At 58.1% G+C, this 45,424-nt stretch carries 29 protein-coding genes and 1 pseudogene; 13 read left to right on the forward strand and 17 right to left on the reverse strand.

Annotated features, from left to right (window positions below; genetic code table 11):
- Nucleotides 1–11 precede the first annotated feature (11 nt).
- Complete coding sequence (locus AXW67_RS33295; protein ID WP_063675745.1) at nucleotides 12–293, reverse strand: LexA family protein; 282 nt, start codon at nucleotides 291–293, stop codon at nucleotides 12–14.
- Between the two features lie 38 nt (nucleotides 294–331).
- Here AXW67_RS33295 and AXW67_RS33300 point away from each other — a divergent pair, with 38 nt between their 5' ends.
- Complete coding sequence (locus AXW67_RS33300) at nucleotides 332–1,462, forward strand: IS630 family transposase (RefSeq protein WP_063675747.1); 1,131 nt, start codon at nucleotides 332–334, stop codon at nucleotides 1,460–1,462.
- Between the two features lie 272 nt (nucleotides 1,463–1,734).
- On the opposite strand, the gene AXW67_RS33305 is transcribed toward AXW67_RS33300, so the two are convergent.
- A complete protein-coding gene (locus tag AXW67_RS33305; RefSeq protein ID WP_063681362.1) occupies nucleotides 1,735–7,314 on the reverse strand; it encodes a trifunctional serine/threonine-protein kinase/ATP-binding protein/sensor histidine kinase in 5,580 nt (1,859 codons plus the stop codon).
- 960 nt (nucleotides 7,315–8,274) lie between these two features.
- Between AXW67_RS33305 and AXW67_RS33310 the strand changes: the two genes are divergently transcribed.
- Together AXW67_RS33310 and AXW67_RS33315 are read left to right on the forward strand one after the other, a co-directional pair.
- Entirely contained in the window at nucleotides 8,275–9,051 is a 777-nt protein-coding gene (locus tag AXW67_RS33310) for a bestrophin-like domain (protein ID WP_063681340.1), read from the forward strand.
- Nucleotides 9,052–10,089: 1,038 nt separating this feature from the next.
- Nucleotides 10,090–11,310, forward strand: a complete 1,221-nt coding sequence (locus AXW67_RS33315; RefSeq protein ID WP_161491321.1) for a methyl-accepting chemotaxis protein — start codon at nucleotides 10,090–10,092, stop codon at nucleotides 11,308–11,310.
- Here AXW67_RS33315 and AXW67_RS41160 read toward each other — a convergent pair.
- The 5 genes from AXW67_RS41160 to AXW67_RS33340 all read right to left on the reverse strand — a co-directional run bounded on the left by AXW67_RS41160 (nucleotide 11,307) and on the right by AXW67_RS33340 (nucleotide 17,672).
- Nucleotides 11,307–11,729, reverse strand: a complete 423-nt coding sequence (locus tag AXW67_RS41160; protein ID WP_082906054.1) for a transposase — start codon at nucleotides 11,727–11,729, stop codon at nucleotides 11,307–11,309. The genes AXW67_RS33315 and AXW67_RS41160 overlap by 4 nt on opposite strands.
- Nucleotides 11,730–12,129: 400 nt before the next feature.
- Nucleotides 12,130–13,089 (reverse strand): LysR family transcriptional regulator, encoded by a 960-nt coding sequence (locus AXW67_RS33325; protein ID WP_063681364.1) that lies wholly within the window; start codon nucleotides 13,087–13,089, stop codon nucleotides 12,130–12,132.
- Between the two features lie 2,475 nt (nucleotides 13,090–15,564).
- The gene (locus AXW67_RS33335) at nucleotides 15,565–16,119 is read right to left on the reverse strand and encodes a hypothetical protein (RefSeq protein ID WP_145928042.1); all 555 of its coding nucleotides are present in this window, start codon (nucleotides 16,117–16,119) and stop codon (nucleotides 15,565–15,567) included.
- 158 nt (nucleotides 16,120–16,277) lie between these two features.
- Nucleotides 16,278–16,451, reverse strand: a complete 174-nt coding sequence (locus AXW67_RS42930; RefSeq protein WP_161491323.1) for a hypothetical protein — start codon at nucleotides 16,449–16,451, stop codon at nucleotides 16,278–16,280.
- Between the two features lie 105 nt (nucleotides 16,452–16,556).
- Entirely contained in the window at nucleotides 16,557–17,672 is a 1,116-nt protein-coding gene (locus tag AXW67_RS33340; RefSeq protein WP_063681365.1) for a Fic family protein, read from the reverse strand.
- Nucleotides 17,673–18,902: 1,230 nt separating this feature from the next.
- On the opposite strand from AXW67_RS33340, the gene AXW67_RS33345 reads away from it, so the two are divergent.
- From AXW67_RS33345 to AXW67_RS33365, 5 genes and pseudogenes are all read left to right on the forward strand, one after another.
- Nucleotides 18,903–19,523: a response regulator transcription factor gene (locus AXW67_RS33345; RefSeq protein WP_063681344.1), complete on the forward strand. Its 621-nt coding sequence runs from the start codon at nucleotides 18,903–18,905 to the stop codon at nucleotides 19,521–19,523.
- Between the two features lie 98 nt (nucleotides 19,524–19,621).
- The gene (locus tag AXW67_RS33350; protein WP_145928046.1) at nucleotides 19,622–19,999 is read left to right on the forward strand and encodes a response regulator transcription factor; all 378 of its coding nucleotides are present in this window, start codon (nucleotides 19,622–19,624) and stop codon (nucleotides 19,997–19,999) included.
- 1,191 nt (nucleotides 20,000–21,190) lie between these two features.
- Nucleotides 21,191–21,988: pseudogene (locus AXW67_RS41165) on the forward strand (IS5 family transposase).
- 449 nt (nucleotides 21,989–22,437) lie between these two features.
- Nucleotides 22,438–23,052 (forward strand): hypothetical protein, encoded by a 615-nt coding sequence (locus tag AXW67_RS33360; RefSeq protein ID WP_063681347.1) that lies wholly within the window; start codon nucleotides 22,438–22,440, stop codon nucleotides 23,050–23,052.
- A gap of 641 nt (nucleotides 23,053–23,693) precedes the next feature.
- Complete coding sequence (locus tag AXW67_RS33365; protein WP_063681348.1) at nucleotides 23,694–25,277, forward strand: glycosyl hydrolase family 18 protein; 1,584 nt, start codon at nucleotides 23,694–23,696, stop codon at nucleotides 25,275–25,277.
- A 426-nt stretch (nucleotides 25,278–25,703) separates the two neighbouring features.
- On the opposite strand, the gene AXW67_RS33370 is transcribed toward AXW67_RS33365, so the two are convergent.
- The 9 genes from AXW67_RS33370 to AXW67_RS33415 all read right to left on the reverse strand — a co-directional run bounded on the left by AXW67_RS33370 (nucleotide 25,704) and on the right by AXW67_RS33415 (nucleotide 41,439).
- Nucleotides 25,704–26,819 carry a radical SAM protein gene (locus AXW67_RS33370; protein ID WP_063681349.1) on the reverse strand — a complete coding sequence of 372 codons (1,116 nt, stop codon included), beginning with the start codon at nucleotides 26,817–26,819 and terminating at the stop codon, nucleotides 25,704–25,706.
- 515 nt (nucleotides 26,820–27,334) lie between these two features.
- Nucleotides 27,335–27,907 (reverse strand): hypothetical protein, encoded by a 573-nt coding sequence (locus AXW67_RS33375; protein ID WP_063681350.1) that lies wholly within the window; start codon nucleotides 27,905–27,907, stop codon nucleotides 27,335–27,337.
- A 21-nt stretch (nucleotides 27,908–27,928) separates the two neighbouring features.
- Nucleotides 27,929–28,801: a hypothetical protein gene (locus tag AXW67_RS33380; protein ID WP_063681351.1), complete on the reverse strand. Its 873-nt coding sequence runs from the start codon at nucleotides 28,799–28,801 to the stop codon at nucleotides 27,929–27,931.
- Between the two features lie 56 nt (nucleotides 28,802–28,857).
- On the reverse strand, nucleotides 28,858–29,337 hold the full coding sequence (locus tag AXW67_RS33385) for a hypothetical protein (RefSeq protein WP_145928044.1): 480 nt from the start codon (nucleotides 29,335–29,337) through the stop codon (nucleotides 28,858–28,860).
- Nucleotides 29,338–29,671: 334 nt separating this feature from the next.
- Complete coding sequence (locus AXW67_RS33390) at nucleotides 29,672–30,262, reverse strand: hypothetical protein (RefSeq protein ID WP_063681353.1); 591 nt, start codon at nucleotides 30,260–30,262, stop codon at nucleotides 29,672–29,674.
- 1,071 nt (nucleotides 30,263–31,333) lie between these two features.
- Entirely contained in the window at nucleotides 31,334–32,692 is a 1,359-nt protein-coding gene (locus AXW67_RS33400) for a serine/threonine-protein kinase (protein WP_063681355.1), read from the reverse strand.
- Nucleotides 32,689–38,883: an AAA domain-containing protein gene (locus AXW67_RS33405; protein ID WP_245315802.1), complete on the reverse strand. Its 6,195-nt coding sequence runs from the start codon at nucleotides 38,881–38,883 to the stop codon at nucleotides 32,689–32,691. Before AXW67_RS33405 ends, AXW67_RS33400 begins: the two co-directional genes overlap by 4 nt.
- 76 nt (nucleotides 38,884–38,959) lie before the next feature.
- Nucleotides 38,960–39,613, reverse strand: a complete 654-nt coding sequence (locus AXW67_RS33410) for a 4Fe-4S single cluster domain-containing protein (protein ID WP_063681357.1) — start codon at nucleotides 39,611–39,613, stop codon at nucleotides 38,960–38,962.
- Nucleotides 39,610–41,439 (reverse strand): AAA family ATPase, encoded by a 1,830-nt coding sequence (locus AXW67_RS33415; RefSeq protein WP_063681358.1) that lies wholly within the window; start codon nucleotides 41,437–41,439, stop codon nucleotides 39,610–39,612. Before AXW67_RS33415 ends, AXW67_RS33410 begins: the two co-directional genes overlap by 4 nt.
- Before the next feature lie 143 nt (nucleotides 41,440–41,582).
- On the opposite strand from AXW67_RS33415, the gene AXW67_RS33420 reads away from it, so the two are divergent.
- Both AXW67_RS33420 and AXW67_RS33425 read left to right on the forward strand, forming a co-directional pair.
- The gene (locus tag AXW67_RS33420; RefSeq protein ID WP_063681359.1) at nucleotides 41,583–41,792 is read left to right on the forward strand and encodes a hypothetical protein; all 210 of its coding nucleotides are present in this window, start codon (nucleotides 41,583–41,585) and stop codon (nucleotides 41,790–41,792) included.
- A 2-nt stretch (nucleotides 41,793–41,794) separates the two neighbouring features.
- A complete protein-coding gene (locus AXW67_RS33425; RefSeq protein ID WP_063681360.1) occupies nucleotides 41,795–42,520 on the forward strand; it encodes a DEAD/DEAH box helicase in 726 nt (241 codons plus the stop codon).
- 37 nt (nucleotides 42,521–42,557) lie between these two features.
- Here the strand turns inward: AXW67_RS33425 and AXW67_RS33430 are convergent, their stop codons facing one another.
- Nucleotides 42,558–42,893, reverse strand: a complete 336-nt coding sequence (locus AXW67_RS33430; RefSeq protein WP_145928045.1) for a hypothetical protein — start codon at nucleotides 42,891–42,893, stop codon at nucleotides 42,558–42,560.
- A 252-nt stretch (nucleotides 42,894–43,145) separates the two neighbouring features.
- Between AXW67_RS33430 and tnpA the strand changes: the two genes are divergently transcribed.
- From tnpA to tnpC, 3 genes are all read left to right on the forward strand, one after another.
- The gene (tnpA, locus tag AXW67_RS33435) at nucleotides 43,146–43,580 is read left to right on the forward strand and encodes an IS66-like element accessory protein TnpA (RefSeq protein WP_063676401.1); all 435 of its coding nucleotides are present in this window, start codon (nucleotides 43,146–43,148) and stop codon (nucleotides 43,578–43,580) included.
- On the forward strand, nucleotides 43,577–43,930 hold the full coding sequence (gene tnpB, locus AXW67_RS33440; RefSeq protein WP_063676402.1) for an IS66 family insertion sequence element accessory protein TnpB: 354 nt from the start codon (nucleotides 43,577–43,579) through the stop codon (nucleotides 43,928–43,930). The genes tnpA and tnpB overlap by 4 nt, the downstream gene beginning before the upstream one ends.
- Before the next feature lie 50 nt (nucleotides 43,931–43,980).
- The coding region (gene tnpC / locus AXW67_RS33445; RefSeq protein WP_063676403.1) for an IS66 family transposase at nucleotides 43,981–45,424 on the forward strand (1,444 nt) is incomplete at its 3' end.

Here is a 45,424-nt window from a genome sequence, read left to right on the forward strand (position 1 = left end):
CTAGTGGTTCATCACAGTGATTTTGACGTTTTGATACCGAGCCATCCGAGGATAGGCAACTTTTCGGGTGGCAAGAGGATCTCGATGCTTCGAGCGACGCCGGGCTGGCGACGAATGAACCCGTTGCGTTCGAGGGTGAGGATCATCTGGTGGACTGACGGCGGGCTGACGCGGAAATGCCGCTGGATGTCGGCCTCGGCGGGCGGCTGTCCGAACATGTACGAGTAGGTATGGATGAAAGCGAGATAGTGTCCCTGCTTCTCGGTGAAGTGCGCGCCTGATTTTTGACTCATAGCTGGATTCGTCCCGGCCTCCGACAAGGAGGCGAAGCATGAATGTACGTTATCGGGTCGAATTGAGCCAAGCCGAGCGGGACGAACTGACGGCAATGCTCGGCGGCGGCACGCATTCCGCCCGCAAACTCAAACGGGCTCAGATTGTGCTGGCGGCCGATTCAGGCAGCTGCGACGCGGAGATTGCCCGAACCGTCCGGGTCAGCCTTTCCACCGTCGGCCGGACCAAACGCCGTTTCGTAGAAGGCAATCTGGAGCGGGCCTTGAGTGAGGAGCCGCGTCCGGGCGCGGAACGCAAGCTGACAGGCAAGGAAGAGGCCCTGCTGGTGGCGACGGCATGCGCCAAGCCGCCCGCCGGCCGCAAACGCTGGACGCTGACATTGCTGGCCGACGCGATGGTCAAGCTCACCGATCACGCCAGCCTGTCGGGCGAGACCGTGCGCCGCCGGCTGGCCGACAACGACCTCAAGCCGTGGCGCCGGGATATGTGGTGCATTCCTCATGTCGACGGCGAATACGTCGCCCGGATGGAGGATGTGCTCGATCTCTACGCCGAGGCGCCGGATCCCGAGCGGCCCCTGGTTTGCTTCGACGAGACCCCAGTCCAGCTGATCGGCGAGGTACGCCAGCCGATCCCTGCCCAACCGGGACAGCGCGAGCGCTACGATTACGAATATCGCCGCAACGGTACCGTCAATCTCTTCGTCACCTTCGATCCGCATCGCGGCTGGCGCAATGTCAAGGTTACAGACCACCGCGCCGCGGTCGACTACGCGCACTGCATGCGCGAACTCGTCGACGTCCACTATCCCAATGCCGCCTGCATCCGTGTGGTGCAGGACAATCTGTCGATTCATACGGCCGGCGCGCTATATCAGGCATTTGCGCCTGCCGAGGCCCGTCGCATCCTGCGCCGCCTCGAGTTCCACTACACCCCGAAACACGCCAGCTGGCTCAATATGGTCGAGTGCGAGATCAGCGTGCTGCAGCGCCAGTGTCTCGGCCGTCGCATCGACGATCCCAAAAGGCTTCGAAAAGAAATCGCAGCATGGCAACGGCAGCGAAACAAGGCGCGAGACCGCATCAAATGGATGTTCACAACCGACAAAGCCCGCGCCAAACTCGGTCGCGCCTATCCAGTTGCCGCCAAAGAGTCAAAACCACTGTGATGAACCACTAGGCCGTAGCGATCGCCTAGACGGTGTCTCGTGAATTGGGTGGCTTGATACACCTGCATTGAAACCGCTCTGCTTAATGTCGGCATGCGCAGCAGACAGATGATAAGATGCAGCACACCCATGACTGAGCTGTTCGGTCCTATCGCCATAGCAAGATCGCGCGGGACACTGATCTCTACAAGTTCCGTCTATTTGCCCAGTTCGATCCGGCTTTTAACGGACGACGATCGCTGAGACGCCTCCGTTCGACCTCGACAAAATTCTTAAGACGCTGTTAAGTCGTCCGCATTTCCAACGGAGTCGGTATCGTCTGGCTCTCCGGGCAGAGTGAACTGAAAAACTGCGCCCCGAGGCTCTTTCGCGTCCGCCCACATCCGTCCCCCATGGGCCTCGATGATTGAACGGCAGATGGCAAGCCCCATGCCCATGCCCTGGGCTTTGGTGGTGTAGAAGGCCTCGAACAGGCGCTGTATGCTGCTCCGATCCAATCCTGGGCCGGAGTCTCGCAAGCTGACCAGTATACTGTTCGATCCAGATCTAGCAGTACTGATCAGCAGTTTCCGCACTCCCTCATTTGCTCCGCTCATCGCCTCGACGGCATTGATGATCAAATTGAGGATCACTTGTTGGAGTTGAACCCGATCTGCTTGAATGAGCGGCAAGGCTCCTGCAAGCTGTGTTTCCACCGTGACACTATTGTTGGTCACTTCCGAGCGAGTGAGCGCTATGACTTCAAGCACTACGTCGTTGATAGCCAAGGGTGACTTCTGTGGTGGCGCTTTCCTGATTAGCGCGCGAATCCGACCGATGACCTCTCCGGCCCGCACACCGTCTTTCATAATCCAGCCGAACGTTTGTCGGACCCGCTCTAGATTCGGCGGCTGAACGTCGAGCCAGTTTAGGCCAGCCCCCGCGTTGCTGACGATTGCGGCGATCGGCTGGTTGACCTCATGCGCAATCGACGCCGTCAATTGGCCCATTGTGGCGACGCGGTTGGCGTGTGCAAGTTCGATAAGGGTCTCGCGATAGCGCCGCTCGCTTTCGCGGGCTCCGGCTTCCGCTCGCTTGCGTTCGGTCAAATCAATGACGAAAGTGACCCCTTGGTCCTGTCGCTCGTCGAAGGCAGCCGCCCCGATCAGCACCGGCACGCGGGTGCCATCCTTGCGGACGTACTCCTTCTCAAAGGCCTGGATAATTCCGGTCGCCTGCATTTCTGTCCGGGCGCGCGCGGTACGCTCATTCCATTCCGTCGGCGTTAAGTCGGTCCAGCGCACCCGGCCGGCGACTAGATCCTCTCGGTCGTATCCGACCATCTTGAGGAAGGCATGATTTGCCTCGATGATGTCGCCCTCCCCGCGGAAGATGAAGATCCCGATGATGTTAGCTTCGACCAGGCGCCGGATCTTCGCTTCACGTTCTTGAACTTCACGGTACAAACGACTGTTTTCCAGCGCTATTGCTGCTTGCGAGGCGATCAGCTTTAGCACCGAACTCCGGGCCAGCGCGAAGATATTGGGGGCCAAGTTGTTCTCGAGGTAGAGCATGCCGATGAGCTTGGCCTGAGTGAGCAAGGGCAGGCACAGAACGGAACGGGACTCGTGCTCGCGGATATAGGGGTCATCGGCAAATGAAGAGTGGTCAGCGGCATCGTCGAGAATGACATTTTCGCCGGTGCGCATTACATAATGGAGCACTGACTCTGGGAGATCTGCCCCGGTCACGGGTTGCTCGAGCGTCTTCACAAGGACTACTTGGCTTGTCGCAGTGGCCTCTGCCTCGATCCGCGGCTCATTCCCGCGCAGCAGAATCAGCAGGCCTCGTTCGGCGCCGGCTTGCTCGATGGCGGTTCGCATCAGCGTATCGATCAATCTTTGCAAGACGATCTCACCAGAAATCGCCTGCGACACTTTGATTACCGTAGCCAGGTCGAGATGCTCAACCGGCGCCCCGATGCTCGTGCCGGACAGGGCTCGAGCTCCATCTTCCTCATTCAAGAACGGATACAAATCGTCGAGCTGGCGCACTTTACCATCCGCTCCCCAACGCAGGTAGGCGTGCCGGGCATCTCTCAGGTAAGTGTGCGCGATCCTGTCAAACCCGCGCGCAGCGTAGAATCGCCCCGCAAGTTCGCAGGCGATTGCCTCATGGTGGGGAAACCCATTCGCTGCCGCGGTTCGGATGGAGTGTTCGTAGAGGCGCATTGCATCTGCGTCACGGTTGTCGAGCTTCGCCATTTCCGCTGCGACCAGGGCAGCTCGGTGTTCAAAATTCTGGGGGCAATTTGCTGCCCAGGCCTGCAGCCGTTCGTAATGGGCGAGTATGATGTGTCGGTGCTGCTGTTCTACTCTCATCTCTGAGCTGCCGGATTGACAAGAGTGAGACAGCGCGCCGTAGAAATGAAAATCTGCCGTCGTGCCTTCTGTCGGTATGGTCCATAGTCGGGGTTCTGCCTTCAGCCTGGCATTGATAGCAGCAAGATAGTCACCGGCGAGAAAACGCGCCTGGAGCTTGCGGGTCCAGTAGATCGCCTCGAGGGCGGGTTGCGCGGGGCTATGCTCGAACGAGCGCTCGAAGGCCAGCTCCTCAAATTCCTGATCGTCAAAAGAGCCGAATGTGCGCGTCAAGCCGCGCATGGTCCGAACGAGTCCGAGCTGCAGAGTTATAATGTCAGCTGCGAAGCGAAACTTCATCCTTCGAATGGTAGTGAGGTTCTTCTCTATTTCGCTTTGTACGTGTTTGAGAGGATCGCCGGCGCTTAACATGTTTGCGGTCAGGTGAGCCAGGCTGTAGGCCTCATAGATGAGATCGCCAACTTCGATGGCTGCCTGGAACGCTCGCGAGATCAAGTGGCGACCCGCCCGGACATGTTTGATCCATGGCATCACGGTAGACCCGAACGCCAAGTAGACTGGAGCGCGAAAGCGGGCCAACCCGCGGTGATCGACCAGATCGCAGGCGAGCTGACCAAAACGATAAGCCCCTTGATAGTCGCCGAAGCGCCCCCCTAAGACTCTGCCGAGCCAAGCATAGTGCGCGCACGAAGCGTCAGAATTGCCGTTATCGAGGCTGAGATTCACTGCTCGGCATATGACCAATGTCGACAGATCGGTGTCTGTAAATACGGCGGGAGGCAGGATCCGCGTCAAGACAGCTAGAGTGCCAAGGCATGTCTCATCTGTCATTGAAGGCAACTCTGCGATCTTTTCAATCTCGCTATCAGCGAGCTTTGACCGCATCCGCTGATATTCTGATTGCGCCTGCTCCTGCGTTGGACGTGACGACCACTCGATGCCGACGCTACGGAGATACTCGAGACCTATCGCCACTGCGCGCTCGTTGCGGCCAAGCGTTAAGTACAGATCCACCTTCAAACATGCTACATTCGCTTGCTCGACCGCATTTATAGAGCGCATGGAAAGCGCCGACAGCCGTTCTTCCGCGACATCTAGCTCACCGATGAGGAATTCGCATTCGGCCCGATTCAACTCCAGTGCGAAGGCAAGTTCGTGCTGGCTCTGCCAGGAGTCTTTCGCGAGCAGCGCGATGCCAGCGATCAAGTATGTGAGCGCTGATGCGTAGGCTCCGGACGCTTTGGCACGCTGACCGGCGATCAAGTTGAACTTGGCGAGCTTCTCTCGCTCCTCATCGGAGGTTATTAAGGCCAGGCCTCGATCAAAATGATTGACGATATTGAAGATAGCCTCTTGAAGGCTTTCTGGCGGCGTATGGGCCAGGAGCATCCGGCCGATCCGAAGATGGGCGGGAGCGCGCGACGCCTCTGGGACCGACGAGTAGGCTGCCTCCTGGACGCGATCGTGGACGAAGCTGTAGGAACTTCCATGCCGCTCGATCATATCCTGACGGATCGCCGGCCAGAATGCCGCCTGTACCCGTGCCTGAGAAATGCCGAGAACAATCGAAAGCTCCGAGGCCTCGGCTATGTTGCCGAAACAGGCGAGCTGCCGCAGCGCATTCTGCGTTTCGATCGGCAGCCGAGTGAGCTTCCCCACCATCAGGTCCACCACATTATCGGTGTAGCCCTTGGCGTGAATGCGCTCAAGATCCCACGTCCAGCGCGCCGCGTTGTGATCGAACGTCAACAGTTCCTCTTCGGCGAGTGCAGAAAGGAACTGAATGACGAAAAATGGATTGCCAGCAGTCTTCTGGTGGACCAACTGTGCGAGCGGTTCTGCGAGCTTTGGCTCGCAGCGAAACGCATCCGCGATCAACTGCCCAACATACTCAGAGGTGAGTGGCGGCAGCGTGATCTCCTCGACGTTCTCGCCGGAGCTCTTGATCCTATCGAGCTTGCGCTGCAGCGGATGGCCCGCATCAACCTCGTTGCTCCGGTAGGCACCGACGAGCAGCAGATGCAGATCGGCCCCGATCAGAACATGCTCCAACAGGTCAAGCGTTGCGGCATCAAACCACTGCAAGTCGTCAAGGAAGAGTACCAACGGATGGTGCCGATGGGCGAAGACACCGATAAATCGGCGGAACACCAGTTGAAAACGAGTTTGTGCTTGTCGGGGCGGAAGCTCGGGAACGGCGGGCTGTTCCCCGATGATCAGCCTTAGATCGGGAATCAGGTCGACGATGAGCCGCCCGTTTGGGCCGAGCGCCTCCAGGAGCGCGTTGCGCCACGTCGCGAGCTCAGCGTCACTCTTGCCGAGAAGGGGGCGGACGACACCCTGAAATGCCTGGACTATCGTCGAATAGGGGATGTCACGCTTGAATTGATCAAACTTTCCAGACGCGAAGAACCCGCGCGACGGCACCAGCGCTTTATGCAATTCCTGAACAACGGACGACTTTCCGATGCCGGAATAACCGGCGACAAGCACTAATCTAGGCGCGCCGCTCTTCACAACGCGGTCGAAAGAGGCAAGCAAAGCCGCGCTCTCGGAAGCTCTCCCGTAAAGCTTCTCTGGGATCAGCAAACGATCCGGGGTGTCCTGCAAGCCCAGCTGAAATGGCCTGATACGTCCGTCGCTGGACCATTCGACGAGACAGCGCCGCAGATCGTGCTCAACACCAGCGGTCGTTTGGTAACGGTCCTCGGCAGTCTTGGCGAGTAGTTTCATGACGATCTGGGAGACCGGCTCCGGGATGCTTTGGAGTTTCTCTAGTGGTGCTGGCGGCTTTCTCGCGATATGACAGTGGATCCACTCCATAGGATCTGACGCGGCGAATGGCAGGGCGCCTGTGAGCATTTCGTAGAAAGTGACGCCGAGTGAGTAGAGATCACTGCGAGAATCGATCGATCGATTCATCCGCCCGGTCTGTTCGGGCGCCATGTAGGGCAATGTGCCGGTGATGAACTCGGGCGGCTCACTCGGCTGCCGCTCGCGCGGATAACGCGAAGCAAGACCAAAGCCGGTAAAGCGCACCTGTCCGTCGCGGCAATTCACCAGAATATGAGCGGGCTTCACGTCCTTGTGGACTAGGCCAACTCGATGGAGCTTGCCTAAACTTGCAGTGATACCCACGGCTAGACGCAAAAACCAGTTCAGCTCCAAAGGTGCGCCTAGCAACTTAATCAGTGGCTCGCCGAATGGATCCTCCAGAACCAAGGTGGTTCGGCCAGCTTCGCGCAGTAGCTCCAAGGGACGCACGGCCCAACGCCCATCGAGCTCATTCCTCAATTCATACTCATGGGCAAGACGGTCCAGCGTGGCGCGCGCAGGATGGGCTGCGGCCGGCCGTACGGCCAGCACTGCGTGCCGGCCACCCTCCCGACGCCACCCGCGGCGGAAGACGCAATCGCCGTCCTCCCATAGGACCTCCGAATCGTCATGCCCATCTATGTCGAACGGAGGTGAGCTGAGGGGATCCTGCGACATTCGAACGTCCGGTGAGGTTTGGACATGAATCTGCCACATCATGCGCCACATGACAATTTCCGCTCGTGCGCAGAGTTTGGCAATTTCGCTTAGTTGCGGGATAGGAGCCGGTCCCGGCCACCCGATCCTATAATGGAGGAAGCTGCGTCCGGGAGCCACCGGCCGGTGCGCCCTGTATCCTGCCAATATTTGGTCGCAAAGATTGCTCCGGCAACGCTTCCCGTCTCAACGGCAGCATGCCTTGCACGTGCGGGATTGAATAGCCCTTTCCGCTGTGAGGCCGATGGGTCCGTGTCGAGAAAGCATGACGAAGGCCCGCTGATTCCGTTTCAATACCGGCCCGACCTCACGATCAGTTTCCGTCGGCGGCAAGAAATAACGCAGAACCGAAAAATGGCACTCCGCCAATTTATGCACGGAACTGGGTGCGTACTCTCTGATGCCGACCCGTTTGTACGACCGCAGCGAATGTCGTGATGCGGCGCGAAAGCGGAAAATCGTTCTTCAAGGCGGCGCTTTGGTGCAGAACCTTAGCCGTCTCTAGGACTTCTGACATGGATGAAGCGCACTAGTTCAGCGCGGGGGTCGAACTCAAGATCTGCTAGAACCGAGATGACAGCCTGCACACCGTTCCTCACTTCCGCCGTGTGTGTCACGTATCGCGATGTATCTTGGGCGCGGCATCCGTCTCGTTTGCGGAACATAAGACTTCACGTAGGCTGGCGGCATCATGCGGACTAGGTGCTGCAGCGAGCTAATCCGCCGTGCCCAGAGTTGGCGCGTGCAAAAGCCTTGAAAAGATTCTGAGAGAATTATGATCCTTAAGCGGACGAACCCAGTCGTGAACCATCTCGTCGCGGCCCCAGGGTTGTGCTTTCACGAGCAATACATTATTGGGCCCCCAATGCTCATAAGTTCTAATCAGATTCTCCGCCTTGCAACAGAGGATCCGCTAACCCGATGATCAAAGCTTGGCTGGACTTTCCGATATTTGAATTGTTCGCGGTTCTCATTACCCTTTACGCAACGACTGGCGCTCTCATTGTAATCGCGAGTTTCAGCACTGCAACGATTGTGCTGGTGCGCCGCGTAGAAGGCGTCGTCGCTCCGTTTTTCGGCACGGTCGGAGTGTTGTTCGCGTTCCTGACCGGATTTCTGGCCAACGATATAACCGAGCGCAACCGTCAAGCGGTCTGCGCGGTGCAAACAGAAGCGGCGGAGCTACGTAACGTCTACGCTGTTAGTAACGCGTCCGTCTCGGACATGGGCAGCCTCCGCTCAGTGCTTGCGAAATACGTCGCCGCCCTCGTGGACGACGAATGGCCGGCGATGGCGCGGGACCAGGAGGCCCATTCGGTTGTGTCCGCGTATGACGCCCTGCTGCGAGAAGTGAGCGATCCACGGATCGCTCAAACAGCGGGCGGGGCAGTGCAGACGGCCTTGCTAAATGCCGCAGTCGGAGCGGGCAGCGCGCGCTCCGAACGGCTCGCGTTGGCCTCCGACCGCACGATCGATGCCAAATGGGTTCTCGTCCTAATCCTTGGCGTGGTGACACAGATATCGATCGGGTTGGTACACTTGAGTAAGGCTGGTGCGCAAATTGCGGCGCTAAGCGTGTTCTCAATCGCGGTCGTGATGGCGCTGGGACTCATTGGTCTGCAAGAGCGTCCTTTTTCAGGTGACATCCGAGTAGAACCAGGACCTCTGGCTGAGGTCGCCAAAATCGCAGTGGAATGAGGATGCATCAGCTTATCGCGGTTAACGCAAACCATTCCGGCATTGTCGCAGCCGGGAGATTTGCGTAACCGCTCGCCCCTGCGCTTGAGCGAGGACGAGAAGCTGGCGCCTCGCCTCTCACCCACATCATCCCGTGAGACCTCACGCGGGTCTTTGGAGACGACCTGGCCGGCGAGCGCCAATACAGCGGAGACGGTCGAGTAATATTTGTCATGTCCACGTCGTTTGACGACGTGTTCGGGGTGCGGCGGGTGAAGTCTGCGCGACCAAATCGAACAATGGATAAGTGGGCTAATGAGCGAAGCGTCTCGATCTTCGAGAGATGTCGTGTGTTGGAACAGTTCCTGATGTAATTGGTAGCTTGTCGTGAGGGCAGGCAGCTGGCTGGTCTAGATGAGTGCGGGCGTTACGCGGTCGCTTGTCCGGCCTGATCTGCATTGCGTTCTGGTGAAAAGGCCGTTGAGCGTCGCAGCGGTCCTCACGACGGCGTTCCGAGCAGCGCGGCGTACCCGTCCTTCCGGCTGACGAACGATTCATTCTGCATCGAGCGATTATCTTCGATATGACGCCAGAGCTAATGTTATTCTCGTGTAGGTCTGCTGACAGGCACGGCATTGGAGTGTGAATGAAGTCTCCTGATGCGGCTGGATAATAATCGGTCGGCTCCGCTTGATCGCGCCCGCACGTTGTTGCCGAGCTTTCAAACTGCGCGCCGAGCTTTCCTCGAGCAAGTGCAGATATACGCGGGTATACTCAACTATACGCTGGTATAGGTGTGCAATAGGCCGCCGGATCGGCGGTGCGCAAGAGAAAATCTTAATTGAAATTCGATACGACCACTTATGTTGGATTCAAGCGGCGGTCGGAATTATGTGGCACAATCGGATATCAAATCTCGCTCTGGCATTGTCGGTCCCAGCGGCAACAGTTGCGGCTAATGCAGATGCGCTGTCACTTCACTTCTGGGGCGGACTCCTTCTCGGCGGTTTGATGTTGGTCCTTTCCTTCGTGATGTCCACGAGACGGGAGGCGGCAGCAGTGACCTTGGACGAAGCGATGGCGATCAAAGCTTTCGAGTCGATCAAAGATGGTATTACAATTTATGATGCCGACCGGTGTGTGCTCGGCAACGACGCTGCAGCCCACATTCTCGGGCTGTCCAATGCAGAAGAACTGAGAGGATTGGATATCGCTTCGCTTTCCCTGGATCCTCAACCGAACGGCAAGACTGTTGCGCAGATGTTTGAAGAGACCAATGAGGTTGTGATGAGGTCAGGCCACGTCGCGATCGAATGGTGGCTCCGGCGCAAAGATCAGACCGCCATTCCGGTCAGGATTAGTCTTGTCGTTTCGAAATTCAAAGGCCGTCCTATAGTCGTGTGTGTTTGGCAGGACATAGCCGATCTGGTTCGTATGCGCGAAGAAAGGCGAAGTCTTGCAATGAGATTTGATAGCGACGTGTCGCGGGTCGTCGACGTTGTGGCGAGCTCAATGCAGGACATGAAAGCGGTTGCATCAGAAATTACAGCTTCGACGGACGATGTCTGTCATCGCACTAAAGCCATGAGAGAAATGGTGAAAAAGACCGAAGAAAACTCCACTGCCGTGTCTTCGGCTGCCCAGGAATTCTCAGCCTCGATTACCGAAATCAGCCGACAAGTGTCGACGGCAGCGAACATTTCGCAATCTGCGCGCGACAAGACTGTGCACGCTGAAACAACATTAAGTGGGTTGGTTGAGTCGGTGACGAAGATCAGCAGCGTCGTCCAAATGATCGAGGGCATAGCATCGCAGACCAATTTGCTGGCGCTCAACGCCACCATCGAGGCAGCACGAGCTGGCGAAGCGGGTCGAGGCTTTGCAGTGGTGGCGGGGGAAGTGAAGAATCTCGCTGCACAGGCAGCAAAAGCGACTAGCGAGGTTGATACTCAAATTCTCGCTATCCAACAAAAGACGGAACTGGCGACTGCGGCGATGGGTGCCATCGCTGACATAGTCGATAAGGTGCAGGAGATCTCGAGCAGCATATCGGCAGCGATAGAAGAGCAATCGGTTGTGACGAACGACATCTCAAGAAGTATCACCAACATCAGTGCTGATATGCGCGAAACATCCCGAGATATTGACCAACTAAATGATGCATCGCGCGCTTCTGGCTTATCGGCGGGTCATGCTGTTGGGAAGATGACGCATTTGAGCAGCAATATCGCTTCATTGCAGGGGCAGGTCAGCGACTTCTTGACAAAAATAAGAGCTTAGGGCGTGGGCTCATAAACCGTGATCCAGGGGCGGGTTGATGCGAGTGAGACCGCAGCGAGGAAGTTGCGTGCGAGCTTGTCGAAGCAGGGTGCGATGCGTGTGGAATGCTTGAGCTTGCAGAAGAAGCGCTCGACTAGATTGCGCTGGCGGTAGATACGGCGGCTGACGGAGCATTGGACGACGCGCTGACTGGTGGAAGGGACATGAGCCTTAGCGGCGCTGGCCAGGATCATGTTCAGGACAGCGTCGGCGTCGTAGCCACGGTCGGCCACGACATTGCGGCATTTGAGCCCTTCCAGCAAAAACGGCGCAGCACGCAGATCGTGAGCCGGACCGGGGGGTAGCACCAGCCGAACCGGCAATCCTTTCTCATCGATAGCGGCGTTGATCTTACTGCTCAGTCCACGAGGACGGCCGATGGCGTGATCTTCGCCCCCTTCTTATGCCCCTGCGCGACACCGCGTGACTTGTCGGCAACAAACGCTTGATCAAAGCTCATTCACCAATCGCTCAGGTCAAACCGCGCCATCTCACCCCCCCCCATCTCTGCGGGGAGAGAATCGCTGTTCGCGCGCTAACGGAATCCCGCTATGAGTACATTCGCAGGAAGAAAAAAGCGTGATTGGCCCCATTCGGTTTGATGCTAAACGGGACAATGCGGCCTCCCGGCTTCGTAGTCAATCGGTGGCGCGACAACATGATCAAAACAGTCGAATAGACTCGACGGCTAACGTACCCCGCAACCCGTGCATGAACATAAAATGCTCTGCGAGGCCGCTTGGCAATATGAAGCGTTCACAGGCTGCATTTCTCGGTACGCTAAGAGCGAATCTCGGCTTGCTCTGGAGTGTTGGAGGCGGCGTCGCGCGGCGAAGCCAGGCGAGCGGCTTCCTCCACCAAGACCTGGCGCATCCAGATGTTTGCTGGGTCGGTATTGTGAACTGATGGCCATTGAACCGCCTCGGTAAAACCGGGAAGTGGTAACGGAAGCCTCGTGATCCGCAAAGGCATCGACTTTGCGAAATGCTTCACCAGCGTTAAGGGCATGGTCGCTATTCGGTTGGTGCCAACTAGCATGTGAGGGATCATGCTAAAGCTCTGCACGACGACTTCCACACGTCTCCTGACGCCGTGTTCTTGCATAAACCATTCGTCTACGGAGGGCACGCGAGAACGCCCCAACCTGACCGCAACGTGTCCCATAGACATGTATCCCTCGAATGTAAGCGGCCGCGATAGCTGCTTGTTCGAGCGGCAGCCCACGCACACGAGTGTCTCGTCAAAGAGCGCCACTTTTGGATGCACGTCCGACATGTATAAGTCGGGCACGATAAGAAAGTCGATTTCGCCGCGTTGGAGAGGGTGATCGAACGGGTCCGCGTGAGGTGTCAACTCGAATCGGATCCCGGGAGCATCTCGCGCGACACGCTCCACCACATTCCGGATCAAAACGATCGTAGCGAAATCGGAAAGGCTGATCCTAAAGCGTCGATCAGATTGACTTGGCTTAAAGGTTTCTCGGGAAGTAATGGAGACTTGGATGTGAGCCAGAGCTTCGCGAGTTGGACCCGCGAGGGCTTCCGCGCGCGGTGTCGGAATAAGTTCGCGGCCGCGCATTGTAAAAAGGTCATCTTTGAAATACGAGCGTAGGCGCGCAACAGCCGCGCTCATGGCCGGCTGGCTTAAGTTGATCCTGCGTGCTGCCGCCGTGAGATTGCGCTCGGTCATCAGAGCATCGAGCGCGACAAGCAGATTTAGGTCCAAGCCCCGGAAGCGCATCGTCATCTATCCGCAGTGTAGATTTATCTCATCCAAAGAGGCGATTTTACCAGTTCGCGCTGCGCCGGTTAGGAAAACCCCAGCCTTTGAGCAACGGGCAGGTTTCGGAGAAAACAAAGCGTGGCGCTGCAGGTCGCACGGCAGGGTGATGTCGTCCGCGGGCGCGCGGAATCGCTCGAGCTTTATCATCGTGTCATACTCGAAGGGCATCGCGTTGAAGGCATTTTCGATCGTCCCCGCGAACGGTCTCTCAGCGCAAATACGACTAGGCGTTGTGCCCTGCTTCGGAAGACGATTCCGCGTCACCAAACTGGTCGCACGCATCAAGGCCCCTTTCGAAGGTCGGGCGGAGCATATGCGGCCGCAACGACCGACATCGTCCTATCCCGCTCGCTGACGACGTTATCTGTAAATTCGGTGTGCAAGCCAATGTTTGCTGCGGCGAGTGCGCCGACGTTGCGGCGTCCTCGCAGAACCAACCTCTGCGAGAGAAGTAGTACAGCATCAGCGCTTGCCGTGGCAACTAAAGGCCGCGACAATACTGTCGCGAGAACCAACGAATAAACCATCGTATAGTGTTTCCATACATTCCGATAGCGCGTGCGTAGTGCGACGTGACTGGGCAAGCCTGTCGTCTTCTGCCGTCCTAGTTGAGCCGGGTCGTCGCCAAGGCTGGGCACTTAGCCGGGCTAGACGAGGCCGTACATCCCAGAGAGTGCATGCACGTGGTGCTGTAGCAGAGCACTTTGCTTTTCGACCGCTAAATGCAGGGACAGTAACTGTTGGATGCGGCGAAAAGGAAAATTGAAAATATCGGGAAGGGACTGCCCTTCGAAGACGCGGCACAGAGCGCCCTCTATGCAATAGGCCGGTATCGGCGATTTTCCTGCGACTGTATCGAGCGAACACAATCGTGCTCCTCCTTGATCGCCCGATGCGTATCTAAAGAATGCAGCAAGAAGAAGGAGATACATTCATGCGCCCTCAAGTAACGTTGAGGACGTGCTGAGAAAATGAGTTACAGGTCGCCGACCACGTCGAACTATCTGAGTTGCGAATTCAATGCCAAGCCCTTTGAAGGCAATCGAGGCTGAGCCCGGGCGCGATATCAGAGCTTCGCCTAATTTACCACGATGATCGCGGCGTAGCAGGGCGCGCGGGCGGCCGCTTCATCAACGTTGGCGAAGTCGATGTATGTTGGCGGCTGAATCGGATTATAAGCGGTGCGTCCGGATGTTGAGGGATGCGGCATCATGTATCCTGGAGCAATATACCTGCTGCAGACGTCTGCCGCTCCTTCGGCTTTCGGGCTGTCAGGCAAGCGTTGCAAAAAAGCACGTTGAGCGACTCGACGGCTTTTTTCATTGCAGCTCGATTCTCTACTTAAGAAGTTGAACGCGCGAACTGCACTGATGGGAGTGTGCAGGAGGTTCTGCAAGTGACGGTGCAGTGGGTGTATGTGGATCAGCCTTCACTCGAATGGAGGAAAAGGTGAAGGCGCGGAGAGAAAGGATGAGTGGTGAGGCACAAAACGGCATCGCCCGATATACTTGGTTTAGGCGCCCCGTTGCCTTCGATTTTCTGTTCGATGTCATTGTCATGATCGCCTCGTGCGTCGTTCTGGTATGGGGATCTTTTGTGTTGTGACGCGCCCGCCAGTGCGCGAAATTGCCGCCGGAGAGGATAGTACTGAGACTCTTAGGAAGGTTCTTTTCATTAACCAGTTGAGAGCCAGACGGCCGAACTAGGCCCCCCTTGCGGCAACCGCGTTCAACAGGTCAGCGATCGATCCTCGCAACCTGCTCCAATAACCTTCGTGCGATCCCCTTGCGCCACAGCTACAAGGACCGACTGATTGCGGCTAAGCTCCGGTTAGTCTCGTCGATAGCGTGAAGCAATGCATAGTAGCGCGTAAGAACTTTGGTTTTGAGGAACTCTGGCTCGCTTTGCCAGTAGCCAAGTGCCGCTTCGAACCCCAAACCAAGTTCCTGTCCTTTATTGGCTATCACGTCGGCGGCAAGTGCAGGAGAGCGGGTCGCTATGACGCGCTCACACAGCGTCGGACTGGTAAGACGTCGCAACGTAGCCAGACGGCCTCGCTCACATTCTCCGCGACGAGACGTTCGGGATAAAGTGATTCTTCCTCAGGCTTCTCCACTGACATATCCTTGCCCTCGTTGTCCGACGATCGGTGCAGATGTAGATCATCTGTGTGCCGTCGATTCCGCTTCCACGAGTTCATAGCTCGTGCTGCGGCCTCCTGCTGCATCTTTTTGCGAGGGTATCTCGGGCGCGTGAGCAAGGAGCTAGTCCCCGATGCCGTCAGAGAAGGTGCTGGCTCCGAAGCGGTCTGCGGCATCGCCGATCTCAAGAAGCAAGCGATGGTCAAGGGAGCCGAGGAGCTGCTGGCTGGCGGCCCACGGGCGATGGCGGCAACTCGTTCTACAGGGTGTTGCGCTCATCTGTTGCCCAGTGTCAGTCATCCACGTCGTAAAAGATAGTATCGGCCGCCGCCGAGCTTGTGTCCGAACCACCTGAAGGCGGCGGACTCCAGGCCGAACCGGCTGGCGATGAAGCTTTGGCCTCAAGTTCTTCGATATGCGCGTCTAGTTCGGCGTACAGTTCGGCGAAAGCCTCGTCGTCATCGTCAATTTCGAAGTAGCGCTGCGCAATCCGCAGATTCTCTCTGAAATCCGTGTACATCCCGGCTTCGTCGTCCGAGGAGAAGCGGCCCAGATCACTAAACACGCTCGCCGGATCAGACAGCCACTCCTTGCGAAACCGCTCGGCGTAGTCGGTAAATTCTGCTCCTTTGAAGAGTGGCTGTAGGATTTCATCCTTTAGAGGCTTGGCATCGAGCGACTGGATCGAATGATCTGAGATATCTTTGACCAAACGGAGCCGGCTTTCCTCCGGTAGAAATTCCCAAGGCGCCATTGCAGCGAGCAGTAGGGTGCCGCTGACCGGAAAACCGATCGCGGAGACCTTCGATGCCCACTCGAAGATATCCGGTCGAACCTCCAGAACCATTTCAACGAAAGCTCTCTCGCATCGGCCACCGAGGAAGGACCCCAGCCCTTCGTCCAGCGGACAGCTCTTCAGCCTCGCGACCAATGCGGAGTTGAGCTGCGGTGGAACACGCAAGCGATCGGTAGGGGCGTTTTGCGGCCGACAGACGGCTTCCCTGATCAACCTATCTGCGCGGCGGCCTTCGGCAGTTCCTCTTGAAGCGCTGCAAGAGTGAGGTTCGCCCCAGGCTTGCCAATGTACTGGATGGTCGATTTCGCGGTTTCACCGCTATCGCCGTTCCACGTTCCCAGGAAAGCGCCGTCGCGGCCGCCATCGTTCGATCCGAGAAACATCTGGACAGGCCGCTTTAAGACTTCGGCTGTGACGGCGCAGGCAAGTCTTGGAAGGCGCTCCAGCCGAGCTGGGTCAAGTCGTAGCTCACGTCAGCCAGTGCCGCCTTAGTGTTCTGCTACGGCCTCGACCAACGAATAGCTCGTGCTGCGACCGCCGGCCGCGTCTTTTGCCAGAATACCTTTATCAACAAGGTCGTCGATATCGCGCAGTGCTGTATCCTGCGAGGTCTTCGTGAGCTTGGCCCACTTCGATGAGTTAACCTTGCCTTCAAAGCCCTCGAATAGACGTTCGATCATTGCTCTCTGGCGCTCGTTCAATTTCTGATCCAAGTGCTTTTTCCAGAAGCGCGCTTTCCTGAGGACAGACGAAAGTATGGTATCGGCGCGGTCAAAGGCGCGGTCGAGGCAATCCAGAAACCAAGTGAGCCAATCAGTAATCTCAAGATCGCCCTTCTGCGTCGCTTCTAAGATCTCGTAGTAGGCGTTGCGCTCCTGCCTGATTTGAGCTGACATGCTATAGAAACGTTGTGGGCTGTTTTCGGAACGCGCTAGCGCCATATCGGCAATCGCGCGCGCAATGCGGCCGTTGCCATCCCCAAAAGGATGAATGGTTACAAACCTTAAATGCGCAATGGCCGCCTTCAGCACTGGATCGATATCCTGGGTGCCGTTGAACCAGTCGATGAAGGCTTTCATTTCATCGGGCAGCAGCGCCGCTTTGGGTGCTTCGTAATGAACGCGCTCGCGCCCGATCGCGCCGGACACGACCTGCATAGGTCCGGATTCTTCGGTGCGCCAGGCTCCCACTGCGATTTTGGTCATGCCGCTGCGACCGGTAGGAAACAGGGCAGCATGCCAGCCAAACAGACGTTCGGAGGTGAGGGGGGTGTTGTACTTGCCTGTTGCGTCGAGCGTCATTTCGACGATGCCTTCGACATTGCGCTCAGCTGGCGTAAGAGTGCCGATATCGACGCCCAAGCGGCGTGCGAGTGACGAACGAACCTGGTCGCGGCTGAGAACTTCACCCTCGATCTCGCTCGACTTCGTCACTTCCTCGGTAAGCGCTTCGAGATTGGCTTCGGTCTTTAGTTTGAAGCCCAGTTCTTCCATGCGGCCGGTAAGGCGCCCCTGCCGGTTGCGGACAGCCGCCAGTTTTTGCGCGATCTTCGCCGTATCCCATCTAAAATGGGGCCAATCCCTCAGTTCGTGGATATAGCTCATTCTCCGCATCATTTGCGGAGAATATAGCCCTATTCGCCGCAAAAGCGATAATATTCTACGCATCCAATGCGGCGAAAAGTGCCTAATCGCCGCAATGCGGCCCGTCACGTCGGCACAAGTCACTATCCTGACGCAGATCTTGGCGCAGCCATGATTGAGCTTGAAAACGAACTTCGCCGCCGGCTTTCGGGCCTCCGCCGTCTCAATTAACGCGAGAAGCGGTTTGCCTACCAAGCTGCCCGAACTTGGTATCGAGTATCGGTGGCGGCCCCACGAGAGCGGCGTCCTGCTTCCGGATTTTTGGTGGGGTCTCGCATGAACGTGAACAACGTTCCGTTTGCGGCGGTGCTTGCAATCGCCGTAAATTCGCTGGTCATCAGCGGGGCGTTGGCCATGACCGCTAGACTTGCTCGTGCTTCTATGGCTGGGCGTGCAATGAAGCCAATTTCCGCGTCGTAGCCGCCGATATAGGCAATCTGGATGCCTTCTTCTTTATCCCTGGCACAAGGGACCTATAATCCTTTTCCCTTGCCAAACAACTCTGGCGCATGATCTCCTGTACGCCCGCATCATGAAGACGCGACGCAACGATATCTGCAACGCCCTTGCCGGCGGTGCTCTTGTCGTTAATGATAGCCCAGCTTCACGTTTCGGATTTCAGGGCCGATGCGCACTGCGCGCAACGTCAGAGGGGCATATCGTCTCCGTATGCGCACGCGCAGAATTGCGCGCCTCGAACCAACAAAGCGTCGGAAATCGCTTCTTCAGTTCCTCCTCCGACACAAGCCCCGTTCTTAGTCGCAAATTCCGCTTTCAATCGACCGTCCACTTCGAGAGCACAGCCAGAAGCGGGGCAGTTTACGAGTGGCTACGATTCTCTTGGCACATTGGGTCTTCTGGCCGATGACGGCTTCGCGGAGCTTAGCGCAGGGCCAGCGAGGCGGCGATCGTCAACGAGAGGCCCAGCCCGGATGGCATCGACCTTGGGATTGAGGCGAATCGCACCTAACATTGCAAAATTGTCCAGTTTTTGCGATGTAATCGGACCATACCGTGAAATTTAGGAATTAAATCGCACAAGTTGTTCTTGGCGGCACCGCGCCGCTTCGAGCGCGCTCGAATTGGGGGATGCGGCGTGACATTTCAGACTACCTTGCGCTTGTATCAAGAGGATGCATCGTGAGCGAGGGCTTGCAAGGGTCCCAGCCGGCCGCCGGTCGCGATGAAGCAATGGTCTTCATCGTCGACGACGATCCTTCGATGCGCCAGGCTCTCACAAATCTTTTTGAATCAGTGGGCCTCATTGTCGAGGCCTTCGGCTCTGCGGCGGACATCCTGCAAGCGGCCCCGCCCGAAGTGCCGAGCTGCCTCGTGCTGGACATCCGCCTGCCGGGATTGAGCGGGCTCGAGCTCCAGTCGGATCTTGGTAAGGCCAACATCCACACGCCCATCATCTTCATCACCGGTCACGCGGATGTCCCCATGACTGTCAGGGCCATGAAGGGTGGTGCGGTCGACTTCCTGACCAAGCCCGTGCGCGACCAGGATCTGCTCGACGCGGTCCAGACCGCGATCGAGCGGGACCGAAAGCGGCGCGAACTTGAGAAAACAGTCTCCGACGTGCGATCCCGATTCGAAAGCCTGACGACTCGCGAGCGCGACATTCTGGCCCTGGTTACGTCGGGCCTGTTGAACAAGCAAGTGGCAGGCGAACTCGGCTTGGCCGAGATTACCGTCAAGATCTATCGTGGCCAGATCATGCGCAAAATGGGCGCGAAGTCACTGGCCGATCTCATAAGGATGAGTGAAATGCTCGGAATCTCGCGTCCAAAGGCAGGCGTACAAACCTAAGTATGCCTTTCAATCCTGCGCCGCGCCCCCACTTTTTCACTGGGCGGCCGCACCGCGGCAAAGGATTTATGTGATTATAAGCGATCATCATCTTGTCAATGCCTTTCCTCATTTCCGTCGTCGACGATGATGCATCCGTTCGCACCGCAACGAGCAACCTCCTGGCATCATGCGGCTATACCGTCCACACCTTTGCCTCCGCCGAAGAATTCCTCGGCTCGGCGGAATTGACCGATACGTCCTGCGTGATTGCGGACGTCCAGATGCCGGATATGAGCGGACTTGACCTGCTCAGGTATATGCGCAGCCGCGGCGGTCATACGCCTTTCATCTTCATCACGGCTTTTCCGGACGACGCGGTGCGCGCTCGCGCGATCGAGGCCGGCGCAATGTGCTTTCTTGCCAAACCATTTACCACGCCCGCACTGATCAATTGCCTGAAGATTGCGCTAGAGGCATCGCACGGAAGCGGGTGATGCCTCAACCTGTGTCCACCGCTCATGCGAGGACGTGGATAGTACTTCAACTTGATCGCCGGCCCTTGACGAACGGCCACACTTCGCGATCTCGGCTCCTTGCCTGGTGGCGAGCGCTTGGACCACCTCAGCCAGCAGTCGACCAGTTGCCTGAGGATGCTGAGAGTGGCGATTCGGGCAGCCCGCCTGCAAGTCGCGCATGGAGGGCCATGGACGAGCCGGAGCATCGGCCAGCTTCGCTGTACGGCCTGCGCGTGAAAAACATGCTTGGCGATATCCAGACCAATTATGGTAACTCTGACACGGACGCCTCCCTTAAGTGGTGCTCAACACAACCACTTTGGCGAATCGATGCCGTCGGGCGGGCGTCCACCTCATCATAAATGTCCGCTTCGCTCTGATACCGACCGCCTTTGTGCAACCGCAGCAAATGTCGTGATGGGCCGAAAGCGGAAAATCCCACTTCAAGAGTAGCTTTGGTGCAGGACCTTCTTAGCCGTCTCTAGGACTGCTGACATGGATGAAGTGCACCAGCTCAGCGCGGGCGTCGAACTCAAGATCTGCTAGAACCGTGATGACAGCCTGCACACCGTTGCTTGCTTCGGCCGTGTGTGTCACGTGTCGCGATGTATCTTGGTGCCAGCTCTTGCCCGGGGCGCAGAAGCAGACGTCTACCGTGAATAGTGGCATTCCGTCTTCTCCCTGCCCGCAATAGCCAATCAAACTTGCGTCCCCCTTTCCCCCAAAGCCATGAGACCGGCAATCATTGCCGACGACGGCAGCAATGAGCCAAATGATGGTCGAGCCCCGCACAGGAACGGGATGAGATGAGCGCGAGACTATAAACAATGGGCAAGAAAAACTGCCACTGCTGAAATAGGTGGGCCCAGCCCAAGCCCGCCAATGCTGCGACGACCAAGAAGTCATCGCCGGGCCGAGCAAGCCGAAGATTAGAATGCGTCTCAAGTCGGGGCACCCTTGTTAGCCCATTAGCAATCTCGGTTGCTTTGACTAAACGAACGGTAAATTTATGCCGAGCTCCGCAATGCGCATCTTCGACGGATTCGGCGAGGGTTGTTATCGGATTGATGTCCGCTTCTGCCCGTAACCGCCGAACCGGAGTTGGCCACGGAGACCGTTGCGATCGGCCGACCTTCTATGATTCAAACTCCCAAACTGGGGGCTCGAATCATGCGCTATGAACTCGCCGATTATGAATGGGCTGCTATCAAGCCGATGCTGCCGAACAAGCCGCGTGGCGTTCCTCGGGTAAACCACCGGCGTGTCCTCAATGGCATTTTCTGGGTCTTGCGCTCCGGAGCACCCTGGCGCGATCTGCCCGAGACGATTCGCCGTACACCACATGCTATAACCGCTTCGTCCGCTGGAGGCAGGCTGGTGTCTGGCGTCGCATCATAGACGCACTTGTGGCTGCCCATGATGCCGCTGTCCAGATGATCGACATCTCGATTGTCCGCGTGCATCAGCATGGAGCCTACATCACAAGGAACCGGCGCCAATCGACAGGAAGGTCACACGGCGGCTTGACGAGCAAAATTCATGCGGTGGTCGATAGCAACGGTCTGCCGGTACGGCTGGCGTTGAGCCACGGCGAGGCACACGACGTTCGGCTTGCCGGAAAACTGCTGCCTCATCTGAAATCCGGGTCAATGCTGCTTGCCGACCGTGGCTATGACGCCGACTGGATCAGAGAGCTTGCCATGAAGAAGGGAGCATGGGCCAACATCCCGCCGAAAGTAATCGCAGCGTTCCGATCTGCTTCAGCCCGTATCTCTATCGCGCTCGCAACCAGATCGAGCGGTTCTTCACAGGATCAAACAATGTCGCCGGGTGGCGACGCGTTACGATAAGCTTGCCGCCAACTACCTCGCTTTCGTTCAACTGGCGTCAATCAGGCTATGGCTTCGCCTTGATGCGTCCGCCTCCTACCACAGGCCGAATATCCGGGATGTATGTTTCCGCTGGTGATCTCGCTGTTTTCAGGCCGGTCGGTAAACCGCATGCGAGTTAGACCAAGCGATCTTGTCGTGCAGCCTGATTGAAAGACAGAGTTATTGCTTCCTTTTCGCCAACGATCTGACGCTGGTCATAGCTTCGGAAAGCACTCAGGCGAAGGCTTGAACCGGCCGTGGCGTCAGGTTGTAGGGGAAAAGGAAAGATTGTCAGCCCACGAGAAAAGCGTCTCCAAAATGACAAAGCCGTTTCTTGCTTCCGCGCTCTGCGCCGCCTTAAGTCCGATCGAGATAAATGGCATCACGCATCGCGTCCGCGGTCGTAGAGCGGGCGGAGCTCGGCATCGCCGCGACGGACCTAACGGCGCTGTGCCCCACCTCGAGAGCCGAGCTACAATGCTTCTAATCCCGCTTCTTCGTGGAATTGGCTGCAGCGACTATGGAATTCACGAGGGGGTTGACCGGATGGCGCTCTGGGCGACGGCTTTTGTTTTCGCGACCCTGATGGCTGCGTCTCAAGCCACCTCGATCGGGCAGGCGGTTGCCGCGAAGAAGCGCGGTATGCAAGCTGCATCGGCCCGCGACGATCTGAATTGGTCATCCAAGACGCAGTTGAATGGCGCCTTCGCCGTCACCGTCAAACAGTCGATCGCGCGGTTCTGGGAATCTTGGATCGGCGCCGACATGATGGTGGTACGCGAGTCCTCCACGAAGTTGGAATTGCTGCAAGAGATGGCCGCCAACGGCGGCAGCGTGCCGCAATCCACCGGTCGCGCCTGGGCCGTGGCGACCGTACCCGGATTGGGCTTCATCTGGGACAAGACCGTCTTGGAGGCAGCGGCCGATTCCAGCGAAGCGAGTAGTACGTTAGGCGCCGCTTTGATCAAGTCGGTATCGCTGTCGCACGACTATTCGCTGAACCTGCAGATCGGCTGCTACGCGATTCAGCAGGGCATGCTGCCGTTCTCCGGCATCGCTGGGCATCTGGCAGGCTACTACGGGACCCGTCAATCGGCGCAAAATTGCGATACCCGGTACCGGCACGAGCTTTATCGCCGGCCGCACCATACTGGCGACTGACGACAAATGGCTCCTCAAGTTTGGCGCCGAGCAGAAGCTGTTCGACAATGTCAGCGTCTCCGGTTCGATTAGCGAGATCGCCCAGGGCGGGACGACGAGGGAGCTGACCGTGAAATTCAAGACTAGCTGGTGAGTTTCCAACGAGCTCGTCGTGCGAACGCAACTTTTCCTTTTTTGGGAGCGCCGCAGCTGCGTTCGTCGCAGGCGGTGAGGTCCATTCGGCGGATCTCGGGCCGGCGGCAAAGGTCCGATCGCCGCTGTGAAGCTGGACTGGAGGGATCGGCGAGCATGTCGGCGGGGGCTGCGGCCGAACATCATCAGTGATCGCTATGGTCCGTCGATTTAGGGCGGGCGACGTCGTCGATGCTCCCGTGTTCCTGGCGGGAGGTCAGAACGGCTACAATTGGAAGGGAGCGGTTGGTTTGGCCTCGATTTGGATGCTGGTGACGCTGTCTTCGACGGTGCAAACTTGGCCTTGCGGTCTCCGGCAGCCCGAACGTCGCTATATTAGTAAACCCAATTCGCAGGCGTGCGCACCTCAGAAGCATGCTCAATTATTCTCCCAAAGCTTAGGCCTATCCGCAAACGCCTAATCGACTGCGCAGGCGAGTGGCGCTTGGTCGGACAAATGGAGTAGAGGTATGATCGCCAGGACGATATTGCGGCAGGCACTGCTGTCGATCATTTTTGCATTTTGTTCTTGGGCGAATGCTCTGGCAGCGCCCGAGAGTTCGGCGTATTTCCTAAGCGGTCCCCCGGCGGAGAAAGACACGCCTGCCTACTACGCGAGCTTAATGAACCTGAAGGAGCTCAGCAATAAGATCGGGCGCGAAGGCGCAAACTTCAATAATCTCATGCTGTCGTTCGTGCATCCCAGCTTGATCAGGTACACATCCAACGATCTGACCTGCACGGGGCTTTTCGGGTACACATGCACTGATGGCAAAGCTGTATCTCCTGAACCAGGTGACCCGAAAGCCGACTTCGACACTCTGAAGAAAATCGTGGCTGAGTTGAAAGCAAACGGTGTGGCAACGTACATCGCTGTCGGCGGATGGAATTTCAGTTGCCTGCCCAAGATCTACGATAAGACGACGGCAAAGCCGAATTCATGCGGCCCGCAGAATGAGGTTTATGACACCTTTCCAAACCCTGCCACCAAAATACTTCGGTCTAGCTTCGAAAGCAGCATCACAGGAAGCAACGCGGACGACGCATATAAAAACATTGTTTCGCTTGCAAACGATCTTGGTGTTGCGGGTATTGATGTTGACTACGAAGAGTTTTGGCACGCCGACATCAATGCCAAGGCCTGGACATTGACTCCCGACAAGATCACGCCGCCCGGGCCAGACGAGTTCAAGGCCAAGCTGTTAAGCGACACCGCCTTGATTGAGCGCGGGATGGGGGAAGACGTGTTTGACGACAGCATGAAACTCAATCCTGGCAGCAAGACAACTCCACGTGCTATGCCGCGGACGATCGAAAAGTTCGCCGCGATTTTAAAGTCGCTGGACGCCTCCATCAAAAGCATCAAGCCCTCGCTGAAGCTAAGTGCCGCTGCACCGGCTACTGGTGGAATCCCGATCATGTCAGCCAATTGGAGCACTGTGGCTCCGAACTCCGGTATTGACGGTGGTGCATGGTGGGGCGGGAATCTATATGGCCTGATCTACAACACCGCCCTGCTCCATCAGGCCGAAATTGACAAGCTAAGCCATATCGGAGTCATGTCGTACGATCTCAGCAATGCAAGTTGTGAGAGCGCTCATCCTGACTCACACATTCCCTGTGATCTCGTCGGCCAAGTGAATTTTTATTACAATCAGTTCGTTGTCTGGCTCAAAAATGGCAGCGGACTGCCCGCAGATTCGCAGTTTACAAGTTCCAACGCACTGGTCTCGGGGTCGAGAACTCGCGCCTTAGCGTCCGTTCAACCTCGCAAACTCCTGATCGCGCCACCTATCACGGTTGGATTCGAGGTGGGGCAGCCGGCAACGGGAAATCTGCCACTGACGAAACGTGATCTGGCAGAGATCCTTGACGAGACAGTCAAATATTCTCGGTCAGGAATCATAATGTGGGATCTATATAAAGACGTTCGCTCCGATGAACACAACTGGAACTCGAGCTGGGCAACTCCCAAGGACGTTCTCAAAGAGGCTTGCACAAAAATGGGTCTCTCCGGACTAATCTATAACTGCGCGGCTAATATTCCACGCTAGAGCAGCGTGCGTTGACGCCAGAAAGCATCGTATTTGGGTCGATCGACCTGATACAGGTACAACGCAGAACGACGTTATATCGCTGTTCGTCATGAATTTCCGCTTACGTGCGCTCACGCACGTATTCTCACGCACAGAACGCATTATGGTCGATGCGGCTTCGTTTGATTGGCATTCGAGTTCGAGTTCGAGCCCTCGGCTAGGCGCTGGCGCTAGCCATGTCGTTGATTTCGTCTGAATGTTGGTTGGTGAGGGCTCTCTACGCAAGAGCTACGGTTGTCTGTTTTCGAGAGGAATAGACGATTGATGGTCCACCATGGGCCGGCATGTCAGGTCTCGTTACTGCGTCCAATAATATCATCTTTGTTTGCCCAGATACTGTTGCCGTGCATCATCAGTAGGCAGCATAGCTTAGTTCCTGATCGCTCAAGCGAGGCTGAATACGCCGGAGAAAACCGGCATCTCGTAGCGAGCCATGATCTCGTGGAAGCGAGCGTGCGTCTCTATCAATTCGTCAAGATCGTAGCAGAATGGAATATCCATCTGTTTTACGACGAACGGCGTCAAAACTGTCGGGGCAGGCACAACGCCGATCTTCGCCAATGCTTCCAATCCGGTAATCGTATTATCGGAAGCCTCAATTCCGGCGAGAAGACAGCTTCCGGCCCCGCATCGCCCGAATATTTCGACTGCCTCGGTGAAGATGGTAATGTAGTCCTCAAAGCGGAGTTCAGCCTTGAAACCGTGGATGTACTTTCGCCGCATCGCGGGATCTATGATCTCAATACCCGTGCTGAACCGTGAGATTCCCGCTTGCTTCAAAGCCGAGAGGTAATCTCGTCGCTTGTTGTGATCGCTCCGGATACTTTGCGGCACGACTTGTGAGACGTGGATACCTCCTGTGTATCCCACCTCTCTGAGCCGACGAGCGATCGTCGTGTGCCGATCTAGTTCCGCCTTCTCGTTCTTCACACTTCCGGTGCAGAGCCAGACGACGTCGTATTTTGCATTAAATTCGTCGCCGTGCTCATTGATGTAGTCCAAACAAGCGTAGAAATTGGCTTTGTAATCGGTGCTGCCGCCTCCCTGAATTGCCAGTGCCTCCCATTCATTTTCCTTGAAGCAAAAGTCGCAGGAATAGCAGCAGTACACGTGGTAGTCGAATACAAAACTGCGAGCGGCATTCGCGCGCATTATTCCGAAATTGTACATAGCCGTGGGCGCATGTGCAGGATCGACATGTTGGCGGCAATGGATTTGCCTGATCTCACCGTTCACCGATGCGATGAGGGATTCGCCGTCATACATGAATGGCGAGCTTGGATTGATGCGCACCGTGATGGTCTTGAAATAGTTCCGCCCATGGATTTGGATTTCAACTCTCGGTATGACCTGCCCGAGCATGGGAAAGCGCACGTCGGTCGTGAGGAGCTGAATGCCGTCTCTCAAGGCGCCAAGTCGAAATATCTCCTCTATGCGCACTCCATAACTGTTCTTCAGAGCTAAATCGAATTTTGCAGCTCTCTTTTGTTGAGCTCCCATGATTGTGTTCCACCGAGATGCGAATTGCAGAATTTGCTCTTGCGAGGGCGGCAAAGTGTTCCCGGCTCGCCGCACCGCGACGGTCGATGGCTGAAGACCGACGTCACGTTGGAGCAATCTGCGTGCCAACAAAGGCGTCACGCAAATGTTACACAAAAGCCGAGGTAAGGGCGCGACGATAGGGCTCATGCGTCGAGTTCTGGACGTTAACGTCGAGAACCGGACACATGAGAAAGGAGCCGAGAGCGCGGGCGTGCGCTCAGGGCTTTTCAGATTAGTGATGGGCTCTTAGCAGCAGGAGCTCCGCCTCCTAGCAGCTGGTCAGAGAGACTACATCCAGTCTAAATGAGGCGGATTCCATCTGATTGCTCTCAAAGGTGACGGTCAACGGGAGATCTGCCTTCGCTGCTCCCTCCCGAAAATAAACTGAGAGCCGGCGCAGCGTATTGGAAAGGCGGAGGTGTTTGCCTCCCGATTGGTGGTCTGTGTTGCACGGGGAGGGGACTAGTCGAGCGCTAAAGGAAGGCCCGTTCGGCGGCCGACACGAAGCTTTCACAGCATTCGATAAATTCCTCTATGTACAGCAGGGCTGGTTTCTCTCGCCAAGCGTGCTCGCTGAAGAAGAAACGCTGCGACTGCGTGCTCGATGCACGTACGGGGGGTTGCTTCGGTTCCGGGCGGCTCGCCGCTGGGAAATATTCTACCGTTCCGTCTGTGCGGGTAACTGTGAGGGATACCGAGACGGAAGCCGTAATCCCAAGGTTCGCTTGCACGTTCACTTGTGCATGGGTTGGCTCAGGCTCCTGGTGAAGAATGAAATTTCGACGCGCGTAAAAATAGTGGAAGAGCGGGTTGGAGTCACGCCATGTCCGATCGTGCCAATGTCTGTATCCTCGCTCGTTAAACTTCGAAGAGTATTCCGCTTTGAGATGTTCGATAGAAGTTCGCGCATAGACAAGGGCAGCTTCCAGGTTAGCCGCGAAAGGGAGGTGGTCGTTTAGTATTTTGTCGTCGCTCTCCGCCTGCTGCGCCTGGGCAAGAAAGTATCGCGCCTTCCTCAGGGCTACGCGTGCCGTGCTCTCGGACAAATGATTGCTCCATTACAAGACCTACTCAAAGGCAGGAAGCCTGAAGAACTCGATGCCGCGCATCTTCTCGTAGACCACCAAGCATCCGGCATCCAGAGTAAGGCCAAGCCGTACCGGGAGTCCAATGCGCCCCGCGAGTTGCATTTGAATGTACCAAGGCAGCCGATTTTCGGCCAACGCCTCGTGAAGGTGCGCAAGCCTTTTCGCGAGGTGATGCGCTTGGACCAACATTCGCGTGGCGTGATGTAAGGTCGATTGCCCCAGTCCCGGCGCTGCAAACACTTTGCCGCTTATTTCAGTGGGGGCGGTGTACCCGTTCTGACGAAGGTTGCGCAGTTGTTCATCGGTGGGCGAGCTGCCGCTTCCGGGTGGCAGTATTCCCTTTAGCTCGGGCAGATCGTCGGGGCTGAGATCGCGGAGAATGCCCAGGATTCGCTGCATCGTCCATGAACCGTGCGGCTGTACGTCCAGTAAGATCGCCCGATCGGCCTTGACGTGTGCAAACAGCAAGGGACGGCCGTGAGGTCTTGGTCCAATTTTGTTTGCCCGCTCAAAGAGCCGCCCGAGGTGGAAGTGGCTAATCTGCCAATCGTTGAACATCAGATCGGCCGTTAGATTTGATCGCTGCTTGCGCACCCTCTCGCTGAGCCACGGTGAGACATCTGCTCCAACCTCAAGAGCTGCCTTTAGCTGATTGATGGCGGGGTAGGTGTCTCGCAGCGCTGCGACTTGCGGCGCCACAACAACCAGTCTCGGTCGGCATGGGATTAGCCGTGCCCGGTAGTGCATCCAGTCCAGAACAATCCTGTTGGTCAGGACGCCTTGAGGCAGTGGACCGAGATCGCGCACGATGAGGGCACTCAGGTCTTCACTAGTTTCGTCAATGAAGTTCATGTGCGGCGGCGGACGGAGACTATGGGCGCTTCTACACCTCGTTCTGCATGCGCGTCCTACGGAAGAGCAGCCACGATCATCAGCGAGGTCACTGCCAAGACCTCACGGCACTGAAATACATTTGGTGGTTGGTTGACCGACTGATTGGACGTCTGATGGATTGGGGGCTGATAAACCGGGGCCCAGTATCGATACGTCCAATCGTTATCGAGGCTTCCGCTTGGCGAAATATTGCGCCAGTCCGTGCAATGCAGTGTGGCACGCGGATCGACCAGTTCGACCTCATACAGATTGTGCGTGTGCTGATTCTGGGCCAGCCGATAGAATCTCGCTTCCTCGACGTCATCGAAGAAGAAAGAGCAATCCAGCCGCGAAGGTAGGTGCGGAAAAGTCCTTAGCCGCTGGTCCTCGAGCGCAACCTCAAAGACCGATCGTCCGTGCTGCCATCCGGCTTGTCGGATCACTCGCCCCCAGTTGCCGGGCAAGATCACGGCGCCGGGTTGGAGAAGTGCTGCATTGACGTGAAAAAGGGACATGGGGATCTCAATGCGGTTGCCGTACATCAGCAGACGTGATTCGCTTCACCCGACGCAAGGGGAGAGGATCTTTTGGGGCACAATTCGAGGTGTATGCCGTGGGAACTGCAAAGCGACTTTCTTTGCCGGCTACCAATGGCACGCTTACACTGTGCCAGTTCAGAGGAAGCTCAGCTCAGCGGGCGATGGGCCTGCGCAACGAGTCAATCATGCCCGAATATGGCAGTTGAACAAGTCGCAGGCAAGCCGACGTACTGAGAGGGAAGGCGCGAAGGAAACGGAAAGACAGATGGTATCCTGCTTTCCGCCGAGCGCGACGGAGATTCCGGGCGACTTAGTCCTTCATATCGCTCCTGAAGTGCGTATCGCTCTTGATTGGACTGAGCGTGAGCAGCGCAGGCGGCAAAAAGACAGGCAACCAAGCCTGGCGTGAAATTCTTGAAATGCATTTCTCAGTCCCCGCCCATGAAGTCGATTTGCCGGAGTGTGCCTTGAACCTTGGGTGCGTCACGCCTGAGAATGAATTTGGTCTAGTAAAGGGGGCTGTCGCAAGAGCAGAGTGGCAGATGGGGAAAGCAAAACCACATTTGGCCGTCAGGTCTTCGACAAGCTTTGCAAACCAAGGCGCAGCGGCGGTCGGACTCACATAGACGTTCTCAATCAACGATGATAGCTGGACCTCAATGGTGAGGCCTGAAGGTCCAATCTTGTCCTTGTATGGTTGAGCTTCGGGAGAGCCGTCCATTTCCCAGAAGATCGCCCTTAGCTCTCGTTCATGAGCAAACGAAAGACGCTTGTGCATAATGAAATTCAGCATCTGGTACTGCTCGAAGGACTCTTTGTCGTAATCGATGTAATTGACCTCTCCGATAAACACGCATTCCGGAAGGCAAAGTCGCACCGCCGGTATGTCGATCGCACGCATACAGACTCATTTGAGGTTGAGTAGAGCTTCCACATCGCTGCTGACCCGTATTCATTCAGGTGCCAACAACTGACCAGATAGTTTCGAACCGAAGCCTTTGTTATCGTTCCTAACTGATCAAAAATCACATCGGTGTATCCTTCCAGTGCAGAAGCGCAGGGGCGGTTGCGCGGTTGGTCCGGATGTATTCGCGAGTCGAAACAATAGTCCTGGGGGCTGACCCCTCAAATGGGTCTTCGAACGATGTTGCTCTCGGGAAGAACAGGCCGCTGCTATTCAGTATGGACAGATATTTGGCGAGGTCCATATATCTCCAGATTGGAATGTCCTTGTTCGTGGGTAATCTGAAGGCTTCGTGTTGGGTCTCCTTTAGATCACACATTCTCGAGCTTTCCATGCTAGTTCTGACAAATTCACCGGGGCCTCTATCTGTGCCATCGCTTTCGCGAGAGACTTGATGGAGAAGCCCTTGTCATAGTCTTCGCCCAAGGCTCTGCTTGCTGTTGGTGTGTCCCGTGATGGCCTCGTGAAGCTCCTCTAAAGGCGGGCATCGCGAGCGATGCGCTTGAATGTGTACCGGAAGGAGTGGAAGCCCGCCGCTCCTACGATTGCTTACGCGATTGCGGTGGTCGGGTCGAACGCCGGAAACGATTACGGCGGTTTTTCCACTAGAACTGTCTGGCGCGCGAGCTAGACCACGCGGGGCTACGCTAGAGAAAAGTCCGACTGGGGTCTCGCATTGCGAATTGATGAAGACGGGGCAGGTCAAATGTTGCCGGAAGATCACCGCTGTTAGGCAGATCGCCGCTCATACTGAGACGCCGCCGAGTGAGAGTGAGTAGGCCATTCTTCGCGCGCCGATGCTGTGCGCGTAGTGGTGCGTAACACAAAGACATGCCGAAACGGGGCGGGGATCTCGACTAAATAATAGAAGGGTCTGCACCGACGATGCTGTATGAATGGTTCAAACGGGGGTAGTTCGCGGACTGATAAACTAACCAAGAGGTACTTATCAGCATCGAATTCGACTCACCCTAGCAGGACCGACGACGCCTCCTTGCCTCGATATTTTCAAAGCTGACTGGGCAGTGATCGATGTTGTCTGTCGATGAACTCGATTTCGTGACTCGCAATCGAGTCTGGCACGATCTTCAGGGGGACCTGACCGACCGGGCGAGCGAACTCAATCGAAACGTTTCCACCTGCTTGTGCGACCAAGGCCTTCAGCCGATCAAATTCACCGCACCATATCGTTTCCATGTCACGATCACGGTTCGCATCGCGCGCTTCGGCTGAGCTGGCGATGCCAACGGCCCTCACCTGGAGGAGATCCGATTTCGATCCGCCCGAGAGCTCGACCCCATAGCCAGGGTTGGCCGCCTTACGGAGAACGATCTGGCGGTTCTGGACCCAGGCGGTCGCCATCCCCTCAGATACCTCATAGCCAAGGCTGGCAAGGCCGTCGAGCACGGCACGCCTGCGCTCTTCGGCCGCCATCGCCTTGAATTCTTCCTCAATGAGAAGGTCTGCGCGCTGGACGAGTTCTTGCCCGTTGCTGGCCGATGGCACCGCAAGCGTTGTGTCGATTTCGGCGAGGAGTGAAGCTGCCTCCAGCGACCTCATCATAGAAAGTTCGGCGCGCCGTTCGCGCAGCTCGTTCGCTATCCGTGCACGGGCTCGGCCATCCTTCACGGCCGCGGCAAGGTCCAACAGAAGACTATCCGCGATAAGCGATCTTCTGGCCGGTGGTTCTGCTTCCAGGACCGCGACACGAGCCGAGAATGGGCCGGAATCGATGCCAAGCCCACGCAACTCGCCGAGAAAAGCATCGACGCGCGCCAAGGCCGGATCTTCGATCTCCTGAGGTTGTCGAGAAATCCATTCTTGCAACGTATCGCGGCGCTCGCCGGCGCTGAGCCTGGCTGCGAGTTCGCGTTGGCGGTCTGTCGCGGTTCCCGGTGCATCCTGAGAAGGAAGGAGCAAGAGCGCCTTGGCCATGGCCGCTTCTAGGCGCTCGGAGGACGTCGAGCCGCTGAGCTCGCTGCGGATATCGGGCGGAATCTCGATTTTCAGAATTTGCAGTCTCTCGAGCAGCGCTTGGGCCGCGACTTTGGACCGCCTCAAGTCGCGCTTCAAACGTGCCGCCACCTCTGCGGCCCTTTCGAGCCGGCGTTCGGAGTCCGCCTGAAGAAAGGCGATCTCAGCTGCGACCTGCTTCTGTAGTTCGACGAGACGATCGGCATCAAGCAGCCGACGAAGATCGTCCCGCCGGGCTATGACCTTGTCGATATCCTTCTGCTCGATCGTGCCGTTGCGTTTGCCGGCGGAAGTCCAGCTTTCGATCGCGGCGTCGAGCCGCGCGAGGTTACGACGGCAGATGGCGATGATTTCGGCGCGGGTAACGATCCTGAATGCTTTGGGTCCGCTCATTGCAATCCTCCCCCACGGAGCGCGTTTTCTACGGCATTCTTGAGCCGCAGACGTTCTGCGTCTCCGGCGTGAGTCCAAGCATACGACGAAACTCTGTGTACGTAAGGGACGGCTCTTCCCAGCACCCTGGGACGCCAGATCTCGCGAGCACGAGCTCTCTCCAGCAATCGATGCCGTGGCGCGTCGCATTCCACACCTATCGCGTAGAGACCGGTCCGGGGATCAGTCACCGCGAAGTCGAGGCTGAATGCGCCGCCGTCGCGCGCCCTGCTGGGCTTCCAACCGTTGGCCTCAAGGAAGGCTTTGACGGACTTGGTGAAGCCATCGTCGTCCTGATCTCCGGCTTCGTGGTGGGGGCGCTGTTCCGTCACCATCCTCTCCAAGAGGGTCTTGCCGGACTCTGCGAGGCCCTCGGACACTGTCCTGGCATATTCGAGATAGCCTTGCAGATAGTCGCGGGGCACCCTGGGACCGCTCCGTCTGGTCAACAGATCCGATATCTCCGATATCGGCATGGACGTCACGATGAGCACCTTTTCTCTTGCACGCGTCACCGCGACATTCAGGCGCCGTTCGCCGCCCGCGTGCCCCAGCGCCCCGAAGCTTTTCCGGAAGGCGCCGTGCTCGTTGCGGCCGAAGGTTGTCGAGAAAACGATGACGTCACGCTCGTCGCCTTGTACGTTTTCCACGTTCTTGACGAAAAATCCCATGTCCTCGCCATTTTCGGTACGTTCGCGCTCGCGCATCAATGCATCGCGGAACGCTGCATCGTCCTCGGCACGGTCTTCCAAGGCGTCTTCTATGGCGTCGGCCTGCTTGCGGTTGAACGTCACGACCCCGACTGACGGCGGCGATGGATCCTCCCATAGTTCGGAAAGGTACTCCACGACATTGGTCGCTTCCTTCTCGTTCGTCTGGCTCTTGTAGGTGCCATCGGAACGTACGACTTCGATGGGCTTGAGCCTGCGGATGGTCTCTTCGGGATGCCGTACGGGGACGCTGAGACCATTGGCGTAAAACGATGCGTTCGAAAATGAAATAAGCTCCCGGTACTTCGAACGGTAGTGCACCTGTAGCGTGCGGGTCCGGAGCACGGAACGGGCGAGCTGAAGAAGATCTGGACAATCCTTGATCTCTCGTCGATTCCAGGTCTCAGCGAAGGCGTCGCGTTCTTCTTCGGTCGCTCCTTCTTCGGGTTCATCGCCGTCGAATATCGCCGCTTCGTCGTTCTCGACCTTGCTGGCGAAGAAAGAGGTCGGTGGCATCTGCTTTTCGTCGCCGCTGACGACGACGAGCTTGCTACGGAAGAGCGAAGGCAGCGCATATTCCACCGGCATCTGCGAAGCTTCATCGAAGATGACGGTATCGAAGAGCCCGGGACGCGGTTGCAGTACGCGACTGGCGACGTCCGGTGTCATCAGCCACACCGGGCGAAGGGCGAAGAGACCGAGTGGAACTGCCCGATCGATGAACTCACGCAACCGGAGTGCTCTCGGGCCGCGAAGCTTCGTGATCGGGTCCCAATCGGACGGCGGACGCACTTTTCCGGCGTCGATCCCTTGAACGAGAAGATCCCTATTGTAGTGCCGGATCTGCGCGTCAGCCTCCGCGAGCGATTTTACCTTCGCCTCCATCTCTCCGCCATCGAAAAGTACGTCCGGATTGTCAGCCTCCATGAAGGCCTTCCATTCTAGACGGGCCTCGCGCCCTATGGTGGCGCGAATGCAGGAGTCGAGGTCGTCGGAGGGCAATTCCGACAGCTCGGACTCTCTGGACCTGAGAGTGGCGAAGATGGCCCGCTCCTTGTCGCCCAGCCGCGCGGATCGAAGCCGGAATTCTTGGTAGCTGGTAAGCATCGGCAAGGACTGCACGATCTGGGCGACGGCGCTCGCGTTGGAGCGTCCATTCTCTATCGACGAGCGTCTCGATCCGAGCCACAGCTCGTCGAAGTAGGTCCTGAGCCGCTCGAGCGCGGCGCGACTCTCCTCTCTCGCTTCTTGCCTCCTGAGCGTCCGATCCCCCCGCTCAAAGAACAAGCCGAGCTCCTCGGTGTTTCCGGTCGAGACGACCCGATCGAGCTCAGACCGGCTCGGGCACCGATCGATGAGCGAATTGTGGCCGCTTAGCCCGTCGAGGAACGAATGCAGGCTCTCGGCGAAATCGGCGAGCTTCCCGGGCGATAGATCCAGATTGGGGGCTCGGCCGAAGAGGACGTTGAAGTATTGGTCGAGTTCACGCCTGGGCTCGCGCAGGGCCAGTTCGAGCTCGGCCGCATAGTACAACGAGCCGATAGCGTCGGCACCTTGCGGAAGCTGCAACGACGAAAGGACTTCCCTTACTCGGCGCTTTCGCAACCAATGTAGCGGGTTCATCCATTGCAAACCGCTTGCCGGCAAGCGAACGCGGCCCGCGAGCTCCGCCGCGGACCGCAAGTCTTCCTCATTCAGGGCGATGAGCTTCGAGCAAAACGTAGTTTTGTAGGAGGGGCCGTCGAGCGATGAGAATATCTCTTTGATTCGTAGCAACCTATCGAGCATGCGAGCGGCTTGCGACGTTCCACCATCCGCGCCTCGGAACAGTGGACGCAACCGGGCTAGGTTCGAGCACACGGAATCGCTGATGGTGCGAAGATCGTTAGCTTCGACGAGCCAAGACTGGAAGGCGATCGGATCCGATATCCTCAGACAATCCGACGTCTCCGCATCGGTCTCCGCGCGCCGGGCGTCCGCTTCCTGGAATGCCTGCAGATGCAGGGCGACGGCGGCCGCCGTACCACGATCGGGGTTGAACGGTTTGAGCGCGGAAAGGGGATTGTCTTCGAATTTCGCCGGCAGCCAGAATTTCGCGAGGGGGCCGCAATTCTCCTCGATCGTCGCAACTTCCGTCGGATGCAGACCCGACAGCAGCGGGCGAAGTTCAGGAACGTCGAGAGGCTTAGGACTGCCTTCTTCGATCTCCAACATCTCACCAAGCAGCGTCCGATATGACAATCCGGTTCGATCGTCGACAGAATGAAGCGCGGTTTGGCGACGATCCAGCTCCGTCTCGAGCGTTTCGATGCGCGCAGCCAATCGTTCGCGTTCCCGTTTCCACGCCGGGCTGCTCCCCGGGGGAAGGTTATGCAAAACTTGGACTTGCGAGCGGATCGCGCCGACGATCGACTCGCGATCGCGATTGACGTCGGTGATCATGACGAAGCGATCGGCCAGGCGTTCCTTTTCCAAGCGCTTTCGCACGACGTCGAGCGCGGCTTGTTTCTGGCAGATGACGAGAAGCGACTTCCTCATGCCGATGGCGTCCGCCACCATGTTAACAATCGTCTGGCTCTTGCCCGTTCCGGGCGGTCCTTCGATGACCAGTCCCGGAGCCTGACGCGCTTCGATAACGGCGGCCTCCTGCGAAGGATCGCTGTCGGCAGTGAAGTATCGGTCGACTTCCTTTACCTGGAGTGACGCAGAAGGCGCCACCCGCTGTTCGTTCAGACGGAGAGCGGCCTCGAGCGCGGTCGCCGTTGGCGGCGCCCCTCGGAGCGTCTCGAGATCCTTCATGACCGCCTGACCCATGAACGCCAGGTGGAATAATACGGCGGCGGGCACGAGCTGACGCTCTTGCGAGCCGACCGTGACGTCTTTCCCGGGAAGCGCCGTCAATTGGTTACCGACCGGCTTGGCCAACCGACTGAAGGCGTCCATCACCGCCTGGACGGACAGGCTGGTATGGGTCAGAAGCTCGTTCGCCGCTTCCTGCCATCGTCTGGCTTCGGGGATGCCCACCATCCCTTCGAGCGCGGGATTGATCACGACATGCTCGATCTCCGTATCGGGATTTCTCTCGCGCCCATATCCTAAAGCGACGTGACCCCGGTTTCCCACCTCGGGATTGACGCGCGCGGGCCATAGCAGCACCGGCGCGATCCGCGGTCTCGCGTTTGGTCGGCTATCGCGCATGATCAGGAACGGAAATCCCAAGTACAGACCATCGATGCCGGTATCGCGCTTGTAGAGCAACGCATGGGAGTGAAGCGATCGCAGTCTTCGCTCAAGCCCGTCGTCCTCGGCGAAGGCCGCTGGATCGATGTTCACGGTCCGGTTTGTGCGACCGAGAAGTTGATCCAGAATTTCGGTCGCCGGCACCCTGGAGGTATCGAGCTCGGTGAGGTCAATCCTGGCCGATTTGCCGATGAGCATCCGCGTCAGCGGCCCGCGCAATACACCGCCCGAGATCCGCTTGGCGAAAAAATCCAGGATCGTCGAGACGTAACCTTGCTTCGGAAGCGGTTTCCATGTCTCGTCCGGGACGGAGAGAAGAGCGAGCGCGCGCCCCAAGGGCATCCGCCTGTCCAGGCGGAACTGGTCCGCCCATTCGTCGGCTTCCTTGATACCGCATCTGGCGAAGTTCTGAATGCGCTCGTCGATCGCCTGGTAGATCTCGCGACGTGGTCGGCCAAGGAGTGTCGTAGCTTCCTCGGGTGAAAAGTCGCCGAGCCCCGCCGCCGACGCTTCCTTTTTCGCTTCTTCGATGACCTCGGCGACGGAGCGGAACTGGTTCGACGTCGCGCTGAGCAGGATGAGGAGATCTTCTTCCGCCGAAATGCGGCGCTCTGTGAGCGCGGCCACGCCGGCATGGTCGGTATCGGGGAAGAGCTTTCGCCGTTCTTCCCAAAGCGCCTCCAGGCGGGCCATTGACGTTGACAGAAGATGGACGCGCAGAGCATCCTCGTCCACCGTGATTTCCAGTTGGTCCAGTCGCTTTCGAACCGTGTCCGACCGGACCTTGAGACGCCAGAGCCAGTCGTCCGGATCAATCTTCCTGAGCAGGTCGGGCGCCGGGCCGGTGATCAGACTGTAACCGTCCGTCGGATGATCGAGCAGCCAGCCCGGCGTGACGATATTGCCTCTGACGATCAGAGGCATCGATGGATTGAGCGTCTTCAGAGAGATGGAAAGCTTCAGGTCCTCCTGAAGGCCCTCGGTCCGCAGGATTTGCCTGAGACCCGCCGATATCGCCGCTTCGAAGCCGGCCTCGGAAGCCCAGCTCGCGACGGCACCTCTGAGGACGAGGACCTTGGCTTGATCCCAGTTTGCCGCTTCGGCCGCCGCCAATGCGAACATGTTTGCGGACCGATATTGCTTACCACTCAGCGAGATTGAGGTTCGGCCCTCGGTGTCGCCCGCTGTTTCGGCTGCCGGAGCGGACACGGTCTCTCCGCGGAGCCATGCCTGAACTTCCTTCCATTGCCACCGCTGGCGCCTGTCACGAGCCAGGAGGCCGCGAAGCAGGGTGTTGATCCGATCATCCAGACTTTCGGGTAGGTGTACGCCGTTGGTGAGAATGTGGATCAGAAACGCCTGCTCGTTGATACCTTCGAAGCATGCGCCTTGAGTGATCTTCTCCAGCAAGATCATCCCCATGCTCCACCAGTCGGAAGCTGGAGCGACGCCGCCGGCTATCGCTTCCGGAGCCATGTAGCGGGTCGTTTCGAGCGGAGATACGATATCCAGGTCGAATTCGGAAAGCCGTGCTGATCCGAACCCCCCGATGACGAGGTCCAGCGGCTCCCTGGAGCGCACGAAGATGACCGAAGGCCGAAGATCCCTGTGCCGCAATCCGGCTTCGGTGAGGGAATGGACGGCCTGCGCAAGCTCGCCAACCAACTTACCCATCGCCGCCTGATCGGCAGGATCAACGGCGAAATCCGCGAGGGTGCCGCCGCTGAATTCCTCCGCGACTTCATATGCACGGTCTTGCCAGCGACCGGTGGCGAAGAACTCTGGGACGTGATCTCGAGGGAGCTTCGAGAGCAAGTCGTAGATGGCTTGATCCGGCTCCGAGCCGGCTGCGTAAAGCGTGAGTATTCCACGCCGTCCGTCGGAGTCGCGCGTGGCGACGAAGCGTTCGCGGACGGCGCTCGACGAGACAATCCGGTCCTGTAGACGCCAACCATCCACGATCGTCTCGCGCTCGGGCTCTGGCCCGGGGTCGGTGTCGGTCGTCGAGCGTGTATCGTGCGGTTCGATGATCGGCTCGCCGCATACGCTGCAGATCAGGTCGCCGGGAGAGCCCTGATGACCGTTTCGGCACGTCGGGACGCTCGGAGCGGGATTTTCAGGCGGATTCGGCTTGGGTCTCGTTGCTCCGGGCGACGTTATATCGACCGTCGACAGGTCCCAGCCACAGTTTTGGCCGTTCAACGTGCCTTCGCAGAAGATCTCCGTGACAGGCCTGTCAGTGTTGCAGTTCGGACAAAGTCTAATCATCAGCCAGATTCTAAAGAGATGGAAAACGCGTATCTTCCGAAATTTGAAGTGTCGATCCGTCGCCTTCGAGAATGTTTCGCAGGCGCTTGAAATCGCCGCGAGCTGGAATGCCCGCGAGCCAGACGTCTCCGTTTTCATCGAACATGACGTCGAAGGTGCGGTCTCTTTCGTCGATGGGGCGGTCGAAGCTTTCGAACCGAGCGCGGCCCAAGGGCGTCATCAGGTGCAGTTCCTGATTGTCGCTGCCACGAAGCGCCAGAGTTTGCTTCTCGTCGATGTCAAATGGCCCGGTGACGATCGCATCGATGAGAGAGGGCGAGGAAACGAGCGCTTTGGAGATCGTGGCCAAGGGGTACCCGGTAAAGACGAGGATGTCCGTCGTCGATCTCGACTTGAGCCGCGCCAGAAGCTCGAACAAGGCGTCTTGCTGATCGAAGGGTTCTCCGCCCGAGATCGTGATTCCATCGGCGGTCGAAAGCCAGGGTGAAATTGCCTCCATGACCTCGTCCATCGTCGTCGTCCCGCGTCCGAGCACCCACGTGTCCATGGAGATGCATCCTGGACAGCGAATCGAACAGCCTTGAAACCATATTCCAATCCTGCGGCCGGGCCCCAGACTCGTGACCGGGAAATGGATTCGCGACAGATTGACCGTCGTGGTCATAGGGACTGCTCGCTCACGAGGTTGATCGTCGTCGATGCTCCGGGTCGGATCCCTTCGATCCTGTATCTGCGCCCAGCTTCCGCTCCGCGGTCGAACAGACTCCGTGAGAGCGGGTTGATAAGGTGAGACTCGACCTGGTTACGAATGCCGCGCCCGCCATTCGAGAGATCAGCCAGGCACAGGCTGCGAAGGACCTCGCGGGCGGCTTCTGTCAGTGTCACGTCATGGCCCACCGATTTGACGTCTCTGAGCAGGTTGTCGACCATCTGATCGAATATCTCGTTTGCAACATCGGGGCGGATGAAGTCGAAGACGATTACGTTCTCTCCGATACGGTTCAATATCTCGGGTCGATTGAGGACCTGCTTGAAGTGCTTCTCGATCTCGCATCGAACCTTTCTCCGCACCCCTTCGAATGTCTCTTCAGGCGTCACGTTGGCAATTCTCTCACCGGACGGCCCCGGTACGTAGATGCCCAGATTCGACGTAAAGACGATGAAGGCTTCGGAGAAATAGACGCGATCGCCTCGTCCCGAGGTGAGGACGCCGTCGTCGAGAACCTGCAGGAACTTGTCGAGGATTCTCGGATGGGCCTTCTCGATTTCGTCGAACAGGACGACGCTGAACGGCTTCTCGCGGATCGCGTTCGTGAGCTCGCCACCGACGTCGTATCCGATATAGCCGGGCGGGGCGCCGATGAGCCGTTGATCCGAGTGCTCGGCGCTGAACTCCGACATGTCGAACCGGATGTAGGCGCTTTCGTCACCGAACAGCAGGCTGGTGATCGTCTTCGCGAGTTCGGTCTTGCCGACTCCGGTCGGTCCAGCGAGAAAGACCACACCTCTTGGTCGGCCGCCTCTCGGCGATTGTCCGATCCCGGTCACCGCGCGCTTGACGATGTCCAGCATATGGGTGACGGCGTCAGCCTGTCCCTTGACGCGGCGTCTCACGAATTCTTCACCCGAGCTGATCTTTTCGCGGCTGATCTTGCGCCAGGGATCCTCCGTCACGCCCACCTTGAACCGCCGAACGGCATCCCCGATCCGATCGAACTGGACGCCCTCGCTCCGGGCGAGCTGAGCGACCGCGCTCAGGTCCAACAGCAGAAGGCCTTCAGTCTCGTCGACAAATCCTTGGGTGGACTTGTCCAGATCCGATTGCTCCGCGTTCTGTGCGCCCGGAAGACCGCGGACCAGGGAGCGGATCATGCTTCTTCTCGCGACATGATCCGGTCGTCCGATGGGAATGTGACGTATCCGCGGGTTTCCGATCAGGAACCAGTCGGGCAGGTCACCCTCCTTGTCGACGATCCAGATGACCGTATTGAAGTAGGGCAGGCGCTTATCGCCAGCCGGCCGCGCACGCGCTGAATGAGAAAGGATCAGCGCCCGGGAGAAAAGCTGGTGTTCGGGAGGCGATAACGCCTCGTTTCGCGCGATCAGTCTCGAGGCGAAGTCGACGATGAGCGCCGACGGCAGTCCTTCGGCTCCGACATGCCTTTCAAGGGTGGCCGACAGCAGGTCGATCCCGCCGGGGGCTGCTCCGTTGGTCGGCGTCAGACCCAGTTGAGTGAGGTAGCTTCCATCGGCCGGCTCGATATCTCGAAATCCGTTCAGAAGGTCGAAGCATGCGACGCGGGCATAGCCGGCCTCTTTCAATACGTCCGGCAGAACCCGGGATAGCGGCGCTGCGGTAACCTCGCCCGGGACGACTTCGTGAATCTGAAGGTCCCGGGTATTTCCCGAGAGGACGAACTGGCTACGAAGAGGCAGAAAACGCAGCAAATCGCGGAGCCACCTGGCTCTTTCCACCGAACTATCGTGCACCGAGAAGGCCCCCCTTGTACTCGTCCGCGCGATTATAAGCTATCTCACTCGCCTATTTCGAGCACAATTCCCGCGAGTTCATAGGGAAATGGGCTAAGGCGACGGTTTAGAACGGGAAGGCTGGATCGGTTTGAGAAGGGCGCATGCAGAGCATCGAGGGCACTATCAATCTGAGTGCCGGCGATCTGGTCGGCCATCTGAACTGCGGGTATCTGACGGAACTCGATCTGAAGGTGGCCAACGGTCAACTGCAGAAACCGAAACCGAAGATATATCCGGTTCTTGCGACGCTCGCCGAGCGTAGCGCGCTGCATGAACAGCGCTATATCGACCATCTCAGGAAGGGGGCCTAACCGTGACGGTCGTCGACGGTGTCGGGGTCGACACCGCTGCAGTGGACGCGACCATATCCGCCATGGAGCGCGGCGATGCCGTCATCGTGCAGGGAGGGAGCTCTCCAGGCGGGAAGATGGAATGGACGCGCAGACGTCTTGCCGCCTTCAACTCGGAGCTCTTTTACGAGGAACGGCCGCGATCGCGCGCCGGGCTCGAAAAGCAGGAAATCAGGTCGACGAGCAGGGTCAGTGGAGCCGGGCTCAGATATCTGCCTGTCGAACACGCCGGCAACCAGAACTGTGCGAAAGAGGAGGCCGAGGCCGTCCGGCTTCTCGTTTCGGAGATATTGGACACCGGCAGAACTTGGATCGATCGGGAGGGTGTGCAGCGACCGATCGAACTCGACGATATCCTGATCGTCGCTCCTTATAATGCCCAGGTCTTCGAGGTGCAGGAGCTTATCCCCGGCGCACACGTAGGCACCGTCGACAAGTTTCAGGGGCAAGAGGCTCCCATCGTCATCTATTCCATGACAACCTCGAGCCATTCCGACGCTCCGCGTGGGATGGAATTTCTCTATAGCGCCAATCGCCTCAACGTCGCCACCTCGAGAGCGAAGTGCGTCTGCGTCATTGTCGCCTCGCCTCGACTTTTCGAGGCTGAGTGCCGAACCCCGAGGCAGATGCAGCTCGCCAACGCCTTTTGCAGATACGTTGAGATGGCGATCGAATTGCCACCTCTTTGATGCCGACTAAAGTCAGCCGATATTCAGCCGTTGTGCGTCACCTACAGGCGAATTCCAAATCGTCTAGATCTCGCGGTTCCTCTTTACTGTTCTCTTTCGAGTTCACAAACTTCATGCTGACGCGAGGGGGCAAAGCGAAATCGACATCGAGAAACGCCGTTCCGAGCTTCATACTGCTCTGGATTCGTTTTGCGGTGGCCGCGCTAGAGATAAGCGTCGATGCTAAAACGCCATCGGTGGGAGCTTTCGCTGCAATTGCGCTCATCTTCTGGATGTCCGCGCCGCCGTTCGATTTCAGTCGTAAGCGCGCTTTAGGTGGAAGGCCCCAAGTAATCTTGAAGCTTGTGACCTCGTAGCCCATTTGTTCGAGCACGGGCAACGCATGAGGCGGTCGAGTCCGCCAGGGCTTCGGGGAGGGTCGTGTTGGTGGATATGGACGCGCTCGTATGCTGGCACGTTGACGCACCGGCATTTTGAGGGGTCTGAAAGGCGCGGTGGCTGCCAATGATGGTCGCCTTCGTACTCTTCCGCCGATCAAACGTAACCGGCGTGAGGCCCCCACCTAGGTATCCCTTGGCTAACGCGCGATACAGCCTGGCATGAGCGGATCGGTGGAGATGGAACGATGGCAAATGCCATGCTTGATGCCAGGCAGGAAGGTGATTCCTATCGTCGTGTCGAGGTGATCACTGGGGAACGTCGCCGGCGACGATGGACGGGCGAGGAGAAGGCCCGGATCGTGGCGGAGAGCTTTGAGGAAGGTGTGAACATCTCCGAGGTAGCGCGGCGCAATGGCGTTGCCCGCGGGCTGCTCACGGTGTGGCGACGCCAGGTTGCGGCGGTGGCTGGTCCGGCGAGCTTTGTGCCAATCCAAATTGGGGCCGAGAACAGCGGCACAGCCGACGAGCCTATTTCGTCGGCACAGGAGATCAGCGCGTTGTCGACCAAGGCCTGCGGGGTGATCGAGATCGAGCTGAACGGGGCGCGCATCCGGATCGCGCCGGGTGTGGAACTAGCGACGTTGTCGACGGTGCTGTCGGCGCTTCGGGGCATCCGGTGATTGCGCTACGGTCAGACCTCAAGGTGGTGCTGGCGGCCCAGCCGGTCGACTTTCGCAAGTCGGTGCACACGCTGTCGGCGCTGGTGAGCGAAGCACTGCGCGCGAACCCGTATTGCGGCGACGTCTTCGTGTTCCGCAGCAAGCGCATGGACAGAGTGAAGCTTCTGGCGTGGGACGGCAGCGGCATGGTGCTGGTAACGAAGTGGCTGCACCAAGGGCGTTTCACCTGGCCGCCGATCCGCAACGGTGTGGTGCACCTGAGTGCGACGCAGCTTGCGATGCTGCTCGATGGGCTTGAGTGGACGCGTGTCTCACCCAAGCCTGTGAAGCAGCCGGCCATTGCCGGCTGAGGAGTGAGGATTTTGCTGGAGCAAGCGGCGCGCGCCTGTATCGTCTGATCATGGCGATTCGCCCCGACGCTCTCCCGACCGATCCGGCGGTTCTGACCGAGATGGTACTCGCGCTTGACGCCGAGAACGAGAAGCTGCGCGTGGCGATGCAGACACTCAGGGAGATGATTTTCGGGAAGCGTTCGGAGAAGCTTGCGGTGCTCGTGGACGAGCAACTGGCGCTCGAGCTGGATGATCTTCAAACCGACGCCACACGGCCTGCGCCGGCCAACGACGATGCGCCTGCGGCGAAGTCGCCGGACAGGCCACGCAAGAGAGCGCGCCGCAACATCGGTGCGCTGCCCAAGCACCTGCCGCGTTGTGAGCAGGTGCTGGAGCCGGAGGCGACCGCTTGCCCGTGCTGCCAGGGCCAGCTTCACAAGATTGGCGAGGACGTCAGCGAGGTGCTGGACGTGATCCCGGCGATGCTGCAGGTGCTGCGGACGGTCCGTCCCAAGTACGCCTGCCGCAGCTGTACCGATGGCGTAGTCCAGGCGAAGGTACTGCCGCGCCTGATTGAGAGCGGCATGGCCTCGACGGCACTGGTGAGCCATGTGGTGGTCTCGAAGTTCGCCTGGTATCTGCCGCTGTACCGGCAGGTGCAGATCCTGGCCGGCCAAGGCATCCAGCTTGACCGTGCGACACTCGCCGGCTGGATCAAGCGTGCCGCCTGGTGGCTCAAGAGCCTCTATGAGCTGCAGCTGCAGATGATCCAGGCTGCACCGCGCGTGTTCTGCGACGAGACGCCGATGCCGGTGCTCGATCCCGGGCGACATCGCACCCGCATCTGCCAGTTCTGGGCGCATGCCATGGATGACCGGCCATGGGGCGGGCCCTCGCCGCCGGCGGTTGCCTACGTGTTCGCCAACGGCCGCGGCACGGAAGAGATCGCCAGACAATTGATGGGCTTTTCCGGCATTCTGCAGGTCGACGGTTATGCCGCCTACAAAGCGCTCGCCCGCGATCATGGCGGCGCAATCCAGCTCGCCTTTTGTCTCGCCCACGCCCGACGCAAATTCGTGGAGGTCTATAAGACGACGCAGTCGCCGTTCGCGCGCGAGGTGATCGAACGCTTGCAGGCGGTCTATGCCATCGAAGCGGAGATCCGCGGCAGCAGCGCCGAGCAGCGGCTGGCCGCCCGCCGCACCAGGTCCGCTCCGTTGATGGAGGCGCTCAGGGCGCGGCTGACCGCCATGGCCAGCCAGCTCTTCTCCCAGTCGAAGCTGACGGAGGCCATCAACTACGCGCTCAATCACTGGGACGGGTTGACGCTGTTTCTCCGCGACGGCCGTGTCGAGGTGGACAGCAACACAGTCGAGCGTTCCATGCGCCCGATTGCGATGGGAAGACGCAACTCATTGTTCAGCGGCAGCGAGGGCGGCGCCGAGAGCTGGGCGATCCTGGCTTCGCTCGTGAACACGGCAAAACTCCATGAACTCGACCCGCAGGCCTACC

Source organism: Bradyrhizobium neotropicale (assembly GCF_001641695.1).
Taxonomy (GTDB): Bacteria; Pseudomonadota; Alphaproteobacteria; order Rhizobiales; family Xanthobacteraceae; genus Bradyrhizobium; species Bradyrhizobium neotropicale.

Bases quoted from the DNA above. Each gene is read 5' to 3' on its own strand.
- AXW67_RS33295 (WP_063675745.1), bottom strand. From the start codon at position 293: ATGAGTCAAAAATCAGGCGCGCACTTCACCGAGAAGCAGGGACACTAT.
- AXW67_RS33300 (WP_063675747.1), top strand. From the start codon at position 332: ATGAATGTACGTTATCGGGTCGAATTGAGCCAAGCCGAGCGGGACGAA.
- AXW67_RS33305 (WP_063681362.1), bottom strand. From the start codon at position 7,314: ATGTCGCAGGATCCCCTCAGCTCACCTCCGTTCGACATAGATGGGCAT.
- AXW67_RS33310 (WP_063681340.1), top strand. From the start codon at position 8,275: ATGATCAAAGCTTGGCTGGACTTTCCGATATTTGAATTGTTCGCGGTT.
- AXW67_RS33325 (WP_063681364.1), bottom strand. From the start codon at position 13,089: ATGCGCTTCCGGGGCTTGGACCTAAATCTGCTTGTCGCGCTCGATGCT.
- AXW67_RS33335 (WP_145928042.1), bottom strand. From the start codon at position 16,119: ATGGTTCTGGAGGTTCGACCGGATATCTTCGAGTGGGCATCGAAGGTC.
- AXW67_RS42930 (WP_161491323.1), bottom strand. From the start codon at position 16,451: ATGTTTCTCGGATCGAACGATGGCGGCCGCGACGGCGCTTTCCTGGGA.
- AXW67_RS33340 (WP_063681365.1), bottom strand. From the start codon at position 17,672: ATGAGCTATATCCACGAACTGAGGGATTGGCCCCATTTTAGATGGGAT.
- AXW67_RS33345 (WP_063681344.1), top strand. From the start codon at position 18,903: ATGGTCTTCATCGTCGACGACGATCCTTCGATGCGCCAGGCTCTCACA.
- AXW67_RS33350 (WP_145928046.1), top strand. From the start codon at position 19,622: ATGCCTTTCCTCATTTCCGTCGTCGACGATGATGCATCCGTTCGCACC.
- AXW67_RS33360 (WP_063681347.1), top strand. From the start codon at position 22,438: ATGGCGCTCTGGGCGACGGCTTTTGTTTTCGCGACCCTGATGGCTGCG.
- AXW67_RS33365 (WP_063681348.1), top strand. From the start codon at position 23,694: ATGATCGCCAGGACGATATTGCGGCAGGCACTGCTGTCGATCATTTTT.
- AXW67_RS33370 (WP_063681349.1), bottom strand. From the start codon at position 26,819: ATGGGAGCTCAACAAAAGAGAGCTGCAAAATTCGATTTAGCTCTGAAG.
- AXW67_RS33380 (WP_063681351.1), bottom strand. From the start codon at position 28,801: ATGAACTTCATTGACGAAACTAGTGAAGACCTGAGTGCCCTCATCGTG.
- AXW67_RS33385 (WP_145928044.1), bottom strand. From the start codon at position 29,337: ATGTCCCTTTTTCACGTCAATGCAGCACTTCTCCAACCCGGCGCCGTG.
- AXW67_RS33390 (WP_063681353.1), bottom strand. From the start codon at position 30,262: ATGCGTGCGATCGACATACCGGCGGTGCGACTTTGCCTTCCGGAATGC.
- AXW67_RS33400 (WP_063681355.1), bottom strand. From the start codon at position 32,692: ATGAGCGGACCCAAAGCATTCAGGATCGTTACCCGCGCCGAAATCATC.
- AXW67_RS33410 (WP_063681357.1), bottom strand. From the start codon at position 39,613: ATGACCACGACGGTCAATCTGTCGCGAATCCATTTCCCGGTCACGAGT.
- AXW67_RS33420 (WP_063681359.1), top strand. From the start codon at position 41,583: ATGCAGAGCATCGAGGGCACTATCAATCTGAGTGCCGGCGATCTGGTC.
- tnpA (WP_063676401.1), top strand. From the start codon at position 43,146: ATGGCAAATGCCATGCTTGATGCCAGGCAGGAAGGTGATTCCTATCGT.